The organism is Kitasatospora sp. NPDC034023, assembly GCF_055575795.1.
The window spans coordinates 1-47,807 of record NZ_JBVIRY010000049.1 but is presented as its reverse complement, the minus strand read 5'-3'; the positions used below and the strand labels follow the sequence as shown (position 1 = coordinate 47,807).

Below are 47,807 nucleotides of genomic sequence, written 5' to 3'. Positions count from 1 at the left end.
CCCTCGGCATGCCCAACGTCCCACGGCAGCCCCACAACCCCCGACACAGGGATCACCCCAGATCAGCCGACGCGAACCGAAACACGGAGGCTAGGCCCCGTTCGCAGGTCTCCGCCATCCACACCCTGAACTGGGCATCTGGGTAGGCCGGGTTGATCCCGATCTCCCCCTTCGGTGAGGTTCCGTTGAACGGCGTGGCCATGCGCTCGGTGTTCCAGTAGGCCCACGCCTCAAGGGCCTTGGCCTGCTCGAAGCAGTGGTAGAGCTGCGGATAGCGGTCGAGGATTCGGACCTCACGAAAGAGCAGCTGTCCGAGGAGATTCGGGGCTTCCTTCGTCAGGGTGCTCAGGTTCGCGGAGCGGAAGGAGAAGGCAGTGGTGTCCTGATGCGGAGCCAAAGAAGTGGCGGCGAAGAGATGGGACATGCGACGCCGGACGTAGCCGGCGACCGAGGTCGTCAGGCCGGCTTCGATGCGGGCTACGAGGTCGAGGAGCCGGGCATGATCTGGGTAGAACCGCCCGAGGTCGAAGAGGACACCCATGCCGGTCACGGCAGAGAAGGCGAGGTCCTTGTAGAGGTGGTTGTTCATCTCCCCGCGGTCGGCGTACTCCATGGTCTGCCGACTGGTGGAGTGAAGCATTAGGTACTCGGCGACAGTCTCGAAGTACAGGTATCCGAGGTAGGGCAGGACTGGGACGGTCGCGGCGAGTGCGTTGACGAAGGGCTGGTCGGGCGTCGCCCGGCCACTTGCGTGGCGCAGCAGGGTGTCCAGGAACGGGGCGGCGACGCGCACCCGGTCCACGACGGACCGGGTGATCTGGTCGTCCTCGGCGGCGGTGAGGACATGCCGGACCGCCTGGTGGGTGCGCAGGTGGACGCCGCCCAGACGCAGGTAGTCCAAGCCCTTGGCCGGCATCGGGCCGCGCGGGGTGACCTCGATGACCAGCGGTGTGCTGTCGCGGCGGCTGGTCAGGGTACTGCGGCTCTCCAGTAGGTGAGAGCCGAGGTTGTGGGGCCGCAGCCCGCCGTTGGGCACCGGGGTGAGCGGTGAGCCGTAGACGGCGCCGACCAGGCAGCCGGTGGAGGCGAGCAGGTGGCCGCTGGAGCGGACGGAGTCCAGGGAGCGGGTCAGGTGGAGGAGGTGGATTGGGGTGCCGGCGGCGAGCGAGCGGAGCATGGCGTTGTCGCGCAACAGCTGCCCGTTGGGTGCCTGTTCGAGGCGTCGGCGCCAGTCGGCCTCGGTGTTGGCAAGTCCGGCGGGTGCCGGGCGACCGGCTGGGGAGTTGTAGTCGGTGTGGGCCAGGGCCCAGTCGGCGTGCACGGGTGTTCTCCTACTCGGGCATCACGGCATGGAACGCGTGCTCCATGGCCTGGGTATCGGTGGCGCCGTCGAGGCGGGCCTGCTCGCTGTGGACCACCAGGTTGTGGGCGAGCGGCGGGAGCCAGACGGGAATCGGGAGACGGAGGTAGCTGAGGTCGGGCCACCAACGGGAGATGGGCAACCGGTAGCGGTCGAGCGCGTCGGCGGCCTTGAGGAGGTCCGCCGCGTCTCGATGTCGCCCATAGGCACCTGCTTGGTCGTCGGTGAACGCGTGATGGGGGACGTCGTGGAGCGCGACCGCGGTGATCGCCTCTGCGGTGGGCTCGGTGCCGAAGGCGGCGCCCACGACAGTGACGCTGGCGGCGAGCCAGTCGGCGGCACGCTGGCCGTGGTCGGGATCGGCGCGGTCGTGATGGCGTCGGCAGTCGTGACAGGCGGCTGCGGCGGCGAGGGCTCGCGCGCGCCCGGGGGCCAGGCCGTGGTGGCTGGCGAGGAGCTGGACGAGGGCGGCGACGCGCGCGCCGTGCCGGGCACCATGGATGGAGTCGGCCGCTCCCCTGCGGGCGAACCAGGAGGCTTCGGGTACCAGCAGGAGCGGGCGATGTGGCATGGTGGCCCGGACACCCGGACCGGGGGGACGGTTGCGGGCGACCCAGGCCAGCGTCGCCCGGTCCATGTATTGGTGGTCCGGCAGCCGGCCCGTCTCGGCCAGCTCGCGTAGTGACGCGGTCCCGGGCTGTGGTGTCGGTGTGATCATGAAGGGCTTCCTCACGTGGGATCGGGTGCGATGGGCGTCACGCTGGGCGTAGTGGTGCTGACGATGGGAAACCGGCCTGGGGAGCTGCTGGCTCTCCTGGACTCGGTCGAGGCGCAGGAGGGCGGCGGCAGCGGCGTTCGGACCGTGGTGCTGGGGCAGGGCATTAAGCTGCCCGAGCTGCCGGCGTGGGTGGATGCGGTGGAGCTCCCGGAGAATCTGGGCATCCCCGGCGGCCGGAACGCCGGCGTGGAGCGGCTGCGTGAGCTGGGCGGTACGGATGTGCTGGTGGTCCTCGACGACGACGGCTTGCTGCCCCGCACCGACACCTTCCAGCTGATCCGGGAGGCGTTCGAGCAGGAGCAGCAGCTGGGCATCGTCAGTTTCCGGATCGCGGACGAGACCGGGTTCACCCAGCGCCGGCACGTCCCGCGCCTCGGTGCCTCTGACCCGATGCTGTCGGGTGAGGTCACCACGTTCCTCGGCGGCGGCCACGCCATCCGCATGTCCGTGATCGACCAGGTCGGGCTGTTCCCCGCGCAGTTCTTCTATGCGCACGAGGAGACCGACTTCGCCTGGCGGGCCCTGGACGCCGGCTGGCGGATCGACTACCGCGCCGACATGATCCTTCAGCACCCCCGCACCGACCCGGCCCGGCATGCCGCCTACTACCGGATGACCGCCCGCAATCGGGTCTGGCTGGCCAAGCGCCACCTGCCCGCACCCCTGGTGCCGATCTACCTCACCTCCTGGGCCGCTTACACGCTGCTGCGTCGGCCGCCGATGTCTGGGCTGAAGGCGTGGTGGTCCGGGTTCTTCGAGGGCGTTCGCGTTCCGTGTCCTCCGCGCCGTCCGATGCGGTGGAGCACGGTGTGGCGGATGGCGAAGCTGGGCCGGCCGCCGGTCTTCTGACAGCCGGCCCGGTGCCGTTGTCGGTCAGGACCAGACGGAGTGGAGGGCGTCGATGACGCGCTGCACATCTGCGCCGCTCATGGCCGGGTAGCAGGGCAGAGATAGCTGCCGGGCCGCGACCTGCTCGGTGACCGGCAGGTGACTCTCCAGGTACCGGTACGCGGCGAGGCGGTGGACCGGCTTGAAATGCACGCTGGTGCCGACCCCGTGGACCTCGCGCAGCGTGTCGGCCACCGTGTCCCTGGTCCGGGCGCCGGTGGGCTCGATCAGCACCGGGTAGAGGAACCAGCCGTGCCGGACGCCATCGAGGACCGTCGGCAGCCGCAGCCCGGGCAGGCCGGCCAGCGACCGGTCGTAGGACGCGGCGATCCGGGCCCGGCTCCCGGTGAAGTCGGGCAGCTTCCGGAACTGCTGGAGGCCGACCGCGGCCGTGATGTCGGGCATCGTGAACTTCAGGCCCGGCACCGTGACCTCGTAGTCGGCAGTGCGCTGCGTGCCGTGCCGCTGCCACACCGAGCTGTCGATGCCGTGCCGGCCCAGAAGACGGGCCCGCTGGACGAGGTCTCCGCGCCCGACGATCATGCCACCCTCGCCCGTCGTCATGACCTTGTTCGCGTAGAACGAGAACACCGCCAGGTCACCGACGCTGCCTGCCCGCGCGCCGTCGCGCCAGGCGTGCAGGGCGTGCGCGGCGTCCTCGATCAGCAGCAGCCCGTGCTCGTCAGCGAGCTTGCGGAACGCCGCGAGGTCGCACGGCTGGCCGCCGTAGTGCATGACCACGATCGCCCGGGTTCGGGGGGTGATCGCCTCCTCGGCCGCCGCCGGGTCGAGGTTGAAAGTGACCGGGTCGACCTCGGCGAACACCGGGATGCCGCCCGCCTGGATGATCGCATTCGGGGCCGCGCAGAACGTGAAACTCGCAGTGATCACCTCATCTCCGGCCCGCAAGCCGGCCGCCAGGAACGCCAGATGCAGGGCGGCCGTACAGGAGGAGACCGCGAACGCGTCCTCCACCCCGAGCGCCTCCCTCACCTCCTGCTCGAACCGGGCCGCCTTCGGCCCGGCGGTCAGCCAGCCCGAGCGCAGCGTGTCCAGGACTTCGGCCTCCTCCTCCTGCCCGAGGGAGGGCCGGTTCCACGGCAGGAACGGTGCGGCGGTCGTTGTCACGGAATCTCCCATGCGGCGGCGTACTCCGCCCCGTAGCCGCGGCATTCGCGGGTACGCAGGCTCCGTACCTTGCCTGCGGTGAAGGCGGCCACCAGACCCCGGTGGTTGTCGTACTGGGCCTGCCCGGGGTCGGTGATCACACCGGTCAGCATCAGATCGGCGATCTCACGGACTCCGTCCTTGAGGCTCGTCGCACAGGCGCCGGGCATCGCCTTCTCGAGGCGGGCGAAGGACACCCGGTAGTCGCGGGCATCAGCCTCGTCCCGCTCCGGGCCCCGCTGGATCACCGCACCGGGGACCACGGCGGCGACCGTGGCGGCGATCTCGGCGATGGTGTGGTTCTCCTCGTCGCTACCGACGTTCCACGCACCGCCCATCCGCTGCTCCAGCACCCCAGTCAGGACCCGGGCGACGTCGCCGACGTGGACCAAGGGGCGGCGCTGCGCACCGCCGTTGAGCGGAATTCGTCCGGTGGCGGCGGCCCGGGAGGCCATGGAGTTCACGACGGAGTCCAGGCGCTGGCGCGGGGAGGACCCGTGCACGGTCGCAAGCCGAAGGCTCGTCAGCGTGGTGCTCTCGCCCAGGACCTCGGGCAGTCGTCGCTCAGCAAGGACCTTGGTCCGGGCGTAGATGCCCAGCGGGTTCGGCTCGGTGTCCTCGTCCACAGTGCCGTCGTGCATGCCGTAGACGCTGCACGAGGAGAAGAACACGTAGTGGCCAACGCCGGCGGCCGCAGCGGCCTGCGCGGCGATCATCGGGGAGGCGTAGTTGAGTTCCACGGCCAGTTCCGCGTCCACCTGGCTGGCCGGCTCGCCGACGATGCCACCGAGGTGCACGACGGCATCAGCCCCGGCGCAGGCCTGGGCCAGGAGTTCGGGGTCGCGCAGGTCCCCGTTGATGAAGCGGACGGCGGTGGGAAGGAGCCGGCCGGGGTCGTCGTCGCGGTTGTAGATCAGCCCGTCGACCACGGTGACATTGTGGCCGCGCGAGGCGAGGTGATGGGAGGCGACGGAGCCGAGGTATCCGGCTCCGCCGAGCAGCACGACACGCATGAGGAGGTGTCCCTTCGGTCAGGCAGCCAGCACGGCTGCGGTGGTGGTGGCGGGGGAGGAGAACCAGTCCGGGACGGCGCTGGGCGTGGACTTGAGCCACGCCACGTAGCGATCGATGCCATCCGCGAGGCTGATGGTGGGGCGCCAGCCGAGCAGGTCGGCTCCCCGGCGGGTGTCGGCGTAGCCACCCCGCGGGTCGCCCTCAGGCATCGGCGTCTCCACGAACGCCGCCTCGGGGTAGCGGGCGGCGATCAGGTGGGCGATCTCTCGGACCGAGGTCGGGATACCGGTGCCGACGTTGATCGTCTGGCCGGCGGCCTGATCGGCGACCAGGGCGAGGATGGTGGCGTGCGCGATGTCCTCCACGTGGACCATGTCACGCACCTGCCTGCCGCCGCCGTTGAGCCTCATCGGCTGCCCGGCCTCGGCGGACATGGCCAGCCACGGCACCATCCACGAGTGCGACCCGGGCTTCGGTACCTGCGGGTCGCCGTACACCGAGAAGTACCGCACGATCGAGTACCCCGTGCCGGTGCCGCCGAGCATCAGCCGGACCTGGTTCTCGCCCCACAGCTTCGTGTTCGCGTAGACCGAGATCGGCGTCAGCGACTGCTCCTCGGTGAACTGCGGCACGCTACCCGGGGCTCCGTCGCCGTAGACAGAGGCGGACGAGACGAACACCAGGCGCTTCACCGGTGACTCCACCACCGCGTCCAGGACGGTCTGTGTGCCATGCACGTTGGCGGCGAACGCGGTGTCGGGTCGGCGCGTGCAGGCGGCGACGTCGGCGAAAGCTGCGGCGTGGATGACGAAGTCCGTGCGACTGACGAGCCAACTCACCGTGGCCCGCTCACGCACATCACCGAGCACGACGTGGGCCGCGTGCTGGTCCACCTCGAACCGGTCCCGCACCGGGTGCGGGTAGGCGTCGAACCGGTCCAGGACGGTCGGCTTGGCGCCGTGCGCGGCGAGCTGGGCGACAATGCGGCTGCCGACCAGCCCGCCGCCGCCGGTCACGAGCACGCTGGCCCCCTCCAGTTCGCGCAGTCGCGGATCGGAATACACGTCAGCCATGAGGGATCTCCTCCGAAGTGCGGGTTGGTGCCATCAGTGAAGCGCCGGGCCGCGCGTCGGCGGTACGGTGATGGCCCTCCCATCCCGTTCAATCCATTCAAGATCGATTACGGGGGTGCTAGTTGACGGCGAGTAAGACACCGAACCAGCGGCTGGTGGCCGTCATCGACGAAGCTGGGTGTACATACCAAGCCCTGGCCAAGGCCGTGCGGTTAGTCGCCGCCGAAGCTGGGGAGACATTGCGCACCGCTCCTTCGGCCGTCCACTCATGGGTCGCTGGTGGTACCCCAACTGGCAGAACCGCGGCCTACATTGCCGAAGCGCTCACCAGAATGGTGAAGCGGAAGGTAACGCTCTCCGAGATCGGTCTAGGCTGCGACGGCATCGGGGAGGCCATGACCCCGGACCCTCTGGCCACCGCTGCCGACCTCGGGAGGCTTGTCATGAATCGTCGCCGAGACTTCCTCGCTCTCGCCTTCTCCACCGCATCCGTGGGGCTGTCGCTCACCTACGACCACCGAGCTGCCGCTGCCACCCTCCGGGCGGCCATCGGAGGCGGCCGCGCCGGCGCCGGCGAGGTGGCTACCGTGAGGACGCTCACCGAGACCTTCCGCAGCGCCGACGACAGGCTCGGCGGCGGCCACGGCTTGTCCACGGCGACGGCCTACCTGACCGACACCGTCTTGCCGATGCTCCAAGCCGCCTACCCGTCCGAGGACGTGAGGCGCAGCGCGTTCGGCGCGGCGGCCGAGCTGGCCACCCTCGTAGGCTGGAAGTTGCATGACCTCGGCCGTGAAGGCGCCGCCCAGCGGTACTACCTGCTTGGCTTCCAACTCGCCTGTGAGGCCGACCCGGCCGGCCACAGCGCCTGGATGATGCGCGCCCTCACACACCAGGCCCTCGACCTGAACCAGCCGTTCCACACCGTGGAGCTGGCCGAAGCCGCACTCGCGCGGGCCCGCGGGAACGTGGACCGCGGCACTGAGGCTCTCCTGCTGGTGACAGCCGCCCGTGCGTACGGAGCGAGCGACCGAGGCAGAGATGCCGCGCGGGCGCTCCTTGCCGCCGAGGACGCCCTGCTCGCCGGAGACGGCATCGTCCCCGGCTACGCCGCCGCCTCAGGTCCCGTCGCCTCGACCGTGGCATCGCATACCGGCAGGACCCTGACTGCAATGGGAGACCACCAAGCCGCAGAGCGCCACTACCGAACAGCCATGGTCGGCCGCGTCCCGCAGACCTACCAGCGTGTACGCGGCCTGACCATCGCGAACTTGGCCAAGGCCGTGGCATCCCAGCGCCGGCATGAGGAGGCCGTGATCCTCTGGAATCAGTGCCTCGACACCATGGACGGTGTGGCGTCGGACCGGAACAGGAGGGAGCTGAAGACGGTGCGCTCAGCCATGGCCGTCTACACCGCGCGAGGAATCCCGGGTGCCGCTGAACTGGCCCAGCGCGCAAGCGAACTCGCCCTTCAGTAGAAGAGAGCAACACGGGACAAGCTTCTCGCCCCCTCAATGTCTGCGCGCAGCAGAGTAGTTGATGTGCCCAACCGTGCACCGTGTTGAGGAGGCTAGGGATTAGCCGGGCCTCACCCGGCCGATCCCCAGCCCACGGCCGGCCCGCCCGCCCCAGGGGGCCCGGCTCCGACGCGAAGGCCGCCATGTCCACCCCAATTGCACCGTCTCCCGGACCCGCCACCCCGGGAGACGTCCAGATCGCCCGCGCCAAGCACCGCCGCAGCGCCAGCGACGACACACTCGGCCCCGCTGCGCGCCGCTACCACGAGCACGCGGCCTGCGGCTACGACTGGGCCCTGAGCGCCCTGACAGCCGGAGACCAGGACTCCGCCAACCGGCACCTCGGCTATGCCTCCGCCTATGCCGAGCAAGCCCGCCAGCACGCCGTCTCCAGCCGCCGCTGGACCCTGGTGCTTCCCGGAGCCTTCTGCGACTGGCTCACCGGCACCGACCACTTCCATCGTGACTACACCGGCAATGAGGCCGACGACAGACTGCTCCTCGCCTACCGGGCAGGCATGACCCACCGGATCGGACCCGCAGGCTGGACCCGCACAATCCCCGCTCACGACCCCCTGGCCATGTGGCGCCTCACCCGCATCGCCCGACGCTTCATCGACTTGTGCGCCCCCGGGACCGAGCACACCGCCGCCGAGGCCCGCGCCGCGAAGGCCCTCACCGCGAGGCTCGAAGATCTCGCCCACCGCCAGCTCGACGCGGCGAAGTGACCGACGGCCAGGCCGCCCACCGAGCGGCCCGGCCTCACCACGCACCGGACCCGAAGGACAACGCCCATGCCCGACCTGCTCACCGCCCCGCCGGAGCCAGTGCCGTACCGGCGCGCCGAGCCGCAGCGCACCTTCCACACCTTGCAGGCCGCCGCCGCCGACGCACAATCGGCGCTCGCTGCCGCCGCACTCGAGTACCTTGCCGCCACCGCCCGCAAGCGCTACCCCGAAGCCGACAGCATCGAGTTCGAGCGCAACGCCGCTGGCGAAGCCCGCGTCTGGGCCCTTTGGTCCGAAGCCCACCGCTTGCCCCTTATCCAGCCGCGCATCCTGTGGAGCCGGGGCGAACGCCTCTCGATTCGCGACCACCTCTGGGTCCAGGACCTGGAAGGCCTGCTCCCTCTGGCCCTTGCCGCCAGCAAGCTTCCGGTCGCGCGCTTCGGGGACTACGACCTGGCCCGCTACCTGCTGCGGCTGCCTGCCCCAAACGTGGCGGTCGCCCTCGCCGCCGGCATCCGCCGCGAGCACCCCCAGGCAGCCGCGGTGCTCATCAGCCTTGACTCCGAGCACGGCGAAGTCGATCTCGCCGTCGAGCACCTGATCGGCCCCGGCGGCGCCTCCCTGTACGCCATCCCCAAGGACCGCAACTTCACCCTCTCCCCCCGAGACGCGTGGTGGTGGCGCACCCGCAACGAGACCATGCGGACCATCCGCCACCTGTGGCGGCACCCCCAGCACCGCACCCTCTACTTCCGCGCCCAAGGGTACGAGTCCTCGTTCTGGAACTACGGCCTTCAGGTGCTCCTCCTGCCGACCGCCCCAGCCCTCCCGGCCGGACAGGCCGCCTGAGCACCCCGCAAGTCCCCGGTAGATCGCTGTGGGGCCCGGCCACCCGGCGCGGGCCCCACAACGTCCTGCCAGCCCGCACCGCATAGCCCGGCCGGGCTGCTCCGTTCGGGTGGCCCCGCGGTTCGCCAGCCACCGCGGATGGGCAGGGGGTCGGGGTGGCGACCTCCACCACCACCGGCCGCCGTCGACGCCGCCGCCCGGGCAAGCCGCCCTCACCACGCCCCCGCCCGCCAGGGCCACCGCTGCGCCGCCCGCGCCCGCCCGGCCGCCGACTTGGAGCAGCGAGCACCTGTCGCCCGAGCGGTATGGTCCGCACCATCTGACACGAGCCCGTCTGCACGACGTGGTGCCGGCCGCCCCGGTGACCCGGGCCGTTCCGGACCGCCCGGCGCCCCGGCACGGATAGGCTCGACACACTGTCGCCAGGGAGGGGTGGACCGATGACACAGCCGATCCAATACGGGCCGGAGCCGGTGGCCGCCTGGATCATCGACGAGTGCGGCTGGCAGGACCAGGCCCGCGTGCTCCCCGGACACCTGCCCTCCCACCTGCGCCTGGTCCACGACGCGGACGGCTGGTGGATCGGGATCGACGCCTTCTTCCCGTATATGCGCGTCAAGCTGTGCGCCGGCCACGTCCGGGAGGGTGGCACCTTCGCCGACGTCTCGGCCTTCCTGGACAGCACGGTCGACGCCAACGACCGCGAGGAGCTCGCGCGCGCCGTCCAGGAGCTGCGCAAGCGACTGGACGCCCCGCAGCCGCCGAACGCGTGGGCAGCCGGCCACTACGGCTTCCCCAAGCCCTGACCCACCGTCACCCCACCGAGCGGGTCTGCCCACCCCCGGGACGGGGAACACTGGCCACCGTGACCAGTATCCTGTTTCACCCCGGCGCCACCGCGGTGCGCCGCGACGTCCACCTCGGCCGGGTCTGGACGGCGATGCCGCAACGCGTTGTCACCGACACCGGCGACACCCTGGTCCTCGCCTACTGGCCCGGCATCACCAGCCTGGCCCCCACCACCTGGATCACCGCACTCACTACCGGCGACGACACCACCCGCAAGAGCGGCCTGGACAACCTGGCGGCCGGCACCTGGGACCTCGGCCCCTACCGCTGGACGGGCACCGCGCTGCGCAGCGCCTTCCTGGCGGGCGAGCACTTCAGCGTCCACTGCTTCCAGCACGCGGCCAGCGGCGAGCCGATCCGCTGGTACGTGAACTTCGAGCTGCCGTTCACCAGGACGACGATCGGCATCGACACCCTGGACCTGTGCGTTGACCTGGTGATCGAGCCCGACCTGTCCGCGCACCGCTGGAAGGATGAGGACGAGTACGACCAGGTCCGCCGGCTCGGCCTGGTCGACGACGACCTGCACGCCCTGATCGACGCGGCCCGGGAGAGGGCGCTGGGCCTGCTCCAGGACCGCGCGGGACCGTTCGCCGGTGGCTGGCCGACCTGGTCACCGGACCCCGCCTGGCCGCTGCCGGTGCTGCCAGGCGGCACCGACCAGGTGGCCGTGTAGACCGCCTGCCCGCCCGCCGGATCGGGATGTCGCAGTGCGGCGTACGCGTGTCCGCTACCGTTCCCGGCATGCCCACCGAGCAGCTCATCGAGTGTCGAATGTCTTCCGACGAGGATCGTGGAGGGCTATCGGCCGCAGCCGGACAACCCAGGTGAGATGGAACGCTACGTCTACACCTGCGAGGAACACCTGGAAGCGGCCCGCACGCAGTGGCTGGGCGGCTCCGCGACGGCGGCGCCCTGCGCGGCCCCTTCCTTCGGGCACTAACGGAGCGCCGCCTCCTCTGTGCCTCTGAGATAGACCATCACTTACGCGTCCACGACTGTGTCCCTGTCCATGGACGCCGCTCTTCTCCGGGGCGCATGGATCGGAAGTGGGCGCTCTCGAACGGCCTCCGGAGCATCGGTCCACGCTTCGAGGTGAGCTGAGGCGGTGACCGGATGGGGTTAGTCGTGTAGACGTCCCAGCAGGGCTCCCTGGCCGGACTGGAGGATGTGGGCGGCCTCCAGAGGGATCCAGAAGCACTCGAAGTGGGTGGGCTTCTGCTCGCCATCGTGATCTTCCTGGCTCATCCATCGTTCGGGGGTCGGCTCGGTGAGCTCCAGATGGAAGACGTGCCGGTGCTGGATCTCGAACCGGTACGGGCTGACGTCGTAGTCGGTCTCGCCGAGCTTGCGCACGATCTTGAAGTCGGTCAGGCCGGTCTCCTCGCGGGCCTGGCGCAGGGCGGCGGCCTCGGGGGTCTCCCCGGGCCGGATGCTGCCAGCGGGTACCTGGATGCCGACCTCCTCGTAGCTGTAGTCGGTGTGCCGGAACACCAGTAGCCGCCCGTCGCGCACGACGTAGACGAGCACCTTGTCCTTGGTGACCTTCTCGGGCATGGATGAGCCTCTCGCTTGGGGAAGGTGGTTGTGGCCGAACACCGATTCGGGCCGGACCGGGTCACCACACCTGGTTGGATACTGATCCGTTCTGTTCACCGGGAACCAACGACTCTATATACCCTGACCAATCGTCAGGGCTGGTGCTGAGAGGCTAGAGCGCCCGATCAACTGTTCTTGCGTGAGATTGGGCTTGTTCCCGGCGGGCGCGGCAGCACCGCGCTCCTGTTGGTCAGCCCGCAGCAGCCAGCCCAGCATCAAGTCTGGGGCAACGCGTCGGCGACCTGTGCATTATCGGCCGTACGGTCGCCAGTGCGCGGCCAAGGCCCTCCGCGCTGGCGTACCGCAGAGATCAAGCTCGTACGAGTGGCTCGCGCGAAGCGAGGCCGAAGAGTGCCCGACGTTGGGAGAAGGCGGCCGCTGGTTCAGGGTGCTGGACAACGATTTGCCAGGGGTTGAGGCAATCCGGGGTCGGCGAGAGCGGATGTCACTGCCATCCAACATGTGAACTGTGCAAATGTTCCATATAGTGCGAATTCGGATGGTCTTTGGTCTCTTCGTCGAATACTGGATGTGATCACGGAAGGGGCTGTTATGTCTGACAGTAACGAGCCCATTCACGCCCGACTTGCTGCTCTAGCAACGGCCCGCGCCCACGGCCAGATCGTCGATCTTGGTTGCGGAACCGGACCCACGCTCCAGGCGGTGAGCCGGGTCGCGCCCGAGGCATCACTCATCGGTATCGACCGCTCGGCGGAATCCTTGCGCCAAGTGCGGAGCGTGCTGAGGGGACACCGCGGGGCGACGATTCCACTCGTTGCTGATTTGCGTGATCCATTGCCGTGCGCAGACGAGAGTGCGGATGTGGTCCTCTCGTACAACACCGTCGAGTGCCTGCCGGACCCGCAGCAGTTGCTGATCGAAGTCGCGCGGGTCCTGCGGCCGGGCGGCCGGGCGATCATCGCGCACGTCGACTTCGACTCGCTGGTTGTCGCTGGCGCGGACGCGGACCTGGACCGGCGGGTCTGCCACGCCTTCGCGGACGATGTGCAGAGCTGGATGGATCACGCGGACGGCCGAATCGGCCGCAAGCTCGGAATGCTCCTCGCCCGGAGTCCACTGAGGCTGGTCAGCGTGGAACCGTTGCTGGTGTGGTCGACGGAGTGTTCGGGGCACGCGAAGGACAGGATTGACCAAATCCGTAAGGCGCTGTTGTCCGCATCCAGGCACAGGCGGGGTTCGGTCAGCCCGGCAGAGGTTGAGGAGTGGTATGCCGCGGTGTGCGAGGCGGATCGCGTGGGCGGGTTCTTCTTCTCCGAGCTGGCGTTCATTGCTGTGGCGGAGCGCCTGCAGACGGGTGACGGCGAGGCCACGCCGCACCGTGAGGGCGGATCGGTGCCCGAGCGCGATGGTCGGGAAGCCGATCGTCCCCTTGCGGCTTGATCGGCGTGTCTACGGCACAGGGCGGTGGCCCGAGGACGCTGGTGGCGAAGGAGCAGAGAGCGTTGACGCTATCCCTGAGCGGGGTCGTGGTGTCCACGGTGAGCGCCGGGTGCTCGGGCTCGGTCCAAGAGAGCTCAGGGGCGTCGGGGGATGGGTTGGCGCGGTAGGCCGGTGAGGCCCTGAGGGCGTCGCGGGCGTGCCGAATGTTCTCGGGCGCACGCACATGGATGAGGTAGAGCCGTTCATTGAGGAGGTCGGCGGCGAGCTGCCGTTCCGCTGGAGTGGAGGTCACGAGGGTAACGATGCTGATGGGGCCTTGGCCGGCGGCGTGTGCGAGTGCCTGGATGGTGGCGATGCGGTCCTCGGGGGACCAGCCGAGGCCGCTCAGGACGCCGGTGGACCGTTGCTCGTCGGCGTCGTACAGTCCGCAGCCGCCGTGGTGCTTGGCCTGGAGGAACCTGAGGAGATGGCGGGCGAGGGTGGTCTTACCGGAGGCCGGCAGCCCCATGAGCCAGAAGATTGCGGCGGCTGGTGGGTGGTTCACGCCCGATAGCCCCACTTCTCGCACCAATGATTGAGCAGCGGCGGGATCGTTTCGCTGGTGGGAGGAGGGGTGGCGTCCTGGATCTGTCCGGAGGCGATCTGGGGTGACCAGTCGCCGATCCCGTAGACGAACGGGCCGTGGTCGTGACGGCCGTAGTCGAGCATGGCCGGGTCCCAGGGGATTCCAACGTAATCGCACAGGGCTTTGCAGGTGGCTTCCGGCTCAGCGGTCAGCTGCTCGTAGGTGACGCTGACGGAGGTGGGCACGTTGGCGGCGGCTTCGTCGAGGGCGGTGGCGAACTTGTCGACGGTGATGGCCGCTTCGGCGAGGTCGGTGGCGTCGCCGGCGCGGCGGATGGAGTCCGCGATGGCCGCCGGGTGGCGGCGCAGGATGATGTAGCGGGCGTCTGGCCAGCAGTCGACGAGGCGCCGCCAGATGAAGACGTTGCCGGGGGACTTCTCGGCGAGCACGGTCTTGCCCGCTTCGGTGAGCTGGCGGTGCAGCAGCCGGTCCCACAGTAGGTGTTCGAGGTCCTCGCGGCTGAGGTTGAGGGTGCGCATGGACAGGTCGGTGAACTCGTCGGCGACCGTTACGGTGAGGCCGCCGAGGTGGAGTTCGTGCGGGGCGTGGACGTCTGGGTGGGAGCCGAGCAGGCAGCGCAGCAGGGTCGATCCGGAGCGGATCGGGGAGAGGATGAAGACGGGCGAGGGGACGAGGCGGTCGTCAGTCACGGAACTCCTCCTTGGCCGCGTGCTCGCGTTCGGCGAAGACACGCAGGCGGGTCGCGAGGTCACGGCGGTAGTGGGCTGAGCTGGGGGCGGTCTTCTCGTCGCAGTGGAAGACCCGCAGCGGGAGCTGGTGCAGGTAGCCGATGCCGGGCCCGCCTGGGGAGGCGAAGGTGTGGGAGAGCCAGTCCTCGTAGTTCATCCAGCTCTGGCCGTCGTCGTGGAACCGGTCGCCGGGGATTCCGCCGGCAGCGGCCATGACGGGCCGCGCGCGGTGGGTGTCGTAGATCAGGAAGTGGGAGGAGACGCGGTTGACCGAGCGGGCTCTCTCGCTGAGGGCGGGGCCAACGTCTTCGAGCTTCCACTGCCAGCAGTCGTGGTCATCGATGCGCTGGGCGAGCGCGAGCTTCGGGTACCGGTCGAACGTGTCGGCGATCTCCGCGAGGACATCGGCAGTGTTCGGGTCGCGGAAGGCGACGACGTCGCCCTCGATGGTGATTAGGAACCGGCTCTTGTCGGTGACGAAGTGAGTGTGGATGTTGTTGGCCTGGTCGCCGGAGGCCCGGTGGCGGGTGCGCCAGCGCAGCCGCACTTCGTCAAATCCCCAGGTGGAGTGAGCGAGTTCGGTGATCTCGTCGATGGGGGCGCTCTCGGCGCCGTCCACGACGAGGACCAGGTCGTAGGGGTGCTGGGTGCCCGTGCACAGAGCGTCCAGGGTTGTGGGGATGGTTCGGCGCAGGAGTTCGACGTCGCTGTGGACGAGATAGGCGATTGTGAACGCGGGCGGGTAGGTCACGGTCGTCACCAGCCCGCCGGTCCGGTCACGTCCGCCGTGGCGTCGCCGACGGGCGGGTTCGTGGCGGCGAGCACGGTGTGGACGTCCTTCAGCATCGCGGAGGTGAGGTCGCGGGAGACATCGAGCAGGGTCTGCTCGATTCCGTGCGCGACGTCGTCGGCGATGTGAGGATGGCCCACACACATGCCCATCGCCTGGTACTTCGCGACCGTGCCGAGTCCGATGCGGTCGGCAAGATCCTGGAGCGCGAAGAGGTCGAACACCACCGTTCCGCCGCGGTAGAGGCGATCGGCGAAAGCTGCGGTGTAGCGGGAGACGACGGCGCGCACCGCGGGGTGAAGCTCCGAGTGGACGGCCGCCTCCTCGATGGCCTGGGCGACCTGGTCGGGCAGGAACACGAACGCACACCGATAGAAGTCGGAGGTGCCGAGCATGCGGAAACAGGCGGTGCGGTCCAGCAAGTCGACCATCCGCTGGTAGGTGGCCTGACGGTCCTCGACGAGCCGGCCGATGCCCTCAGTGCCTTGATGCTTCATCAGAGCCCAGAGCTTGAGCGACTCGAAGCCCCGGGAGCCGTAGAACGGGGTGATGAGCCCTAGATCGAGGCAGCCGGGATCATCGGCGCGGTCCGGGTAGCGGGCGAACCGGCCGAGCGCGTTCGGGTCGCGGAACAGCGCGTAGCTGGAGGGGTAGCTGACGAACAGGCCCTTGTGCGGGTCAAGGGCAACCGAGTCGGCACGTTCGATTCCCGCCAACTGGACCTTGAGCTTCTCGGAGAACAGCAGGCTCCCGCCGTGGCAGGCGTCGACGTGAAACCAGACGCCGTACTGCCGACAGAGGTCGGCGAGTTGCTGGAGGTCATCGATGCCGGTGGTGCGGCAGTTCCCGGCTACACCGACAACCATGAAGATCCGCTTGCCGGGCGGTGGCGAGGCCAGCAAACGCTCCACCGAGGCGGTGTCGCTGGTGAAGTCGGGGGTGGCGTCGGCCCACAGCAGCCCATCCGAGCCCAGCCCGAGTGCTTGGGCGGCGGCGAGGTAGGAGAAGTGCTCGACCCCGCAGGCGAGGAGGATCACCGGCTGTTCGGAAACGGCGCGCAGGCCGCTGCGGCGGGCCTCGGGGTAGGTGTGGGCGAGGGCGGCGGCGATGGCGATGTGGTTGCTCATATTCCCGCCGGAGGTCCACATCCCGCCCAGGCTGGCGAGCCCTTGGTAGTCGGCCAACGGGGTGACCGGGTAGCCGACGAGCTCCCGCAGCCAGGTGATCAGCTGGGCTTCGATCACGCTGGCGGCCGGCGCGCTGCGGTCGAAGGCGATCAGGTTCTGGTTGAGGAAGGAGGCGACGATGTCGGCCGTGAGGGCGGCGATGCTGTCGCCGGTGTCCGGGAACGCGAGATAGCGGGGGTCGGCCTGGGAGATCGACCAACGGGCGATCTCCGCCATGGATTCCAGCAGCTGGTCGTCGCTCGTCCCTGTGACCGGGATGGGTCCGGCGAAGCGGTCAATGAGTTCGCCGACCGTCGCGTGCCGCAGGACGAGGCCGTCGCGCAGCTCTCCCGAGGTGAAGTCGAGTCCGAGATCGACCGCCCGGTGCAGCAGCGTGCGGCTGTCGTCCAAGGGCCGGCTGCTCAGCAGGGCGGGCGGTTGGGGGTCATACACGTCCGAACTCCATTCGATACACGCAGCCTTCGCACGAGGACCAGGCCGGCCCTTGGAGGAAGGAATCCCGTAGCGATCCGTACGGCTTCGATGCCCAGATCTCGGCCATCGGCGCCTGGTGGATGTTGCCGAGCACGTTGCCCGGGGAGGACTCCATGTGGACACAGCACGGCGTGACGTCGCCGTCCTTGGTGATGTAGCTGGCGTCCCACGGCCAGGGGCACACGGCCTGCGCGGCTGCGGGCGAGGACAGGCGGGAGTAGTCGAAGATCGACAGTTGCAGGCCGCGCTCGTCGGCCTGGGCGAGACCGGCCTCCAGCTGAGGGACAACGTCCTGCACGGGGAGGGCGAACAGGGACTCGGCGTTGAGGGTCTTGTCCTCGCCCCAGTGGTGCAGGCTCTCCACGCTGATACGAGTGAGCCCGTGGTCCGCGACGAAGTCGACGATGGCCGGGAACTGCTCCAGGTTCGCCGAGGAGAGAGTCACGGCGGCCGACAGCGCCGTCTCCCGGCTCTCGGTCAGGGCAACCGCTTCGCGCAGGGCCGTGCTCAGCTGGCTGAGGCGAAGCCCGGACCGCATTCGCCCGAGGGTGGCGTCGTCCGCCCCGTCGACGCTGATCGCGATCAGCCCCAGCCCGGTGTCGAGGACTGGTTCCAGCCGCCGGCGCACGAGCAGGCCGTTGGTGTTGGTCGAGGTGAACACGGAGCGGTCGGTGCACGCTTGGACGTAGGCGGCGAAGTCGCGGACGATCAGCGCCTCACCCCCGCCCACGAACGAGACGTGGCCAAGGCTGGGCAACTGGTCGAGGAGCGCGACGAACGCCTCCAGCGATAGGTGCCGGCCGCTGCTCTCGTGGACGGCCCGCAGGCAGCCGGCGCAGGCGAGATTGCACAGGTCGGTGAGCTCCACCTGAAGGTACTGCGGCGTGGGTGTGGGCTGGCCGGGGACAAGCCCGTAGCGGTCGAAGTCGTCCGTGACGAGGAACTTCCGTAAGCGCTCGGGAACAACGACGGGAGACACACGCTCGGGTATCACGCGGCCACCACCTTCCGGTAGACGGAGACGATCTCGTCGACGAACCGCTCGAACTCCTCCACCCGGCGACCGAAGGACGGCACTCGCGGCGCCCGGTGTCGGGACGCGGCGTCGAGTGCTCGCGTCCACGCGGCCGGATCCCGGTAGTCCTCGACGAGGTGGAAGCCCAGTTCGTCTGCGAGGTGGCTCATGGACGGCACGGCCGAGGACCACACCGGCACCCCCAGCGCCCTTGCCTCGTGCGCCACCAGCGGATGGTTCTCCCACCACTGCGAGGGCACCAGCAGCGCTCTGGCAGCGGCCAGCACCGGCCCGACATCGGCGCGCGATACCTGCGGCAGCCAGCGCACCCGAGGATCGGTAGCGGCCAAGGCCCGCATCTGCTCCTCGTATGTCTTGTCGTCTGGCACGGTCGCGATCAGCAATGGGAGCTCGGTGTCGCTGGCGCGGAAGGCGTCGAGGAGCAGGTGCAGTCCCTTCTCTGGAGAGCACCTGCCCAGGAACAGGAGGTACCGCCCGGCCGGTCCTCCCGTGGCGAGCGCCGCCCAGGCAGCGGGCAGCCCGTAGCGCGCCCGGTCACGGACGAGCTTGCCCACATCGACACCGGCGTTCGCCAACTCGGCTGCCTGGTGCGGCGTCTGCGTCCACAAGGCCCGCACCCGCCCGTTCAGCCAGGCCACGTTCCGCGCCCGCCAGCTCGCTACATCCCCTACGGCCTCGCCAGGCGCGTTGATGCAGCCGAGGCAGTCCCGGGACGCCGCGGTGGCGGTGCACTGCGTACCGGTGGATCGGACGACGAGCTGATGGTCGGGGCATACCGCGGTGTAGTCGGTCAGCGTGGCGACGACCGGCACCCCGCGCAGGGAAGGCACGTCGAGGAACTCCAGGCCCGTGCGACTGAAGTGCAGCACGTGCACGAGATCCACCGAGGGCCGCATGGCGAACAATTGTTCGACGCGCCTGGCCTGCTCCGCCTCCTGGGCACGCCACCCCACCGGATAGTCGTCGGCGAAGGCCGCAGGCAAGCTCAGGTACTCGTCGGCGGTGCGCTGCTGTGGCAATGGCGGGTCACCTGCCGCAAGCCAACTGACATGCAGCCCACGGGCTTTCAGCGCCCGGGCCAGGTCGTCGGCCAGGATCTCCGTCCCGCCGGCGTTGCCGTTCGCGAACCGGTGAGTGGTCAAAAGGATGCGCACAAACCCCCCTCAACAGGTGTTGCCCTGAAGACCGGCCCATCGGCCGATCGGCGTGAGGCCCTCGGGCATCCGGCCGTTCACACCCGCGCCGCCCGTACGCCCCGCAGCTTCCGGCCCCGACAGGCGAAGAACCCCAGCAGAGGCGCGGTCGAGCACGGCGAACGGCTCGTGCAGGGTGAGACCGGTCCAGCCGCCGTCCTCGAAGTCCACGAACACGTTCACCCCGAGGCCGGCCTCCGCGTCACCGTGCGCGGGCAGCGGCACCAGGAGCCGGACCTCCGCTCCCTCCCAGGACAGGTCGACGTCTGCGGCCTCCTCCCAAACAGGGTCGGGGTGCGGAATCTGCCGGAAGCGATCAGCGGGTGCGTTGAGCCAGAAGACACCCTCGCGGTCGCACCGCAACTGCCGCTCGCCAGGCCACTGCTGGGCCGCAAGGTCGTGCAGAGTGAAGGCACCAGGGCCCAGCGGCTGCAAGCGAACGCGCACGCCGCATACGGCGTCCGGCATGCTCCCCAGGTCCAGCCGCACCGCCAGCCCGTCAGTGCCCGCGGAGAGGGAAGCGGACAGGCCGGCCGGGTTCACGAGCCCGCCGCGCACCCGGCCCGGCCCACCGAGCGTGATCGCCGACTGCTTTTCGCCGGGAGCCGCGTACAGGCGGGCCGCAGGCAGGTAGGCGACTTCAGGAGCGGCGGCGAGCGCCTCGTCCGTGAGCCCGTACGGAGACGGCAGCGCGTCCAGCACCTCAGGGTGCTGCTCTCGGAGCGTGACGACGAGGCGGACCGCCAGATCGGTGATGAACCGGATCAGGTCGCACTTCACCTCGTCAGGCTTGGTGATGTCCCCGTTGGCCAGGACCGCCTGGTAGTAGCAGCCCCCGCCGCAGACGTACCGCGATGGGCAAGACGAGCACACATCGCGCTCGTCGACCACCAGGTTGAGGTACTTGCGACGTTCGCTGTCCTCGACGCCGGTGGAGGCGTGCCCGATGTGCCAGCCGGACTTCCCGATGAAGTGCGCGCAGGGGTAGAGGTTCCCGTTGGTGTCCAGGTAGGTGCCGCTCTTGCCGGCCCCGCACCGGTAGACCTGCGCCGCCCGGTCCTTCACGCGGTAGAAGAACCGCATGAAGAAGTCCTCGGAGTTCAGAGCGATCAGCCGGGCGAGGATCCCCTCCGGCGGCCGGGTGAGGATGTGGTCCACGAGCTCGGTGTAGCCCTGCCGGAAGAGCGGCAGGGTCTCGGCGTTGAGCGCGTAATCCTTGTCGTAGGTGGCGTTCACCGGCTTCATGTAGATATTGCGGGCGCCGACGTCCTCGAAAAGGTGCCGGAAGATCGCGGTGAAGTCGGTGCAATACGCGGTGAGGACCGCGGAGACGCCCATGTCGGGATGGCGGGCCAGCACCCGGTCCAGGACGGAGCGCACATGGTCGTACGTGCCGCCGCGCCCGTTGGTGTAGAAGCGGACCCTGTCGTGGACATCCTTCGGGCCGTCCAGACTGATGTCCTGAGGCGGGCCAAGCTTGTCGGCGAGCTCCGGGGTCATCGACAGGGTCGCATTGGTGACCATGGGGCCGGCCCACACAACGCTGACCGGCGAGTCGGCGAGACCCTCCTCGACCATGGCCTGGACCTGGTCGTGCATGTGGCGCACCAGCATGGTTTCGCCAGCCAGGCCGAAGTCGACGCGACTGTAGCGCGCGTCCTCCTCGACGAGCCTCCTTCGATGGGTCGCGAGGCCCTGCACCACGGTCTCGAGCGGGATCGTGACCGGCTTGCCGTCGGCGTGCACCCGGTCGCGAAACGAGCAATAGGTGCAGCCCATGTTGCAGGAGTCGGTCAGCGAGAGCTGGGCCTGCGGGTAGGCCTCGCGGTAGGACGTGATCTGGTGGACCGGCTCCAGATCGCCGCAGGGGCACGGCTTGTTCGGGGCGGTGATCTGACCACCGCGGACGTGGAAGACGTAGCCGTCGGCAAAGGAGACGTGCAGGGCATCGCTGGTGGAGCGTGTAATCGCGTCGCTGATCACGGTTGACCTCTCAGGTTGAGATGGCGCGGATCTGGGCGGAACGGAAGATCACGAGAGTCGGGGACCAGGAAGCGCGAGACGTTGGCGCAGCCGGTCCAACCGTCCGCTGAGCCGGGAGCACTTGCGCTCCGCGTGGCCGAAGGACGGCCGGGATGGGTCGGCCGCTTCCCGCAGGGCGAACGTCGCGTGGATGAGCTCGCGCAGCTCAGCGGCCTCGCGGTCGCCGATCAACCGGGACAGGACCGACAGCTGCTGCTCCAGCGTTACGGGCCGCGGCGACAGCGAGGGGGCAATGAACACGAGCCGCGCCAGTGCGGCCCGTGACTCGAACCACAGGTACTTGGTGCTGTGTTCGCGGCCCTGATCCTCGTACTCGCTCGGCCGACCGATGGCGCCGGCGGAGGGGCCAGACAGCCAGGCGGCGACCCAACCCGGGTCGTGGTGCGCGGAGCCGGGCCGGCGGAGCTCGAACCACTCGTGCAGATCACGGCTCACCCGGCCGTCAGCGCTGACGATGTCACGCTCGACCGGCCGCGCGGCTGACCCTTCTGCCGCCAGCCCGAGGCAGCCGAGGACCTCAATCACGAGATCTTCCGCTGGCCGATTCCCGCCAGGAAAGTCGGCAGAGCTCAGCTCGAAGTCGATGTCACTGCTGAGGCCCAGGACTCCCTGGGCGCACGAACCGCGCAGGAGGAGATCCAGCTCCTCGCTTCCCAGCACGGCGAGGACCACAGCAGCGAGGCGACTGGTGATCTCCTCGGCGACCTCGGCCCGCTTGCAAGCCGCCGCCCATCCGCGCGTGGATGCCAACCGGTCCACGCGCCGCACCAGCTGCCGCAGTGGCAGGGCTTCAGCCGGAAGTTCGTCCTCGGCGGCGGAGAATAGCGTGAGTACCCAGCCCCGCCGTAGCTCCTCCAGTTCGAGGCCGGCCGGTCGGGGGTGTTTCACCAGATCGTGCAGCTGCCTGAGAAGGGCCGCGTAGACGGCGTCACCGCGCTGCTCTCGCAGTCGTGCGGTCAGCACGGTGTGGAAGACGCCGAGTCGTGGTGGAAGGACGTCCTCGGCGAGGTGTCCCAGGTCGGCCGCGCTCGCTGGCGCCGCATCCGATACCGGAAGCTCGCTGGCGAGCGTCATCTCGATGCCGTAGCGGCGGACCTCCTGCCGCGATGCGCCCTCAGACAACCAGCTCGCCAGCGTGGTCTCGAAGCCGTCCAGCTCCGGCTCCTGGCAGGGCGCAGAGGCAGAGATTAGCTCCCTGAGCCGTAAGTCATCCCCGAAGAGGTCAGACCAGGCGATGTCCCACTTCATCAAGGTCAGCCGGCTAGGAGCGGCACCGGCCGGCACGAGGAGCGCATCCTCCCAGTCGATCAGGACCGTCCTGCCGTCCCGGCAGAACATGTTCCGCGGAATGCACCCGGATGCTTCGACGCCGCGAGCGAGCAGGGCCGCGAGAAGCTCCGCGACGGCCTGACCGGACAGGCCCAGGACAGAAGCCGAAGGGGCGGACAACGGCGTACCAAGGTAGGGAGACACCAGCGCGGCCCTGTGGCAGGGCAGTTGGACCGCCTCGGGAATGCAGACCTGAACGGCCCCGAAGCCGTCGACCACCAGCCCGTTGAGACGGCTTGCCGCCTCGGCGGCCAAGCGCTGCTCAGAGAGCGCCGCCTCCGGCGACCGCAGCTTTGCGACGACCTCGCGATCCTTATGGCACAACCGGCGTATCAGGTCGGCGACATCGACGAATCCTGGGTGGTCGAACGCGGGTCCCCCGCCCGGCACTTCGAACGCCCGCTGGACTAGCGCCGCGAGGTCCTGCGAATCATCTGTAACACGCAACAAGCCGCTCACCTCGCTCCCCTCCCGAGCGCCGCACGCAGACTTGCCACCGTAGCCGCTCCGTCACGTTGTGTTCGATCGAATTGGCGGATTCGCCGAACAGATGCCGCGCGCACGCCGCCGACCGCAAAGCGGAACAATCAGCCCCACATTCTGATGATCAATCAGAGCTGCGGCAGTGACACCCTGTTCAGGCCAGCTGCTGCCGGGACGCCCGGGGTTAATGAGTCCACCGGCCGAGAGGGCATGGGATACTCGAAGCGCGGCGCCGACCGTCCTGGGGGTGCCGCTGGTGTGCGACTCCGCGCGGCTCCGCCTTCTCACAGAAGTGGTCCTTCCTTCTATGGCTACGGTCCTCTCCATCGCCGACGCAGTGCAGCAGCGCTTCACACAGGCGCTGTCCGCTGCGTTCCCCGACGCCGCGGACAGCGACCCCCAGCTGCGACGAAGCGACCGTGCGGACTTCCAGGCAAACGGCATCATGAGCCTCGCCAAGCCCCTGCGGGCCAACCCGCGCGAGGTCGCCGCGCGCGTCCTCGAGAACCTGGCCGCGGACGAGGTGATCGCGAGCCTGGAGGTCTCAGGCCCGGGATTCATCAACGTCACCGTCACGGACGCCGCGATCCTCGACCGGCTGGCCGCCCGCGCGGCGGATACCCGGTTGGGCGTCGGCAGCAGCGCCGAACCCGGGGTCACGGTGATCGACTACAGCCAGCCGAACATCGCCAAGGAGATGCACGTCGGCCACCTGCGCTCGACGATCATCGGCGACGCCCTGGTGCGGACCTTGGAGTTCTCCGGCGAGAAGGTCATCCGGCGAAACCACCTCGGCGACTGGGGCACCCAGTTCGGCATGCTCATCCAGTACCTGGTTGAGCACCCCAATCAGCTGGACGAGGGCGCCGAACCAGCCGACTCCGGCCCCTCGATGTCGCGCCTGAACCGCCTCTACAAGGCATCGCGCGCCCTGTTCGACAGCGACACCGATTTCGCCGACCGGTCCCGCCGGCGCGTGGTCGACCTCCAGGCAGGCCACGCCGAGACCGTCGCCTCCTGGCAGCGCATGGTCGACGAATCGAAGCTGTACTTCGAAGCCGTCTACGCCCACCTCGACGTCCTCCTCGAAGATACCGATGCCATCGGCGAGAGCTACTACAACCACATGCTCGCCGACGTGTGCTCCGACCTCGAAGCCTCCGGCGTTGCCGTCCGCTCGGACGGCGCGCTGTGCGTCTTCTTCGACGACATCAAGGGCCCCGACGGCGAGCTGACCCCGCTCATCGTCCAGAAGAGCGACGGCGGCTACGGCTACGCAACCACTGACCTCGCCGCCATCCGCGACCGCGTCGAGATGCTCGGCGCTAACCAGCTCCTCTACGTCGTCGACAGCCGCCAGGCCCTCCACTTCCAGATGGTCTTTGAGACCGCCCGGCGCGTCGGCTGGCTCCCCGACAACGTCCGCACCCTGCACCTGCCGTTCGGCACCGTCCTCGGCAAAGACGGCAAGCCCTTCAAGACCCGCTCCGGCGAGACGGTCCGCCTGATGGACCTTCTCGACGAAGCCGTCGACCGGGCCCGCACCGTCGTTGCCGAGAAGAGCCCGCAGCTCGGCACCGAGGAACTCGAGGACCGTGCACGGCAGGTCGGCATCGGAGCGGTTAAGTACGCGGACCTGTCCACCTCCCGCACCCGCGACTACGTCTTCGACACCGACCGCATGGTCTCCCTCAACGGCGACACCGGCGCCTACCTCCAGTACGCCTACGCCCGCATCCAGTCCATCCTCCGCAAGGCCCCCGAAGACGTCACGCCAGCCGCACACCAGGGCCTGACCCTGGAGCCGGCCGAGCGCGCCCTCGGCCTTCTCCTCGACGAGTTTGGCGCCACCATCGACGTCGTCACCCAGACGTTCGAACCCCACCGCCTCTGTGCCTACCTGCACAACCTGGCGTCGGCGTACACCACGTTCTACGAGCGCTGCCCCGTCCTCAAGGCCCCGACCCGAGAGGTCATGGAGACTCGGCTGCTGATGTGTCAGCTCACTGGCCAGACCCTTCGGCAGGGAATGGACCTCCTTGGAATCGGAACGCCCGAACGCCTCTAGTATTCCGGCAGGACTTCTCCACTCTCAGGCTGTTGACCATGGGAGTGGAGAAGTCCGGCTGGAGTACTAACTCGCGATTAAGAGCGGACTCCCACCGACCGGTCACTCGCCAAGAAGGCCTAGCCTGCCCATCCAGCGCAAAAGCAAGTCGCATTGGGTGCCACTCAGTTCCAGTGTTGAATTCTCTGCCAATCGGTATTTTAGCTCAGTTGCTTTAACCCCCTGGCGCGTTAACTCTTGAGCCTCACGGGCTCCCTCAATGCACTCCAGGAACAATCTGGACAGGAGCTCAGGATTACGCTGTTCCACAAACTCTCGTCCTGGTCCAGTGAGGGAGATTTTATCTCCCTGCACAACAGCAAGACCTAGCGATACAAGAATCATCAGTCGCCTTCGCGCCTCGGGTACTAGCGTCACGCCTGGGAACTCCTCCATAAACCTCTCAATGCAGCTTCTCAGTAGCGGTGAGTCTTCTGCAAGCTGAGCCATAAGCCAAACAGTTTCGACGTAGTCAGCGCTGCGACCGCCAGGGGCCTGGGCGAGCCGGTAGCGAACCTCAGAATTTGAACGACGAAGGTCATCGGCCTTGGCCTCTTCGGACTCAAGGCGTTGCAGAGCAGCCACAGACTTCTGATCTACTTGCTTTTCAAGGTCGAACACCCTGCTTGCCTGCTGCATCAGGGCACTTGGCTCGACCATGAAAAGCCGACATCCAGTGAGGTCACGAAGCTCGTCAACGAGCTCCGTGCGCGGCAGGCGCGCCACTCCCATAGGTGTCTTGCGCCACCAGTCGTCCTTCAAGTCGCGCGTGACAAACAGAACATCGCATTTCTGGCGAGCGGCCTCATCCAGGGATTGGCGCCAGACCAAATAGTCTCCTGCGGCCTCGGAATCCGGCTTCTTTCCACTCTCGAAGTCGAGATAGCCGGGAGGAATCTTTCGATCCGCCCTTTCCTTGGCTCGGATCAATTCTTCGGCGTGTCGTTGGCTATCATATGGAGCGCCGACGCGACGGTCGAGCAAGAGGTCGAGATCTCTGATTACGGGATCGGAATTAGTGTCCCGGATGCCGGGTACTCTGTCCTTTGACGCCTGAGCATCGAGCAGCTGGGCAAGAGATTCGAGTGAGGTTTCGGCATTGGCCAGTCGCTCCAGCATGGGGGCGATGATGTCAATTTCATCGCCAACGTGAACTTGTTTTGCCCACTCAGAAATCGCCCTGCGTGACCTCTCGATGGTGGAACGCAATACCTCCTTAGCGGTTGCCGCTTTTTTGTCATGGTATGTAATGAGATCTTCGCTTTGGCGATTTCGCCAGAACTCAACCACTGCTTGCTGAGGGACCCAGATGCGATCTGCTACAGCCTTGAGAACGGTCAGCATGTCTTCGCGAACCCGCGAATTCATGCGATAGAGATCGAGCAGAACGTTTGTGTCTAAGATTACCAGCCCGCTCTTCAGAACCGAAGCATAGTCGCTATCGCTAGGTGTGCGTTGCGCTTCGAACCCGCCAAAGAGTCCTAGTCTTTCATTCGCTATATTCCCCCACCTTTATAATCCCATAATGGGTCTGCCAAGTTCTAACTCGTGCAAGATCTTCGTAGCTGGTGATCGGAACTACGCCTGCTCGTGGTGGTCTGTCTGGGCGATGTCCGCTGACGGGTGTCTGGGCTCACTTACCGCGCCGCCCCGACGGCCCGCGACCGCGGGCGCCGGTGCTGACCACCGCGGGACAGTTGGCGGGCTCTCGTGCCGCGCGGCTGAGTCACGACTTATGCCGAGCCGTGACTCAGCCGTGCGGGCCAGCCGATGCGAATACGCCCTACCGCGCGTCGGGGTGGTCCGGCATGACGGGGGCGAGCGCGTCGCCGTCCAGCTCCAGCTCGACCTGGATGGCCCGTGAGTCGTGGTTTGCCTGCCATGTCTCGAAGTCCTCGTTCGACACCTCGAACCAGATGTGCAGGGCCTTCTTGAGAGCATTGGTGGCCAGCTCTGCCGCCTGTTCCTCCCTCTTGCCCGGGCCGAGGGCCGGGTGGCTGACCTTGAGCGCGTTCGACTGCTGCTTGATGCACAGGTCCAGGTAGAGGCGCCGGGCCTGGCTCAGGCCGTTGTCGAACGCGGTGCGGCCGATCAGCCACGGGGTGATGTGCTGCCAGGCTGAGGGGGTCGTGAGGGTCTGCATCCAGAAGTACCGGAAGTAGACCGCGTTCGGGGTGTCCATGTTGACGATCTGGTTGATCGGGTTGCCCGCGTCTTTGCTGAAGGCGTTTCGACGGTCGCGGGCCTTGCCGCGGTCCAGCTCGAAGTATGCGTTCCAGGCGTTGACGAGGGAGTCCGCGAAGGCGGGCAGGTCCTTGAGTTCGGCTCCGCCTGGCTGGCTCTTGCGCATCTCCCACAGCGAGGCGAGAGTCATGATCATGCCGAGCTGGCAGGCGTGGGTGTTGAAGACTCCGAACGCGGCCTTGGAGCGCTTGATCGCGAGGGGAGTAGTCGCGTTGAGGTATGCGCGGGCGCGGTGCTCCTCGAACTCGGCCTCCTTCTCCTTCAGGGCTTCCCAGGCCCGGATGACGTCGGTCTTGACCGGCTTCGGGCCCTTCTCCTCGGCGCGCTTCTCCTCGGAGCGCTTTTCCTGGTAGTCGTCGTAGTTGTCGCGCAGGGTCCAGTAGATTCCGACGCCGCCGAACAGGGCGTCGTACGCGAGAGCAGAGTGGTTGTGGGTCGTGTCCCAGCTGTCTTTGAAGGTGGCGAGGCCGGCGGCATGCGCCTTGTAGGGCTCGGTCTTGGATAGAAGCGTCAGGATGGCTTCCCCCCAGGAGTCCATGAACCTGCCGACCAGTTCCTCCGAGCGACCCAACGGGAACTCGGTTTCTCCGATGCGCGAGACGTAGTACTGGCGCCCGCCGTCGCTGAACTCGGGCGGCAGAAGGCTGACGAGGTCGAGCTGCTCGCGCATGAACTTGTCGCGGTCCTGGCCGCTCTCCCTGCCGCTGAACGGCTGGGCCAGGTTGGTCAGGTACTTGGGCGGGCCGAAGATGCATCGGCTGACGACCATCTTGAACAGGTGAATGTTCGTCATGACCGACCAGCGCGCGGGACGGCTGCCGTTGATCTCGGGGTTGTCGTACTCCACCGCGTAGAGCGGCAGACGGGTGTCGCTCCGACCGCGCAAGGCGCTCAGGAGGCTGCGCGTGAGCACGTTGGAGAGCTCGCCGTCGGACAGCAGGATGATCCGGGACTCGCTCGGCGGCCGCGCCTCCTTGTTGACGTCGACGAAGAGCTTGCGGGCAGCTTCGTGCGGGCGTGAGGACTCACCGGTCTCGTTCGGGAACCAGCAGACCGTGACAGGCACCTCGATCTTCGCCAGGTCCGCCTCGGTCACCTGGTGCTCGTGCAGTAGCTGCTCGACCTGGTGCTCGTAGAAGGGCCGGAACTGCATGCCAGCGCCCTGCCATGTGCGGGAGAGCGTGCGCTCGACGGCCAGCAGCCCCATGGCGCGGTGCTGGCCGTCGAGAACGACCAGGCTCGACTCGGACTGGTTCCACCACAGCTTGCCCAGGTTCGCCGGGTGCGGGCTGCCGTCGGCGCCGAGGAGCCGGTGGACGCGGAAGGCATTGCCGGCCTGCTCCTCCTGCCAGTGTGCCTCATCGTGGTTCACCGGGATCGGCGCGCCGAGCGCCGGGAAGGTAGTCGGCTTCTTGGCCTGGAAGGGCAGAAGCACGGCCACGATCGGAGGGAAGAAGGCGGGCCCGGTGCTCTGCTGCTTGAACAGATACGGGATCAGCTTGCCCGCGACTCGATGGTCATCCAGATCGCGCTGCAGCAGCTGGTTGAAGTCCAGGTCCCCGGCGTCCATGACCTCACGAACGGGCGCGAGGCTCTTGGTGAGCTGCCGCTCCGGCGCGTCGGCGTCTCCGCCGAGCCTGGCCTTGGTCATGATGTAGTCGACCCGGCCGGCGGGAGTGTCGAAGCTCCCCCACGTGCCCTGCACGAAGTCGCGGAACGTGAGCTTGGAACCTGAACCAAACATCCTTGGCGTTGCCTCTCAAGACGGTTCCGCCGCGTCGCGGCGGAAGCAGGTGGTGCACGGCGCAAGACGAACTAGACGGCCCGATAGCTGGGGTGGAAGGGGCGTCGCGCGGGCATCGCAGCCCGATGGTGCTTGAGGCCGGTGGGCGGGGTGCGGGACACCCCGCCCGAGGCGTCCTACTGGTCCCTGAATGCCTCCCGCAGGAGCGCCTCGGTGAACATGCCCCAGTAGGTCCGGAGGTCGTCGAACCGCTCGGGGTCTTCGTACATGGCTTCTGCGTGCGCGTAGGCGATGAGCAGGTGGTCGAAGGCGATCTGCGCGCGCCGCGCGAGGTCGGTGATTTCCTCGGGGTCCAGGCCCTGCGCGCCCTCGTCGGCGAGCTTCTTGAGGGGCAGGTACACCTGGTCGAAGAGGGCGTGGCGGAGGTTGAGCTTGACCGCGGCCTTGCCGTTGAGGTGGTCGATGACCAGGAGTTCCTTGCCGGGCCAAGGGGCGCCCATGAGGGTGATGGGCTTGGTGCGGATCTGCTCGCGGATCCGCTCGATCTTCTCGGCGTCCTCCTCGCTGTCCAGACCCAGGTCGATCGCGGCCTGCTGGACAACCCTCTCCTCGTCCTCCGGGGTGGCGGCGCGGCCGGCGATTCCCCTCGGGAAGTTCGGGAAGACGCGAGCCGCAGTGTCCATCGTCTCGGTGTGCTCGCCGTCCTCGAGACGCTTGCGGGTCTCGGTCTCCTTCCAGTCCGTGCGGACCTTCTTCAGTGCCAGCTTCACGGGCTGCCTGAGCCACTCGCGCAGCTCGTTGCGCAACTTGCTGACCGGCTCCGCCCCGCGCTTCACATTGCGGACCTGGAAATACTCGTCCAGCTGCGCGGGGAAGCTCACCTCGATCGCGACGTAGCGCAGGACCTTGTCGTTGCGTCCGCCTTCGAGCAACCGGGGGACGATGTCGTAGTAGATCTCCCGGCCGTTGCGCAGGATGCTGATCTTGGCGGTGTTGTCGGCGTTGATCTGGAACTCGGAGATGTCGTGGCCGTTGTGGTCCGTGCTACCGCCGGTGCCAGAGTAGGGGCGGAACTCATGAGGCACGATGGCGACCGCGACGTGCACCTTGTGGCCATCGATCTTCAGGTCAGCCTCTTCGATGAGTTCACCGCGAGGGTCCAGCGGCTTGTAGCGGGAGATGATCCTCGGGTTGTCGCGTAGGAACAGCGGGTCGTGCAGCGTAGTGACCTTGCCGTCCAGTTCGAAGGTCCTGCCGGTGTCGATGTAGGTCCGGTAGGCGCGGGCGATGAACCTGCGGAGCTCGGAAAGCTTGTGCTCCAGGGAGGTTCCGTAGGTACCGCCGCTGGAGAGCCGGTCGATCTTGCCGAAAACTACGAGCGTGCCGGATGCGAACGGGGTTTCGTCGCGTCCGGTCATGAGCTTGGCCGCTTCGGCGGGCCAGTCCTGGACCTCGTTGGTGGTGATGTAGTGCTGCTTGCCCTCGCGGATCTCCTGGAGGTCGATGTAGCTGTGATAGACCTTCGGGTTGCCGGTCTGCTTGCTGTAGATGTCGATGCGCTCACCGAGGCTGAGCCCGGCGAGCTTGAGTCCGACACCAAAGCGTCCCAGCCCCTGGCGCTCGCCATAGCGGCTGCTGTAACCCATTGAGAGCACGTGGTGCATCTTCGTAGGGTCGATGCCGAGGCCGTTGTCAGCGATGAGGATGCTGTCGATCGCCTTTTTGCCACGGCCGAAGATCGGCCGCACGCGCATGAGGGTGGCCTCGGCTTCGATGGAGTTGTCCAGGGGCTCACCGATGGCGGCTGTGAGGTCGAAGCCGGCGTCGCGCATGGAGTCGAGCGCGCGATCGACCTGGATAAGGTCGGCGCGCTGGTCGTCTGGGGCGAGGAAAACAGGCGTGGTCATCATCGGTCCTTTGTCGTCTCGGGCCACATGTGTGCGGGGGTGGCGTGGACGCGGTTTCGGCGGGCGTCCTGCTGCTGAGTCAGGCAAAAGGTGCAGGGGACGGCGTGGCCCTCGGGCCGTGCGGGGTGGATGCGGTTGGAGGTGTCAGGGGTGAGCAGGTGGTACAGCGCGCACTCGACTGTGTAGGCGCTGGCCGTGCTGGGGTGGACGTCGTACGTGAAGTAGTCGGCGCGGCGGTCCGTGCAGTGCCTCAGGAGCCTGCGGCGGATGTCAGTGTCGCTACGGCCGATGTAGATGGGGCGACCGTCCGCGGTGTACAGGACGTAGGTGCCGATCCGCTGCGGCGGTATGAGGGTACGCACGAGTGACGGGCTGAGCCTTACGGGAATGGGAGTCACGCCGTGACCTCCGCGGCGTGCCACAGAGCCCGGGCGTGGCGCCGGGTCCGGCTGATGCGCTCGCGCATCCGTGGCAGCGGCACCGCGTGGCGGTGGGCCATGGAGGCGGCATCGTGGCCGCGCGCGAGGTTGTTGAGCAGCACGCGCTCGCCGTCGGCGAGGTTCGGCTCGGACCTCAGCCACGCGAGGATCTCGGCGACCAGGAGGCTGGAGTCGATCTGCCCGCGGTCGATGCGGTCGGGGTCGAGCGGGACGGAGGGGGCGATGGCCCTGCGACGTTCGAGCGCCTCGTAAGCGTGCCCCATGGCCGACCTTGCGCGGTGCTGGGCGGGGGTGGAGGCGTCCGTGGGGTTGCGTAGGAGCTCGTCGAGGGCGCGGTCGATGCGGTCGAGCTCGTAGATGTCGCGGCTGGCCAGCGCCTGCTTCTGCAGAGCCTTGACCGCCCCGGCGACGGGGTGGCTGATCATGGTTTTTCGCTCCGGGTGTCTGGTGGTGGGCCCCATGCGGTGGCACACGTCCGAAAGGTGAAGCGGTGGTATGCGGTTGTTGCTGCAGCGTACTGGGCGGGACTGACGGGTGAGGGCGTTTCGCTGAAGTCGGCGGTTGCTCCGGCCCTGCGGCCTCCTCATCTATAGAGGTCGGGTGGGAGGCGGAGTTGTTGCGCTTGGTGCGGAAGGTTTTTGACGTGGCGTCGGCTGGCCTTGGGGTCGAAATGCTAGTTGAGTCACCGTCGGGTTGGTCGCGTCCGAACCCGGGACGGCGCTCCGAGCGGGAGCAGTGAGGGTCTGGCACCAGCAGTTGTTACGCGAGTGGCGCTGACGGGGTCGGCTGCAACAACAGCAATCCCCAGAACTCCTCACCTCTACGGAAGGCGCCGAACCGCCCCACCGAGGCTGGTCGATCGATCATGATGGTGTGCGGGCGCCCACCGCAGATGAAGGGCCAGACCCAGGAGGGAGTGACCATCGCATGACCGACGACTTCTCGTTCACCGATCTGCGCCCGCGCAGCTGGCTCGACGCGTTCCCATGGCTGAAGGGCGCTGCGGATCCCGGTGCCGACCCATGGTGGAACGACGCCATCGACGACGCTGACGCTGTCGCGCGTAGGCAGCGGTTGGCTCAGGTATCTGAGCTGGCGATGGCCCGCCTCACCCGGTGGACGATCGAGCAGATCTTCCCCGGACTCGCCCCTGACGTAGACCTGCACCGGCTGCAGCTGCCGGCCCGCGCCGTCAGCGCGCTCGGTCAGCGCAACTGCTCCCTGGCCAGCGACCTGGCGGGCATCACGCTCGACGGGATGCTCGGCTGGCGGCAGGTCGGCGTCGGCACAGTCGACGCTATCCTGCAAGCGCTGGCGGACGCATCAACCGCGGCGGCGACACCTACGGTCATGACGGACTATCACGTCGCGCACGCCGCGCCGCAGCAGCCGGCTGACCAGGTCCGCCTGCCGCGCTGGATGTCGACGTTGGTGGAAGACCTCTCCCAGATCGCGACCTGGTACGCCACTATCGGCCTTCCCCGTCAGCCCTTGCTCGGTGCGCCGCCGACCCCCGGAATTCCCGAAGAGATTCTGAAAGCCCGTCAGCGGCTTGAGGTGCTCAACGCCGGAGACATCCTGATCACCGCTGAACTCGATCTGGACGTGGCCGCGCTCTTCGACGAGGCCCTCCGGCTACTCGACCATCGCGCAGCTCAGATCCTGTCTGCCCGCCTCTTCGCCGACGATCCCATCACCCAGGACCAGATCGGCAAGAACTACGGCATCACGCGCGAGCGGGTCCGCCAGATCGAAGGCAAGGCGCGCAGCGCGATGCTCGGCTTCCTTAGCGACGGCGGCCCGCTCGAGCTGGTCGCCGAGACCGCCCGCACCTTTATCGGCACCGTCCGACCGCTCGACGACCTGCTCACCCTCATCCCTGCGCTCGGGAAGACGGTCGACGCGGTTGGTCAGCCCGCCTGGCGCGTCTTGGACGGCCTCGACGACGCCTACGAGATCGAGGACGGGTGGTGCGTTGCGCCGACCATGACGGCCGCGAGAACGATCACACAGACGCTTTTGCAGGAGCGAGCTGACAAGTATGGCGTTGTACGCCTCGACAGCCTCGATCTGATCGAGACAAGCCAGCCGGAGCGCCGGCCAGAGCTGACGGCGTCCTGGTTGACGCACTGCAGCTACATCATCGACGGCGACTTCGTCTTCACCCGGACACAGTCAGTTGGCGACTACGGTGCGGCGGTGCTCTCGGTCGCCGGGGCGCCGCTCAGCGCCCAAGAGATCGTGGACCGCTTCATCATCGAGCGCAGCGCTGGATCGCTCCGCAACGCCATGAGCCAGGACGATCGCTTCGAGCGAGTGGACCGTGACCGCTGGGCGCTGTCGGAGTGGGGCATGGACGCGTACGCCGGGGTTCGCTCGCTCATCCGGGAGCAGGTGGGGCGTGGCGGAGGACGCATCAACCTGAACGACCTCATCGAGTACATCACCGGCACCTACAGCGTCACGGCCAGCAGCGTGGTTGCCTACGCCAGCTCCCCGCCGTTCGAGAACCGGGACGGCGTCGTCCGCCTGGCGGGCGCTGATCGGGAGATCCGAAAGCTTCCCGAGCGGACCCGTCGTCTGTTCCGCCGCGAGGATGCTTGGGCGTACCGCGTGCGCATCACCAAGGACCACCTCCGTGGGAGTGGCTTTATCGCGCCGATGGCGGTCGCCAGCATCGTTGGACTGCAGTTCGGCCAGACACGCCAGCTGGAGTCCCCGCTTGGCCCGCAGGCCGTCAGCTGGACCGGGACCCAGCCGTCGTTCGGAACGATCCGGCGATTCCTTATGGACAGCGACATCGCAGCCGACACCGATGCCTTCCTGATCATCGGGGACGACGGCAGCTTCGCCTTCGAGTCGGCCCGCGAGCTGACGGGTGATGCCCTCGCGGACGCGCTGAGCTTGATCGGCGCGCCAAACACGCTCGACGTCGCCGAGGCGGGTGAGGCGTTGACCACGGCGATCGGACTCCCGCCGGACTGCCCCGTGACCAGCGTCATTGGCGGCTACAGAGAGCGCGGCGACAGCGACATTGCCGACCTGCTGACCAGCGTCCGTGACATCCTGGAGACCGGCCACCACCCCCGGCGCGCCGCGCCGACCGCGGACGTCGACGAGATCATGGACCTGCTGTGATCGCACCTACATCCAGTCTTCGCTCGCTCGCCCTGAGCGATCGCTACCGCAGCGATCAGGAAGACGTCGTCGCGAACTTCTACGTGCCGGCATTCTCGGCGGCGACGTCCTACAGCCGGGCCGTTGGCTACTTCACCTCGACCAGCCTTGCCCTGTTCGCCCGTGGCATCGAAACCTTCGCCGAGCGTGGCGGCACCATGCGGCTGGTCGCCTCCCCTCATCTCAGTGAGGACGACATCGTCGACATCGAGCGCGGCTACGACGTCCGCGAGGTGATCGAGCGGGCGACGATGCGCGAGCTCGATGTCGAGCAGCGCGAAACGGTCCTGGATGGCCTCGGTCTCCTCGGACGCCTGATCGCCGAGGGCCGCCTAGACATCAAGCTGGCCTTCGTCGAGCAGAAAGGTCGCATCGGTATCTACCACGAGAAGATCGGGATTTTCCGCGATGCGGTCGGTGACGTGGTCGCCTTCACCGGGAGCAGTAACGAGACGTACGGCGGCCTGATGGCGAACTTTGAGTCGGTGGAGGTGTACCGAGGCTGGGTGGCAGGCGACGGTGCTCGGGCGCTACGCCTCGAGGCGGACTTCCAGGCTCTGTGGTCCAACCAGACGCCGTACCTCAGCGTGGAGCGTTTCCCCGATGTTGCTCGCGATCGCCTCATCGAGCTGGGGAGCGACCGACCGCGGGCTTTCCTGCCTGGCCGCGACGATGCGCTCACGCCCTCGCTGGTCGTGACGCCGGGGCTGGCCCGGCTGGCCATCCCCGAGGGGCTGACCGTCCGCGGATACCAGCGGGAGGCGGTCGAGTCGTGGGGCAGGCATCAGGGCCGCGGGATCCTCAAGATGGCAACCGGTACCGGCAAGACTAAGACGGCCATGATCGCCGCGACCCAACTGGCCAACGTTCTGCGCCAGCGTGAGGAGCCGCTGATCGTCCTGGTCCTGGCCCCGCTGCAGCACCTCGTCGACCAGTGGATCACTGAGGTTGAATCGTTCGGTGTCCGCCCGGTGGCCGTCTACGAGTCCAGTCAGAAGTGGCTGCCGGTCGTCGAGGACCAGCTCAATGAAGCCCGCATGGGCCAGCGCCCGGTCGTAGCGATCGTCGCGACGAACTCGTCGTTCGCTGGTGACAGATTCCAGTCGGTACTATCTCGAATCTCCCAGCCGCTCCTGATCATCGCCGACGAGGCCCACAACCTCGGCTCTTCGACCTACCGCTCGGCGCTGCCGCACAACTCCACTTACCGGCTGGCGCTGTCAGCGACTCCGGAGCGCTGGTTCGACGACGACGGCACCGACGCTTTGATCGATTACTTCGGCCCGATCGTCTTCGAGCTGGGACTTGGCAAAGCCATTGAGATGGGCGCTCTTTGCCGTTATCTCTACGTGCCGCGTCTGGTCGAGCTGAATGACTACGAGACCAACCTGTACGTCGATCTGACCAGCCAAATCGCTAAGCGGCTTGCCGCTGGGGACAGCCTCAAGGACGCGGATCCCGAATCCCCACTCGGGTTCCTCCTTCGGCAACGAGCAGGCGTCCTTGGGCACGCCGAGGGCAAACTCGCTCAGCTCCGGTCAGACCTCGGAGCCCGGGGCGACTCGTGGTTCCAGCTGGTTTACTGCGCCGAGGGGCGACGCCCGACCGAGCCGGGTGACCCGCCGGGATCGAACCAGCTCCGGGAGGTGATGAACATGGTCGGCAACCAATTGCGCCTCTCAGCACACTCCTACGTCTCGGAAACGCCGCGGGCGGAGCGCAAGATTCTGCTCCGGCGCTTCGGCACAGGTGAAGACCTGCGAGTGCTCATCGCCATGCGCTGCCTCGACGAGGGGGTCGATATCCCAGATGCCCGTGTCGGCTACCTGCTGGCCAGCAGCAGCAACCCGCGGCAGTTCATCCAACGCCGCGGGCGCCTGCTGCGTCCAGCGGACGGCAAAGACCGGGCCGAGATCCTGGACTACATGGCGGTGCCCCCGTCAGGCACGCCGATCAACTTCGACGTCGAGCGCGCGCTGTTGAAGCGTGAGCTCGAACGGGCCAACGAATTCGGCAAGTTGTCGGAAAACTACGAGACGACGCTCGAGGTGCTGCGACCGCTCAAGGAGCGCTACCAGCTGATGGATATGTAGGCGGAGGGCATGGGACAGACCACATCAAGGAAGGGCGCGAAGTGACCAATGAGGGTCGCACAGAGAAGCAGGTGCTCGAGGATCTCAGCGACGAGGAGCGGGCGCTTCTCAAACGCGTCCTCGAAATCGAGCGGGCGAAGCTGCACCTGAGCGCGTATGAAGCGACGGACGACCTACTCGCCGCAGTAAAGGAGATCATCCCGTGAGACTGCAGTCGGTCACGCTGACCAACTTTCGTCAGTTCCAGGGCGTCCAAACATTCGATCTCCACTCTGACTCGGTCAGGCCAGTCTCCCTGTTGTTTGGAGCGAACGGCTCCGGCAAGACGACCTTCCTGAATGCCTTCACCTGGGCGCTCTACGGCACGATGTCCGACGACGTCGAGCATCAGGAGCGCATGGTGACGGACAGCGTCTGGCGAGCGCTCCCGATCGGCGACTCGGTAGAGGTCGCCGTCGAAGTGCGGTTCGATCACGAAGGACAGGACTACCGCCTGCTGCGCCTGGCGAGCCTCCGCAAGGAATCGGACCAGCAGTCGACGCCCTCGCCGCAGGTCCAGCTCTGGACGACCAAGGCTGACGGTTCCTCGGAATCCGTGGGCGCCCCGCAAGAGACCATCTACAGCATCCTGCCGCAGGGCGTCAGCCGCTTCTTCTTCTTCAACGGTGAGCGCATTGAGAACTTGGTCAAAAAGGGTGCTTACGCCGAGGTTCAGCACGACATCAAGGTGTTGCTCGACCTGGAGCAGGTCGAGCGGGCGCTGGTGCACCTACCCAAGGTTGACAAACGCCTGACCCTGGACCTCAAGAAGCACGGTGGCGACAAGGCCAGCGAGATCCAGACCGCCATTGATGAGCTCGGCGAGCGCGAGACGACCGCTCGAGAGGAGCTCAAGGTGCTTGAAGGAGACCTTGCGACCCTGACCGAGGAACGCGAGAGCGTCACAGATCTGCTGCGTCAGCACGCGGCCGCGGCCCCAATCCAGGCACAGCGCGACGCCGTCACGAAGGAACTCGAGGAGGCTCGAGTCGCTCGCGACGCGGCGGTGGCTGAGCGGGCAACCTTGGTCGCGACGCGCGGCTTCCTGGCATTTACAGAGGCGCTCGGTGAGAAGACTCAGGCGATGGCCGACGGCCTCTACCAGAAGGGAGCCCTGCCGGCCCCGCTCAAGCGGGAGTTCGTCGACCAGCTCCTGAATGACGGCGCCTGCATCTGCGGCACGCCGTTGGTCGAGCACTCTGAGTCGTGGGAGCACGTCAAGGACTGGCGCCAGCGGGCCGGACTGCAAGCGGTCGAGACGGCCTGGCAGAAACTCAGCGGGCAGATCACTCCGCTCTCTTCCGCACGCACTGATCTGCGCGAGGCGCTCGCACAGATCATGAAGCGCATCGGCGCCGAGCGCGATCGGGTCGCCCGTCTCGAGGAAAGCAAGTCAGAACTCGATGGCAAGCTGCGCGACAGTCGTCTGGAGGACGTCCAAGCGCTCGAGACAAAGCGTATGGAGCTCGACAGCCGCCTTGGCGTCAAACAGCAGCGGATCGGCTCGGTCAAGAGCGAGCTCGACCGCATCGCGAAGGACACCGCGCAGAAGATAAAGGAGCGCAGCCGTGCCGAGGTCACCGACGAACTCGCGGCAAAGGCCCGGGCGCGCTCCGACCTCGTGCAGTCGGTCCGGCGCGCGCTCGAAGAGATCCTGGCGATCCGCGAGGAGGCCATGCGCCAGCGCCTGGACGCCGAGTTGAAGGCAGTGTTCCGGAGCATCACGCACCAGAACCACATTCCCACCCTGAGCAAGGGCTTCGAGCTGACGCTTCACAAGGACGTCAACGGTGTTGAGCTGCCTGTCCCGAAGTCGACCGGTGAGAATCAGATCCTGAGCCTCAGCTTCGTAGCTGCTGTGTCGAAGCTTGCCCGCGAGATCCGTAAGGGGCGCAGAGCAGAGGGCAACCCCCCTCTGGACGCCGGTACGTACCCCATCGTGATGGACGCCGCGTTCGGCTCGCTTGATCAGGACTACCAGCAGGCTGTGTCGCGGGCGCTCGCGCAGATGGCACCGCAGCTCGTGGTCCTGGTGAGCAAGAGTCAGGGGCTCGGCAAGGTCGTGACCGAGCTACTGCCCTACGTCAGTCACCTGGGCATCCTCGAGACCCACACCACCGCGTCGGGCAATGTCGCGGATGACATCGAGCTCGAAGGAATGTCCTACCCCTACATCCGGGCAGCCGTGACCGACCACTCTGAACTGAAGGTGATCAAGTGACGACCGTGCCTGCGGATGTCCGCGTCCGCCGTCCGCAGCAGCACGAGGCACTCATGATCGAGCTGCAGAACGAGGCAGGCTTCGCCACCTTTCGTGACATCCTGCTCTTCGCCGCCGCGGTCGGATTCCGAAACGGCCGACAGGCTGGGTTCACGGCGGCCTCCGGTGATCCGATCCGCTACGAGACGCTGACAGCGCCGGCCTTCAGCGAGGCATTGATCAACATGATCGCAGCCAACGTGGTGAGCGACGATCCAGAGATCATGGACGGGACGCGCATCGAGGAGCGGATCAACATCTTCGAGGAGCACGCCAACGGCGGACTCGAGTTCATCCAGGAGCAGGTCAATGTGCGACATCAGCCGGCAGCGCTCGTCGTCATTGACCTGGTAGCCGAAACCTTCAGCGAAAGCGGCGGGGCCAAGCCGGTGTCGGTCGACGAGCTACTGAGCGGCATCACGTGGGGGTAGTCGCCCGCCGAACCAAGCGGTGACCCCGCAGTCCAATGCCCGCCGCAGCAACGGGCCCCTTCAGCGCGCTGGTAGCCTCGGCTGCCCGTAGAGCCCCGCCGGACCTCGGACTGCTGAGCCACCACCTGTAGGGCGGACACCACCTATCGCCTGCGCCAAAGACCGCGACGTGCCAAGGGCTTGCTTCCGCGAGCGGTAAGCCGGCCCTTGGCACGTGGTGGCCTACTCGGCGGTGATGGCGAGAAGGTCTTGGACGGAGCGAAGGTCCTGACGGCCGGCGAGGAAACCAATGCCGCGATGCAGGTGGATCAGCAGTGTCTTGTTCACTGCGGCGTCGGTGGGTTCCTCCCCGTCGGCCGCGCACCTCTGCTTGAGCAGGGATAGATAGACATCGCCGTGCGGGCCAGCGAACGTCTTCCAAGCGATCTCCACGTTGGAGTCGGTGGTGATGTCCCTGACGAGCGGTGTGGAGGGGTCGCGCAGGGAGAGCGCCAGTGCCCAGCGGCAGAGTTCGTTCCACTGGGTCAGCCCGGTGTGGCGCTTGAGCCAGGCGAGCTGGTCCTTGGCGCTCTGGGACAGCCGGATGGTGATCTCAGACGGCATGCAGGGCTCCCTCGGTCCACCAGTAACCGGGCGCGACACGGGTGGTGAACGTGGTGTCGTCGTGCACGAGAACGTAGCTGTGTGCGATGGAGGGCTTGAGCCGCCGCAGGAGGTTCTCGTCGATCTCTTCGTCGGTGGACAGAAGAAGTACCTGTCGGCCGGCGTGCGGGAAGTAGCGGTCAACCAGGTGCTCGCGGTGCCGGCTGTCCAGACGCCCCAGTGGGGTGTCGATGACGGTGGGCAGGCGGTTGCCCGCGACCTTGGCCAGACCCCACAGCAGTGAGATTGCGAGGAGCTGCCGCTCACCGGCGCTGAGCCGCGCGGGGTCGATGGGCTCCCCGTCATGGTTCGTCAGCGCGAGCTGGAACTTGTCGGTGTCGATTCGCAGGTCCTTGATCAGCCCACTCTTCCTCATCAGCTTCTGGAAGCTGCGTAGGACGGCCACTTCAAGGCTGCTGATGTGCTTGCGCAAGAGCGCCTCGCCGAACCGCTCCAAGGTGTTGCGGGCCTTCTCCGCGTATGTGGTGATGCGCTGGAGCTCCTCCTCGCGGATGAACGTCTTGATCCGCTTTTGCTGTGAGCGCTCCAGGTCGGCTTCGAAGCGGTCGCGACGGCCCTTGGCCTCCTCCAGCAGCGCGTCGTTGCGCTCAACGGCGGCTCTGGCGACGACGGCGGCCTCCATCGCCTGCTGCCGGTCTTCGATGAGCGCCTTGATCTGCTGCTCATCGGGTACGGCAGCTAGCTGGCGGTCGGCCTCCTGCAGCTCGTGCAGCGTCTTCTGTGCTTCCTGAAGGAGTTCTGCCGAGCGAGCTGCGTCATTCTGGAGGTTGTGGTCCAGCGCGGAGAGCTTTTGCGCGAGATCGCGGGGCAGGCCGAGGTGCTGGGCGAGTTCTGCGGCGGACGCGCGCTTCTTTCGGTCGGCGGTGAGCTTCTTCTTCAAGGCCGTACGAGCTGCCGCAGGGATGTCGTCGGGCAGTTGGTCGATCAGCCATGCATCGCGTGCCTCTAGGGCGCCGACGATCTGACGGGCCTCGGTGGCCTCCTGCTCGCGCACAGCCTGTTCCTGCAGTGCAGCGAGCTGCTCGCGCACCAACAGAAGTGGGAGCGTTCCTTCGGCCAAGCTGCGAAGCGCCTTCTGCGTCTCGGCCAACCGCGCCGCTGTCGCATCCTTCGACGCCTCAAGGCTGCGGCGCTCCTCGTAGAGCCTGCCGCCGGCGCGTTCGAAGTCCCGCTCTATCTTGCCGAGCTTGGTTTGCGCCACGTCCAGCTGCGAGGTGGCGTTCGCCCTGTGCTGGCTCAGGTCGGCTACCTCCTGGCCAGCAACCTTCGTCTTCGCCTCAAGGTCGTCGATCTCCTCAAGGACGCCCTGGTCCTCCTGCGACAGGCGCTGGCGGCGCTGGAGAGCAAGGAGGTCGGTCCGTAGCTGTTCCACAGCCCGGACACCCAGAAGGGAGTGGACCGCAGCTTCGATGACATCGGCGGCCCGCTCTGGGTCGGCGAGTTGCTCGACCTTCTCACCATCGAAGAAGAAGAGGGACGCGACCTCCAGCGGGAGGATCTCCTCGACGTGCTCAGCCCAGCCGTCGCTGACATTGCGGCTGTACTGCCCATCTACAGAGACGTTGAGGCTCTCCTTGAGCTGCTTGCCGCTGACGCTCCACGTACGGACGACCTCATACGTGCGAGGACGGCCCTCGACGGTAATCGAGAACTCCAACCGCAGTTCGGCGCCGCGGCTGGGATCGGCCGCACGGTTGATGCTTTCGCGCAGGTACGTGTCGTAGGAGCGGCTGCCCCGTCCGCTGCATCGGGCCCGGGGCCCATACAGCACGAGCTGGATGGCATCGAGCAGGGTCGTCTTGCCGCAGCCGTTCAAGCCACCGATCAAGACGATGGGGCGCTTCGGCTTCACCCGAAGATCAAGGCTCTGCCGGCCTTGGTAGGCGCCGAAGTCGTGGAGCGTGATGTTATGCAGGTGCATCAGTGGTCTCTTCGTTCAGCGTCTCTTGGGTCGGGATACGTCGCAGCTCCTGCAACTTCTTCGCGAACTCCAGGGCGTCGTCGGCGTCCTCGTAGTAGCCCTTCTTGATCGCCTTCTCCAGTGCCTCGAACAGGCCGGCCCGTCGTGTCATGGTCCGGTACTGCCGCTCGACCGACAGGAGCTCACGTGTCATCGAGAAGTGGATCGGGTCGTCCTCGCATGCATCCTTGAGCAGTCCGATCTCCTCGGCCCCCAGCACGAGTTGTTCGTCCAGCGGCAGTCCGGGGAACTTCTCGCCTGTCGCCTGCTCGTAGATCTCCGGCAGGGAGTCTTCGACCTCGTGCTTGTCGAAGACCCAAATCCGACGGATCTCGTGCAGTTCTGCCATCGAGATCAACTCGATGCCGCGCACGTGCTCCGGTGCCTTCTTGTGGTTGCGGACCTTGGCCTGGGCGTCGAGGAGCTTGCGCAGCCAGTCCTCGCGAGCGAACTGCTTGTACGGGCCGCGGATGGTTCCGTCGTGGAACAGCTGGACGGTGCCGTTCATACGGCGGAAGTCCCGGGTCTCGCTCTCGCTGTTGACGTCGTCAAGCTCGTTGCGCAGCTTCAGCAGCGGACGCATCCACTGCTTCTCGTCATCGTTGCGGATCATGGCGGTCATGGACTTGTCCTGCTCCACCAGCGTGCAGGTCCAGCAGCCGAAGCGGCTGTCCCCGCAGGAAGGGGTGGTGTCGTCGACGACCAGCGGGCATTCGGAGTCATCCGATGCCCCCTGATACATCGTCAGCAGGTCCTTGTTGTCGTACCCCCATGGGTTGGAGTACTGCATCAGGAACGCCCACACCTCGTCAGTCGACCACGCCTCGATGGGGCTGTAGACAAGGGAGTTGGGAAGGTTGCCGTTGGGGGAGAGCCGGTCGCGGACCCGCCCCTTCTCGTGCTTGGCCATCGCTCGGGCGCGGGCATGGCTCTCGGTCTTGCGGATCCCAAGCACCAGGATTGCCTCGCCGTGCCGGCGCACGACGCGCCGGATGAAGGCGTTCGACGGCTTGATCTTCAGGCGTTCGGTGCACCAGCGGAACTTGGGGCGGGGCGCAGGGTAGCCACGGCCGATCAGGTTGACCCAGAAGGTGTCCTTGATCTCGGGAGTCAGCTTGTGCGACTCGATGGGCAGTGCCTGCTCCTGCGCGGCCGTGCGCATCGTGTCCAGCGATTGGCCGACCCATGCGGCAACGACCGGGTTCTCCACCAGGGTGTCCGTGCTGATCACGTGCACAGGCTTGGTGCGCTGCTCGGCTGGCAGATCCTTGAGCGCGAGCCAGACCAGCTGGAGGACGGCGGTGGAGTCCTTGCCGCCGCTGTACCCGATCACCCAAGGCACCTCGTCGGCGGTGTAGAGCTCGCGGACCTCGGCCGTCAGCTCCTCGACGACCTCCGCCAGGGGCCTGTCCTGGAAAGGCGCCGACTTGGGGGTGCTCATGAATCTCCTCGCAGGTAGGCGTCTTCCGCACGCTGTTCTTCCGCGCTCAGTTCGAGCTTCAGGTGCTGACGCAGGTAGTTCACGGTCAATGTCAAGTTCTGGTGGCTCTTGGACACACGCCCGGCTACCAGCGCGCGCCCCTCCCAATCGGTGTTGGCACGCGACCAGTCCACCGCCGACAGCCGTTTCAGCGTCGGCGTCCAGGTCCGCGGCACCAGAGACTTTCGCAGTAGCGAGTTGCCCACCCGCCCCAGCGCGTGCAGCGCGATCCCGTGGCTGTGCAGGTAGTCACGCCGGACTTCCGGCGCAGTCAGCTCCCTGCGCCGGACCAGCGTCCACTCCGGGATCACCGCGTCGATCGCAGCCCAGTACGCCTCGGCGATCTCCTGAGGCTGGTCCTTCTTGAGCTCCAACCCCTGCAGCAGGGACTGGGTGGCGTAGTAGACCGAGCTCAGGGTGAACAGCTTGCGCGAGCGCTGGGACAGTGTGCTGCTCTCCATCTCCACGTGTCCCTTGAACGCCGGTGCCCTCATGGCCAGTAGCCGCGCCGTGGTTGCCAGGTCGTCGCGGTGGTCGTACAGCACCCCGATGGAGCGAGGAGGCCGCACGGCGTGGCGGTTCAGGTCGGCGAACATCTGCTGGCAGCGCGCGAGTCCGGAGTCGTGGAAGAACACCACGGCGATCGTCTCCTCGCCGAGGTCGGGATTCTCCTTGAGCGCCTGCTCGATGGCGGCCCGCCGGTGCTGACCGTCGTTGATCAGGAAGCGCGAGGACATGGAGATCCGGATCTGGCCGGCGCGCATCCCCACACCGCTGTCGGCAATGCCTTCGAAGTGGATGTCGCCGTCGACGGACGCGGTCAGCGCGCTGAAGACGTAGTCAGTAGGGTTGTCAACGATGTAGCGGGTCAGTGCCGGCAGGCGCCCCTTGTTCAAGATGCGCTGGGCGCGGACCTCCGGGGCCAGCTCGTCCTCGTCGAAGAGGAAGATCTTCGGGATGAGTCTCAGAGGGCACATAGACACATAGAACTCGCGCCCCGCCTGGATGCCGCGGATGGCCGGGAAGACGTACTCGAATCCCGCAGACGTCGCCGGTTCGGCGGACTGTGAAGTTGCTGAAGATCCCACCGGGTAACGGTATCGTACGTCAGGTAAAAGACGTACATCGACGTGCAGAATAACGCTCAAAGGTGGGTTGGGTCGGATGGTGACGTACCTCGACGCGGCGGCGACGACGCGTGTGGACCAGCGGGTGGCTGATGTCGTCCTGCACTGGATGACCGCAGAGTTCGGCAACGCGGGCAGTCGCCACGAGTACGGCACGCGGGCCAAACGCGCAGTCGAACGGGCCCGCGAGTACCTGGCCGGCACTGTGGGGGCGGAGCCCGACGAGCTGATCTTCACCAGCGGTGCCACGGAGAGCAACAACATCGCCCTGCTTGGTCTGGCCCCGTACGGCGAGCGTACCGGGCGGCGCCACATCATCACCTCCGCCATCGAGCACAAGGCGGTTCTGGAGCCGCTGGAGCACCTCGCCGGCCGCGGGTTCGAGGTTGAGTTCCTCAAGCCCGGCGCCTCGGGAAGGATCGAGGTCGGGGCAGTGATGGAGCGGCTACGGCCAGACACTCTGGTGGTGTCGTTGATGCACGTGAACAATGAGACCGGGGTGATCCAGCCGGTCGCCGACCTCGCGCGCGAGCTGCAGGCCACCGCGACGTACCTGCACGTGGACGCGGCCCAGGGGTACGGCAAGGTACCGGGCGACCTGACCGCACCGATCGACATGATCAGTATCAGCGGGCACAAGGTCGGCGCCCCCAAGGGGGTGGGAGCGCTGGTTACCCGGCGCCGGGAGGACATCGACGAGTGGCCCGCCCTCGAGCCGATCATGTTCGGCGGCGGGCAGGAACGAAAGCTGCGTCCGGGCACCCTGCCCGTTCCCCTGATCATGGGGCTGGCGGAAGCTGCGAAGATCTTCGAGGCCGAGCACACGCAGTGGCAGAGCGCAGCCCGGCAAGTGCGCTCCCGGCTCCTCCAGGGGCTGGCCCCCGCGCGCTTTCGCGTCAACGGAGACCAGGAACATGTCGTCCCGCACATCCTCAACCTCTCCTTCGAGGACGTGAACTCCGAGGCGTTCCTCGTCATGCTCAAGGACTTGGTCGCGGTCGCGACCGGATCCGCGTGCACGAGCGCCTCATACACCCCCAGCCACGTGCTCACCGCCATGGACTTGCCCGACGAGGTGGCCTCGAACGGGCTGCGGTTCTCCTGGTTCCCCGCGCAGGCGGAGGGCTTGGACGTCGAGGAGCTCGCCCGCGGCGTCGAGAAGCTGCGGCCGCGGGCCTGAGTAGCCTCAGCTCTGAGCCCGGATGAGGCGGTGCCCGCGCAGAGCTCGCCCGCAGCGCGCGAGTTCACTCTCCCAGCCGTTCTCGGTGCCGATCAGGTGCGGGTGCGCGTACAAGCCCGCCCGCACCTCGGCTTCGGTCAGCCGCCGGTACTTGGCGGCGTCTGGGTCGTCGGGGTGGAGGAACTCGTGCTTGCGGTGCAGCAATGGGCGGTTCTCGCGGTTGCCGTATGAGTTGTGCGAGGTTTCGAACGTCCCGAGGTCCACCTGGTAGGACGTCAGCAGTCGCGGGTGCGGGTCACTGTCGAAGTCCGGGTAGTCCAGCCAGCTGACTGCCCGGCCCCGGTGGCAGAGTTTGGCGAGGGTCCACGTCTGCGGCCGGCCGGCGGCGATCGACGCGCAGTGTTCGTACAGCCGCAGCACGGTCGGCATCCGCTCCACGGCTCTCCGGTGGACGTACAACGCGGTGGGGGTGAGCTTCCCTACCGCGGAGGCGTTCATCGCTCCACGGACGTAGGAGTCGTCCCGCAGTTTGAGTAGCAGCCGGTCGGCGCGCTGGCACGCCTCCTTGTAAGAGGAGAAGAACGCCCGGATGTCCAGTTGCACGGTCAGCGGCAAGCTGGTGAAGGGACCCCGGCCGTTGAACAGCTCGACGGCGAGGAAGAGCAGCGTGTTGAGGGTGGTGCGCTTGGCACCCTCCTCCACCTTGACGGGGTCGGCGGACTCACGAACGAGTCGATGGACCTCTGCGGGACGCAGGTGTCCCAGCAGCTGGGCCGCGGGCAGGGGCATTTCCTCGAGCCGTGGTGGCCGCCCGCGCCGCTCCACGTGGTCGACGAGCGCGCTGATCGCGGAGGTGGTGTCGACTGAGGCCAGCCACTGGTCGTCTGTGATGATGCGGCGCGCGAGGTAGCTCAGCCGGGCCGTGTCGTCCTTGAAGGTGTAGATGATCCCCGGTGACGCGGAGACGGCCCGTACTCCAGTGACCTCCTCTACGTAGCTCCGCAGCTCGCTGGCGCCATACAGGTGCTGGAAGGTTTTGCGCCGGGTCAGTAGGCCGTCGCTGAACTCTTCACCGCTGACCTTCGACCTTTCCCAGGTGAGGCGCGCGGAGACGATCAGGACTGTGCCCGCCAGCTCCCAAGCGCGCTGAAGGGTGAGTCGCCGCTCGGCTGGGTCCTCGATGACGTTCAAGACGTACGTCAGAAGCACGACAGGGGCAGGTGCCAGCCGTATGTCGGGCTGGTAGAAGGGATCCCACCCAACCGCTGCGCAGCCCATTCGCTGTAGAGCGCGCACGTCCTCTCCGCGCCCGCACCCGTAGTCGAGCACGGAACACTCTGGACGGATCTGCTTGTCGAGTACCGCTTGTCGAGCTGGAACTGAGAGGCCACTTCGGCTGATCGCGGTCAACCGACGTTCGCTGCTCCAGCCTTCTAGAACCATGTGATCATGCCCTCGCGTAACCGGGGTCCGGGGTCTGACGTTACCGGCCATAGTGTCGTCGATGTGCGACGCTTCTCGGTTCGTCCAGCCCTCTGCGTCCCCGCAAGAGTGATCCCGCCCGCGACCTTGTTGGCGCCTCTTCGCCGCTATGCAGGCGGTTGGCGCCGCAAGTCATCAGGGCCAGCCGCCCGAGCCACGGTCGCGGCTCGGGCGGGCGAGTGTTGAGCGGGCTCTGGGTTGCGGGCAGGGGTGGGTGGCGTGGCGGGACTGGGTGCTGGCGGGATGCCTGGTGGCGGGTTGGCGTCGCTGGTTGTTGAATAGCAGAAGGGGGAGAGGCGCGGGGACCCAGGGCTGATGCGTTCTCAGCTGGCGGGATGGACCGATTCGTCGGCTCTGGTGCCTGATGGGTGGTTTGCCGGAGTGGAAGCAAGAGACGCGAC

At 67.3% G+C, this 47,807-nt stretch carries 38 protein-coding genes; 14 read left to right on the top strand and 24 right to left on the bottom strand.

The features are described 5' to 3' along the window. Window positions 1-52 precede the first annotated feature (52 nt). On the bottom strand, window positions 53-1,321 hold the full coding sequence (locus ACZ52R_RS39050; RefSeq protein ID WP_465755152.1) for a hypothetical protein: 1,269 nt from the start codon (window positions 1,319-1,321) through the stop codon (window positions 53-55). A gap of 10 nt (window positions 1,322-1,331) precedes the next feature. Continuing rightward, window positions 1,332-2,078: a hypothetical protein gene (locus ACZ52R_RS39045; protein WP_465755151.1), complete on the bottom strand. Its 747-nt coding sequence runs from the start codon at window positions 2,076-2,078 to the stop codon at window positions 1,332-1,334. 30 nt (window positions 2,079-2,108) lie between these two features. Between ACZ52R_RS39045 and ACZ52R_RS39040 the strand changes: the two genes are divergently transcribed. After that, window positions 2,109-2,987 carry a glycosyltransferase family 2 protein gene (locus ACZ52R_RS39040; protein WP_465755150.1) on the top strand — a complete coding sequence of 293 codons (879 nt, stop codon included), beginning with the start codon at window positions 2,109-2,111 and terminating at the stop codon, window positions 2,985-2,987. Window positions 2,988-3,011: 24 nt separating this feature from the next. On the opposite strand, the gene ACZ52R_RS39035 is transcribed toward ACZ52R_RS39040, so the two are convergent. From ACZ52R_RS39035 to ACZ52R_RS39025, 3 genes are read right to left on the bottom strand one after another with little or no spacing between them, the layout of a single operon-like run. After that, window positions 3,012-4,154 (bottom strand): DegT/DnrJ/EryC1/StrS family aminotransferase, encoded by a 1,143-nt coding sequence (locus tag ACZ52R_RS39035; protein WP_465755149.1) that lies wholly within the window; start codon window positions 4,152-4,154, stop codon window positions 3,012-3,014. Next, complete coding sequence (locus tag ACZ52R_RS39030) at window positions 4,151-5,206, bottom strand: NAD-dependent epimerase/dehydratase family protein (RefSeq protein ID WP_465755148.1); 1,056 nt, start codon at window positions 5,204-5,206, stop codon at window positions 4,151-4,153. Before ACZ52R_RS39030 ends, ACZ52R_RS39035 begins: the two co-directional genes overlap by 4 nt. 18 nt (window positions 5,207-5,224) lie before the next feature. After that, a complete protein-coding gene (locus ACZ52R_RS39025; RefSeq protein ID WP_465755147.1) occupies window positions 5,225-6,280 on the bottom strand; it encodes an NAD-dependent epimerase/dehydratase family protein in 1,056 nt (351 codons plus the stop codon). Between the two features lie 122 nt (window positions 6,281-6,402). On the opposite strand from ACZ52R_RS39025, the gene ACZ52R_RS39020 reads away from it, so the two are divergent. The 5 genes from ACZ52R_RS39020 (at window position 6,403) to ACZ52R_RS39000 (ending at window position 10,899) form a co-directional block, all read left to right on the top strand. Next, the gene (locus ACZ52R_RS39020; protein WP_465755146.1) at window positions 6,403-7,758 is read left to right on the top strand and encodes a tetratricopeptide repeat protein; all 1,356 of its coding nucleotides are present in this window, start codon (window positions 6,403-6,405) and stop codon (window positions 7,756-7,758) included. A 182-nt stretch (window positions 7,759-7,940) separates the two neighbouring features. Next, window positions 7,941-8,525 carry a hypothetical protein gene (locus ACZ52R_RS39015; RefSeq protein ID WP_465755145.1) on the top strand — a complete coding sequence of 195 codons (585 nt, stop codon included), beginning with the start codon at window positions 7,941-7,943 and terminating at the stop codon, window positions 8,523-8,525. A 66-nt stretch (window positions 8,526-8,591) separates the two neighbouring features. Then, on the top strand, window positions 8,592-9,374 hold the full coding sequence (locus ACZ52R_RS39010) for a hypothetical protein (RefSeq protein ID WP_465755144.1): 783 nt from the start codon (window positions 8,592-8,594) through the stop codon (window positions 9,372-9,374). Between the two features lie 440 nt (window positions 9,375-9,814). Then, on the top strand, window positions 9,815-10,180 hold the full coding sequence (locus ACZ52R_RS39005; RefSeq protein ID WP_465755143.1) for a hypothetical protein: 366 nt from the start codon (window positions 9,815-9,817) through the stop codon (window positions 10,178-10,180). Window positions 10,181-10,239: 59 nt separating this feature from the next. After that, window positions 10,240-10,899, top strand: coding sequence for a ribonuclease FAU-1 family protein (locus tag ACZ52R_RS39000; protein WP_465755142.1), 660 nt, complete (start codon window positions 10,240-10,242; stop codon window positions 10,897-10,899). 446 nt (window positions 10,900-11,345) lie between these two features. Here the strand turns inward: ACZ52R_RS39000 and ACZ52R_RS38995 are convergent, their stop codons facing one another. Further along, window positions 11,346-11,780 (bottom strand): NUDIX hydrolase, encoded by a 435-nt coding sequence (locus tag ACZ52R_RS38995; protein WP_465755141.1) that lies wholly within the window; start codon window positions 11,778-11,780, stop codon window positions 11,346-11,348. Between the two features lie 594 nt (window positions 11,781-12,374). Here ACZ52R_RS38995 and ACZ52R_RS38990 point away from each other — a divergent pair. Beyond that, a complete protein-coding gene (locus ACZ52R_RS38990) occupies window positions 12,375-13,223 on the top strand; it encodes a methyltransferase domain-containing protein (RefSeq protein ID WP_465755140.1) in 849 nt (282 codons plus the stop codon). Here ACZ52R_RS38990 and ACZ52R_RS38985 read toward each other — a convergent pair. Genes ACZ52R_RS38985 through ACZ52R_RS38950 form a run of 8 tightly spaced genes read right to left on the bottom strand, consistent with a single transcriptional unit; the run spans window position 13,108 to window position 23,048 of the window. Continuing rightward, window positions 13,108-13,767 (bottom strand): adenylyl-sulfate kinase, encoded by a 660-nt coding sequence (locus tag ACZ52R_RS38985; RefSeq protein WP_465755139.1) that lies wholly within the window; start codon window positions 13,765-13,767, stop codon window positions 13,108-13,110. The two genes, ACZ52R_RS38990 and ACZ52R_RS38985, sit on opposite strands and share 116 nt — an antisense overlap. Further along, window positions 13,764-14,498, bottom strand: a complete 735-nt coding sequence (locus ACZ52R_RS38980; RefSeq protein WP_465755138.1) for a sulfotransferase family protein — start codon at window positions 14,496-14,498, stop codon at window positions 13,764-13,766. Before ACZ52R_RS38980 ends, ACZ52R_RS38985 begins: the two co-directional genes overlap by 4 nt. Further along, a complete protein-coding gene (locus tag ACZ52R_RS38975; protein ID WP_465755137.1) occupies window positions 14,491-15,297 on the bottom strand; it encodes a hypothetical protein in 807 nt (268 codons plus the stop codon). The genes ACZ52R_RS38980 and ACZ52R_RS38975 overlap by 8 nt, the downstream gene beginning before the upstream one ends. Continuing rightward, window positions 15,294-16,946 (bottom strand): pyridoxal phosphate-dependent decarboxylase family protein, encoded by a 1,653-nt coding sequence (locus ACZ52R_RS38970; RefSeq protein ID WP_465755136.1) that lies wholly within the window; start codon window positions 16,944-16,946, stop codon window positions 15,294-15,296. Before ACZ52R_RS38970 ends, ACZ52R_RS38975 begins: the two co-directional genes overlap by 4 nt. Next, window positions 16,939-17,967 carry a radical SAM protein gene (locus tag ACZ52R_RS38965; protein WP_465755135.1) on the bottom strand — a complete coding sequence of 343 codons (1,029 nt, stop codon included), beginning with the start codon at window positions 17,965-17,967 and terminating at the stop codon, window positions 16,939-16,941. The genes ACZ52R_RS38970 and ACZ52R_RS38965 overlap by 8 nt, the downstream gene beginning before the upstream one ends. An 11-nt stretch (window positions 17,968-17,978) precedes the next feature. Continuing rightward, window positions 17,979-19,178, bottom strand: coding sequence for a glycosyltransferase (locus tag ACZ52R_RS38960; protein WP_465755134.1), 1,200 nt, complete (start codon window positions 19,176-19,178; stop codon window positions 17,979-17,981). 9 nt (window positions 19,179-19,187) lie between these two features. After that, complete coding sequence (locus ACZ52R_RS38955; protein WP_465755133.1) at window positions 19,188-21,200, bottom strand: radical SAM protein; 2,013 nt, start codon at window positions 21,198-21,200, stop codon at window positions 19,188-19,190. A gap of 48 nt (window positions 21,201-21,248) precedes the next feature. Further along, a complete protein-coding gene (locus ACZ52R_RS38950; RefSeq protein WP_465755132.1) occupies window positions 21,249-23,048 on the bottom strand; it encodes a hypothetical protein in 1,800 nt (599 codons plus the stop codon). A 331-nt stretch (window positions 23,049-23,379) separates the two neighbouring features. Between ACZ52R_RS38950 and argS the strand changes: the two genes are divergently transcribed. Beyond that, entirely contained in the window at window positions 23,380-25,140 is a 1,761-nt protein-coding gene (argS, locus tag ACZ52R_RS38945; RefSeq protein WP_465755131.1) for an arginine--tRNA ligase, read from the top strand. A 102-nt stretch (window positions 25,141-25,242) separates the two neighbouring features. Here argS and ACZ52R_RS38940 read toward each other — a convergent pair whose 3' ends face one another. The 5 genes from ACZ52R_RS38940 to ACZ52R_RS38920 form a co-directional block, all read right to left on the bottom strand. Further along, window positions 25,243-26,583 (bottom strand): PIN-like domain-containing protein, encoded by a 1,341-nt coding sequence (locus ACZ52R_RS38940; RefSeq protein WP_465755153.1) that lies wholly within the window; start codon window positions 26,581-26,583, stop codon window positions 25,243-25,245. A gap of 379 nt (window positions 26,584-26,962) precedes the next feature. Further along, window positions 26,963-29,167, bottom strand: a complete 2,205-nt coding sequence (locus ACZ52R_RS38935) for a ParB N-terminal domain-containing protein (protein ID WP_465755130.1) — start codon at window positions 29,165-29,167, stop codon at window positions 26,963-26,965. 176 nt (window positions 29,168-29,343) lie between these two features. Further along, entirely contained in the window at window positions 29,344-31,077 is a 1,734-nt protein-coding gene (locus ACZ52R_RS38930; RefSeq protein WP_465755129.1) for an ATP-binding protein, read from the bottom strand. After that, on the bottom strand, window positions 31,074-31,436 hold the full coding sequence (locus tag ACZ52R_RS38925) for a GIY-YIG nuclease family protein (RefSeq protein ID WP_465755128.1): 363 nt from the start codon (window positions 31,434-31,436) through the stop codon (window positions 31,074-31,076). Before ACZ52R_RS38925 ends, ACZ52R_RS38930 begins: the two co-directional genes overlap by 4 nt. A gap of 32 nt (window positions 31,437-31,468) precedes the next feature. Continuing rightward, the gene (locus tag ACZ52R_RS38920) at window positions 31,469-31,939 is read right to left on the bottom strand and encodes a hypothetical protein (protein WP_465755127.1); all 471 of its coding nucleotides are present in this window, start codon (window positions 31,937-31,939) and stop codon (window positions 31,469-31,471) included. A gap of 502 nt (window positions 31,940-32,441) precedes the next feature. Here ACZ52R_RS38920 and ACZ52R_RS38915 point away from each other — a divergent pair. Genes ACZ52R_RS38915 through ACZ52R_RS38895 form a run of 5 tightly spaced genes read left to right on the top strand, consistent with a single transcriptional unit; the run spans window position 32,442 to window position 39,514 of the window. Then, complete coding sequence (locus tag ACZ52R_RS38915; RefSeq protein WP_465755126.1) at window positions 32,442-34,652, top strand: sigma factor-like helix-turn-helix DNA-binding protein; 2,211 nt, start codon at window positions 32,442-32,444, stop codon at window positions 34,650-34,652. Beyond that, window positions 34,649-36,784, top strand: a complete 2,136-nt coding sequence (locus tag ACZ52R_RS38910) for a DEAD/DEAH box helicase family protein (protein ID WP_465755125.1) — start codon at window positions 34,649-34,651, stop codon at window positions 36,782-36,784. Before ACZ52R_RS38915 ends, ACZ52R_RS38910 begins: the two co-directional genes overlap by 4 nt. A 41-nt stretch (window positions 36,785-36,825) precedes the next feature. Further along, window positions 36,826-36,990 carry a hypothetical protein gene (locus tag ACZ52R_RS38905; protein ID WP_465755124.1) on the top strand — a complete coding sequence of 55 codons (165 nt, stop codon included), beginning with the start codon at window positions 36,826-36,828 and terminating at the stop codon, window positions 36,988-36,990. After that, complete coding sequence (locus ACZ52R_RS38900; protein WP_465755123.1) at window positions 36,987-39,044, top strand: AAA family ATPase; 2,058 nt, start codon at window positions 36,987-36,989, stop codon at window positions 39,042-39,044. Before ACZ52R_RS38905 ends, ACZ52R_RS38900 begins: the two co-directional genes overlap by 4 nt. After that, window positions 39,041-39,514 (top strand): hypothetical protein, encoded by a 474-nt coding sequence (locus ACZ52R_RS38895; protein ID WP_465755122.1) that lies wholly within the window; start codon window positions 39,041-39,043, stop codon window positions 39,512-39,514. The genes ACZ52R_RS38900 and ACZ52R_RS38895 overlap by 4 nt, the downstream gene beginning before the upstream one ends. 222 nt (window positions 39,515-39,736) lie before the next feature. Here ACZ52R_RS38895 and dndE read toward each other — a convergent pair whose 3' ends face one another. From dndE to dndB, 4 genes are read right to left on the bottom strand one after another with little or no spacing between them, the layout of a single operon-like run. Continuing rightward, the gene (dndE, locus tag ACZ52R_RS38890) at window positions 39,737-40,117 is read right to left on the bottom strand and encodes a DNA sulfur modification protein DndE (RefSeq protein ID WP_465755121.1); all 381 of its coding nucleotides are present in this window, start codon (window positions 40,115-40,117) and stop codon (window positions 39,737-39,739) included. Then, the gene (gene dndD / locus ACZ52R_RS38885) at window positions 40,107-42,098 is read right to left on the bottom strand and encodes a DNA sulfur modification protein DndD (RefSeq protein ID WP_465755120.1); all 1,992 of its coding nucleotides are present in this window, start codon (window positions 42,096-42,098) and stop codon (window positions 40,107-40,109) included. The genes dndE and dndD overlap by 11 nt, the downstream gene beginning before the upstream one ends. After that, window positions 42,085-43,578, bottom strand: a complete 1,494-nt coding sequence (gene dndC / locus ACZ52R_RS38880) for a DNA phosphorothioation system sulfurtransferase DndC (protein ID WP_465755119.1) — start codon at window positions 43,576-43,578, stop codon at window positions 42,085-42,087. Before dndC ends, dndD begins: the two co-directional genes overlap by 14 nt. Beyond that, a complete protein-coding gene (gene dndB, locus ACZ52R_RS38875; protein ID WP_465755118.1) occupies window positions 43,575-44,705 on the bottom strand; it encodes a DNA sulfur modification protein DndB in 1,131 nt (376 codons plus the stop codon). Before dndB ends, dndC begins: the two co-directional genes overlap by 4 nt. A 76-nt stretch (window positions 44,706-44,781) precedes the next feature. On the opposite strand from dndB, the gene dndA reads away from it, so the two are divergent. Beyond that, complete coding sequence (gene dndA / locus ACZ52R_RS38870; protein WP_465755117.1) at window positions 44,782-45,924, top strand: cysteine desulfurase DndA; 1,143 nt, start codon at window positions 44,782-44,784, stop codon at window positions 45,922-45,924. Between the two features lie 6 nt (window positions 45,925-45,930). Here the strand turns inward: dndA and ACZ52R_RS38865 are convergent, their stop codons facing one another. Then, window positions 45,931-47,367: a DNA phosphorothioation-associated putative methyltransferase gene (locus ACZ52R_RS38865; protein WP_465755116.1), complete on the bottom strand. Its 1,437-nt coding sequence runs from the start codon at window positions 47,365-47,367 to the stop codon at window positions 45,931-45,933. Between the last annotated feature and the right edge of the window lie 440 nt (window positions 47,368-47,807).

Coding starts and splice junctions, on each gene's coding strand:
- ACZ52R_RS39045 (WP_465755151.1), bottom strand. CDS start 2,078: ATGATCACACCGACACCACAGCCCGGGACCGCGTCACTACGCGAGCTG.
- ACZ52R_RS39040 (WP_465755150.1), top strand. CDS start 2,109: ATGGGCGTCACGCTGGGCGTAGTGGTGCTGACGATGGGAAACCGGCCT.
- ACZ52R_RS39030 (WP_465755148.1), bottom strand. CDS start 5,206: ATGCGTGTCGTGCTGCTCGGCGGAGCCGGATACCTCGGCTCCGTCGCC.
- ACZ52R_RS39025 (WP_465755147.1), bottom strand. CDS start 6,280: ATGGCTGACGTGTATTCCGATCCGCGACTGCGCGAACTGGAGGGGGCC.
- ACZ52R_RS39015 (WP_465755145.1), top strand. CDS start 7,941: ATGTCCACCCCAATTGCACCGTCTCCCGGACCCGCCACCCCGGGAGAC.
- ACZ52R_RS39010 (WP_465755144.1), top strand. CDS start 8,592: ATGCCCGACCTGCTCACCGCCCCGCCGGAGCCAGTGCCGTACCGGCGC.
- ACZ52R_RS39005 (WP_465755143.1), top strand. CDS start 9,815: ATGACACAGCCGATCCAATACGGGCCGGAGCCGGTGGCCGCCTGGATC.
- ACZ52R_RS38995 (WP_465755141.1), bottom strand. CDS start 11,780: ATGCCCGAGAAGGTCACCAAGGACAAGGTGCTCGTCTACGTCGTGCGC.
- ACZ52R_RS38990 (WP_465755140.1), top strand. CDS start 12,375: ATGTCTGACAGTAACGAGCCCATTCACGCCCGACTTGCTGCTCTAGCA.
- argS (WP_465755131.1), top strand. CDS start 23,380: ATGGCTACGGTCCTCTCCATCGCCGACGCAGTGCAGCAGCGCTTCACA.
- ACZ52R_RS38935 (WP_465755130.1), bottom strand. CDS start 29,167: ATGTTTGGTTCAGGTTCCAAGCTCACGTTCCGCGACTTCGTGCAGGGC.
- ACZ52R_RS38930 (WP_465755129.1), bottom strand. CDS start 31,077: ATGATGACCACGCCTGTTTTCCTCGCCCCAGACGACCAGCGCGCCGAC.
- ACZ52R_RS38920 (WP_465755127.1), bottom strand. CDS start 31,939: ATGATCAGCCACCCCGTCGCCGGGGCGGTCAAGGCTCTGCAGAAGCAG.
- ACZ52R_RS38915 (WP_465755126.1), top strand. CDS start 32,442: ATGACCGACGACTTCTCGTTCACCGATCTGCGCCCGCGCAGCTGGCTC.
- dndE (WP_465755121.1), bottom strand. CDS start 40,117: ATGCCGTCTGAGATCACCATCCGGCTGTCCCAGAGCGCCAAGGACCAG.
- dndD (WP_465755120.1), bottom strand. CDS start 42,098: ATGCACCTGCATAACATCACGCTCCACGACTTCGGCGCCTACCAAGGC.
- dndC (WP_465755119.1), bottom strand. CDS start 43,578: ATGAGCACCCCCAAGTCGGCGCCTTTCCAGGACAGGCCCCTGGCGGAG.
- dndA (WP_465755117.1), top strand. CDS start 44,782: ATGGTGACGTACCTCGACGCGGCGGCGACGACGCGTGTGGACCAGCGG.
- ACZ52R_RS38865 (WP_465755116.1), bottom strand. CDS start 47,367: ATGGTTCTAGAAGGCTGGAGCAGCGAACGTCGGTTGACCGCGATCAGC.